We start from the raw sequence: 57671 nt of genomic DNA, 5'->3' as shown, positions 1-57671 counted from the left end.
CGCAACTCGATACCGACTCGATCGAGCTCGTGGACTGCACAGGAAAGTATGTGCTCCCCGGCGGCGTCGACGTCCACACCCATCTGGACTCACCCTTGATGGGGACGACGACGGCCGACGACTTCGAATCCGGAACGATTGCGGCCGCATGCGGCGGAACGACCACGATCGTCGATTTCGCCATGCAGCCGACGGGGGTACGCCTCACCGACGCGCTCGACACCCACCTGGCGAAGGCCCAGGGGAAGGCCGTCATCGACTACGGGATGCACATGTGCATCACGGACCTCTACGACGGTGCGACCCAGGAGTTCGGTGAGATCGCGCAGGCCGGGGTCAGCAGCTTCAAGGTCTTCATGGCCTACCGCGGAACACTGATGCTGCACGACGGCCAGCTCTACGATGTCCTCCGCGCGGCCAGCGGTGTCGGCAGCCAGGTCTGCGTCCATGCCGAGAACGGCGACGTGATCGACCGCATCGCGGCCGACCTCGTCGCGGCCGGAAAGACGGGCCCGGGCACCCACGAGATCGCGCGGCCTCCCGCCACCGAGGTCGAGGCTGTGGAGCGTGCGATCCGGATCGGACGCATGGCGGACGCCCCGCTGTACTTCGTGCACCTGTCGACCGCCGGCGCGGTCGAGGCGGTGGCCGCCGCGCAGGGCAGGGACTGGCCGGTCGCTGCCGAGACCTGCACCCACTACCTGACGCTCGACCGCGAGCTCTACGACCAGCCGGGCTTCGAGCCGGCCAAGGTGGTCCTGACGCCGCCGCTGCGGACCAGGGAACATCGGGACGCCCTGTGGTCGGGCCTCAGCGCCGGCACCCTGAGCGTCGTGAGCTCGGACCACTGTCCGTTCTGCTTCGCGGACAAGGAACGGCTCGCGGGGGCGGACTTCCGGTCCATCCCGAACGGCGGGCCGGGGGTCGAGCACCGAATGTCCGTCGTCTACGGGAAGGGTGTGGCACAAGGTCGCATCACGCTGGAGAAGTTCGTCGCCCTGACCTCGACGATCCCGGCCCAGCAGTTCGGTCTCCACCCCCGCAAGGGTCACATCGCACCGGGTGCGGACGCGGACCTCGTGCTGCTCGACCCGGACGGCACCACGACGATCACCGCAGCGACCCAGAACCAGGCGGTCGACTACACGCCCTACGAGGGCTGGTCGCTGCCCGGCAGCTTCGACGCCGTGTACTCGCGAGGTGAGCTCGTCGCGCGGCGCGGCCGCTACGTCGGGAAAGCCGGTCGCGGTCGGTTCCTGCACCGCGCGACCCGCTGATCCCCGTGCCGACACCCCCGCCGCGACGGGCTTGCACAGCACCGGCATGCCCACGATGATGTTCACCTTCCGCCGCTGCCGGCTCGCGGCCGGGGCCGTACGACGCGGGCACACCGGCTCCCGCAGCACGACGCCTCGGTCGCGACCAACAGGAGGGCCTGGTGAAGCTCTCGGAGGTCGTGCGAGGGCTCGGCCCCCGCGTCGACTTCGTCACCGGCACCGCGCTGCTCGACTCCGACGTGAACGGCATCTGCGCAGAGGGACGGCCCCACCGGGCCGACCAGGCCGTCCTGGTCGTGCAGGAGCCGGCGACCGGCGAAGCGGCGGTCGCCGAACTGCAGCAGTACTGCGCCGATGCCGGAATCACGGCGGTCCTGATGAAGGACCCGGCCCGGTACAGCCTGGCTGCTCCGCGAACTGGTACCCCGACGGCCCGGGCGACGATCGTCGTGATCCACGAACACGTCCCGTGGTCAGATGTCTTCGACTGCCTGAGCGACTTCTTCGGCGCCGCCGCCGATTCAGTCGCACTGCCGGACCATGGTGCTGCCTTCGGCGCGATCACCGCAGCGGCCGACGAGCTGGGTGCCGCGATGCAGGGCAGCGTCATCATCGAGGACAACAATTTCGACATACTCGCCTACTCCCGGGCAACAGGAGACCTCGACGACGCCCGTCGCGTGGCGATCCTGCAGCGACGCCTACCGGAAACATTTCAACGCGCCTTCAACGCCCAAGGTGTACTCGCGCAGCTCGCCGGCGGCCAGGAGATCCTGCACGTCGATGCCGTGCCCGAGATCGGACTGGGGCCCAGGCTCGTTGCCGGGGTCAGATTCGACGGCGAACTACTCGGAAGCATCTGGCTGGCCCGCGACGCACACCCCTTCACGCGCCGGGACGACGAGACGCTCAGGGCGGCGGCGGCCCGGCTGGGGCCGCTGGTCCGGCGGATCCAGCGGACGCGAGACGACCAACTCGAGGCGCGCAACCAGAGCCTGCTCGGCCTCCTGCGCGAGAACGCACCCGCTGTCGCCGGGGTCGCTTTCGCAACGATCGCGGGCCTTCCCCCGCAACTGCCCCTCCATGTCCTCACCTTCACCGCCCCCTCGAAGCCGGAGCCCGCGATCGACAGCGTCGCCGCACTCCGGACGGCGATCGAGACGCTGGGCCGGTCCGGTAGCACCCGGGCGTTCTCCGTCCTTGCCGACGGAGCTCTCGCCGTACTTCTCACCGGTTGCCCGGCCTCCCACGGACAGTGCGGCGACGCTCACCCGAGCCGCTTTGCGAGCCGGGTGCTCACCGAGCTCGGAGAGCCCGGACGCCACGTCGTCGCGGGAGTCGGAGGTCACCGCGCCGCGCTGAGCTCTGCCTGGGAATCGGCTCGAGATTCGCGCCGAGCAGCCGCCACCCTTTCCGCGCACCGCACCGGTCGACGTGTCGCATCTCTGCGAGAGGTCTGGTCCCATGTCGCCCTCGACGAATGCCTGCCATTGCTGAGCGCGCCCCTCGAACGGTTCGGCGACGCCCTCGATCTGCTCGTGGAGTCGGACGCATCGGGGCGTTCAGAGTATGTGAACACGCTCGCGGCGTCCCTCGAGAACTGGGGCGAAACGCGCAGAGCTGCAGATATCCTGCACATTCATCCGAATACGCTTCGTTATCGGCTCGCGCAGCTCACGGATCTCGCGGGTATCGACCTCGACGATCCGACTCAACGGTTGGTTCTGCAGCTCCAGCTGCGACTGCGCAGACAGATGCGGACGTCCTCGTCGAGTGACGGCGATCGGGTGTGAGCGCGCGTCCAGGTCCCGGACGGATGTCGGTCTCGCTCCGCCGACGCGGTCTGTCCTGGAACCCGGTGACCCGTGGTGCCCTCGTCCCGTGCGGCCGGCGAGCGCTGCGAGCGGGTTGCTCGGCGCGGGCTCTCCGTCGGCGGTATGGGGCGTTCGCGCCGATCCGCTGTCGACGTACGCGGTCCGCCGGTCCCTCTCGTGGGAGGCGGGCCTACCGCGCGCGGCGGCCGACGGCGCCCCAGGTGTCGGCGGTTCGCGTCGGCGAGGTCCGACGCGTTGACGTGGCGCTTTGGATGTTCACGGGAGCCAGGGACGCCGTCGTGGCTGCGTCCGGGCGCGGTGCCCACGAGCCTCCCGCGAGCCTCTTGACAGGTACCGGATGCCCCTTTACGGTGACGCACATCGCTATACGGAATATTCCTTCGGTTTAGCGAATTCCGGACCGCAGCGTCGCGTGATGTGTCCTTCCTGGACGCGCGGTCGTGCACCCCGGGCTCTCGTCGAGCACCGGAGCATCGTCGGGCTCGTCATCCCCATACCAGTGACTCAGCGCATCGCTGGGCCCAGCCAGAGACGAAGGTGGATAACTCCGGTGACCACAGAGCTTGCCACGGCACGGTCGGCGACCACGCCGGCTGCCACGCCGTCAGTGATGCGACACGCTCAGAAGTACGCCCTCGTGGGGGTGTGGGCACTCGTCATCATCGTCTTCGGGGTGCTGCGGCCGGACTCCTTCCTGACCGGCGCCAACTTCAGCACGATCTTCGGTTCGCAGGCCGTCCTCGCGGTGCTCGCACTCGCCCTGTTGCTGCCGCTGGCGGTCGGTGAGTACGACCTGTCGGTGGCGGGAGTTCTCGGGCTCTCGCTCATCCTCACCCACTTCCTGACCGCGGAGGCGGGATGGCCGTTGTGGGCGGCAGTGGTCACCGCGCTCGCCTCCGGCGTGGCGATCGGCGTGATCAACGCGCTGCTCATCGTGGCGGTCGGCGTCGAATCGCTGGTGGTCACCCTCGGCATCGGGTTCATGTTGGTCGGCGTGGGGTACGCGGTCACCCCGGCGACCGTGGTCGGGACCTCGGGCGCCTTGTCGGCAGCAATGCGCACCCAGGTCGCGGGTCTCCCGCTCGTCTTCTTCTACGGCCTGGCGATCGTGCTGCTCCTGGCCTACGTCTTCAGCCGCACACCCCTCGGTACGTACATGTTCTTCGTCGGTGAGAACCGGTCGGTCGCCCGGCTCTCGGGCATCCGGGTCAATGCGATCCGAGCCGGTGCGCTGATCGCGTGCTCGTCGCTGAGCGCGATCGCGGGTGTCTTCCTCGCGGGCCAGCTCGGGTCCTCCTCGCCGACCGTCGCTCAGGACTATCTGCTGCCTGCATTCGCGGCGGTCTTCCTCGGCGCCACCACCATCACCCCGGGCCGGTTCAACCCCTGGGGCACGTTCATCGCCGTCTACTTCCTCATCACCGGCATCACCGGGTTGCAGATGATGGGACTCGTCGACTGGGTCTCGCAGGTCTTCTACGGCGCTTCCCTGGCCGTGGCGGTGACGCTGTCGCGCATCGCGGGCGCCAAGTCGTCGCGTGACTAGCGACAGGTCCCAACGCTCATCCGCCGAGCGATCGAGCCTCGGCGCGCACGCACCCGACGAGCACGCGCGGGTCGGAAGCCGTCCGGCGCACCACGCAACCGAGCATCGAAGGAAGGTCGTTGACATGCGCGATTCATTGCGATTCACGAGGATCAGAGAAGGGCTCGTCGCACTGGCCGCAGTGGGCGCCATGACGCTGCTGGCCGCCTGCGGAGGTGCCGGGTCCGGGAGCTCGGCGCCGCAGGGAGCGGCTGCCGACAGCGCCAGTGTCGAGGAGGCCAAGAGCCTGGTCGCCCAGGCGCAGCAGCAGGTCGCCTGGCCGCAGCCGGGTCCGCCTGCCTTCGACGCGTCATCCGCGCGCGGCAAGACGCTCGGCTGGGTCGCCATCACGGCGTCGAACCCGTTCTCCCAGATCATGCTCGAAGGCGCCCGCGAGGCCGCCGCGCTGTCCGGGCTCAACATCGACTACTGCGACGGCAAGGGGCGACCCTCCGAGTGGGTCCGCTGCGCCGACTCGCTCATCGCCAAGGGTGTCGACGCCCTGCTCATCCAGTCGATCGACCCCAAGATCCTGAGCGCCTCCATCGAGGCCGCCACCCGGGCGGGCATCCCGGTCATCGAGACGTCGAGCAACGACTCGTCGCAGCCGCCCACCCCCGGCGTGTCCGCGGCGAACAACTTCGCGATCGCCGAGATGGGCAAGCTCCTCGCGGACTACGCCATCGCCGACTCGAACGGCCGGGTCAACGCCGTCTACTACGGCGCGCCGGAGGTGGCGCTCTCGCCGCCGCTGCACCAGGCGATCGAGGCCGAGTTCAGGCGGCTCTGTCCGGACACCTGCACCCTGAAGTCGTCCGACGTCCCCGTCGGCGAGTGGGACACCCGCCTGCCCACGGTGGTGCAGTCCGGGATCAGCGCCGACCGCGACATCAACTATCTGATCCCGCTGGCCGACGGCGCGGTCCCGGCCATGATCCCCGCAGTGCACGCCGCCAACGCGACCGAGCGCGTGAAGATCCTCAGCATCACCGCGTCGCCGTCGATCGTGAAGTTCATCGACAGCGGCGACGTCTTCGTCGCCGACGTCGGCCCGTCGACCGAGTGGCACGGGTGGTCGACCGTCGACCAGGCGCTGCGCCTGATCGTGGGTCAGCCGAAGGGCTCGCCCATCCTGCACGACCCGCAGATGCCGATCCGTCTGTTCGACAAGGCCAACGTCGGCGAGCTCAACTTCGACGACCCGAAGATGGCGAACTTCTTCGGCCCGGTCGACCTGGCCGCCGAGTACGGACGGGTCTGGGGGATCACCCCGTGACCCGCGGGTCCGACGCACGAGACGAGAGGAGGCGGAGATGAGTACCGGCGGTGCTCACACCGAGGAACTGCTCGTCGCCTCCGGCTGGTCGAAGACCTTCGGGCCCCGTCGGGTGCTCTCCGACGTCGCGCTCACCATCGAGCGGGGCGAGATCCACGGGCTCGTCGGGCAGAACGGGTCGGGCAAGTCGACCTTCATCAAGGTCCTTTCCGGCTTCCACAACCCGGACGACGGTGCGCGCCTGCAGGTGCGCGGCGCCGACGTCGACCTGCCACTGCACCCGGGTCGTCCGCACGAGCTCGGCATCGCGTTCGTGCACCAGGACCTCGGTCTGATCGAGTCGGCCACGGTCCTGGAGAACATGCGCGTCGGCCAGTTCGAGACAGGTCCGTTGTGGAACGTGTCGTGGGCCCAGGAACGGACGAAGGTACGCACACTGCTGGCGGGCTTCGGCCTGGACGTCTCGCCGGACGCCCTGGTCAGCACTCTCTCCCAGGCCGAACGAGCGCTGCTTGCGATCGCCAGGGCGCTCGACCAGGTCGACCACGTGGAGAACGCGATCCTCGTCCTCGACGAGCCGACACCGCACCTGTCGCGGGAAGCGGCGGAGGTGCTGCTCACGCGGGTACGCGAGATCGCCGCCAAGGGTGCGGGGGTGCTCCTGGTGACCCACAGTCTGTCGGAGATCTTGTCCCTGACCGACCGCGTCACGGTCCTGCGCGACGGCGCCCTGGTCGACACCGCCGTCACGGCGCAGCTGACCGAGGACAAGCTGATCGAGCTGATCGTCGGGTTCAGCCTCGACAACCTCTACCCGGACAAGGCCGAGTCGGCCGGGGACGTCCTGATGCAGGCGCGCGGGCTGGAGGGGAAGGGCGCGGCGCCGTTCTCCATGGACCTGCGCCGGGGCGAGATCGTCGGCCTGACCGGCCTGCTGGGCTCGGGCTGGGAGCGGATCCCCTACCTGCTTTTCGGGGCGACCCCCTGTGCCGGCGGTGAGCTGACCGTCAAGGACCAGCATTTCGACGCCCGCACGCTGACGCCGGGCGCCGCGATCCGCTCCGGGCTGGCCCTGATCCCGTCCAACCGGCCCGTCGACGGGGCCGTCGCCAGCGCGAGCGTGATCGAGAACCTGACGTTGACGACGCTGCGGAAGTACTTCACCAAGGGCTTCCTCCGCAAGAAGCACCAGCTCGGTGAGGTCCGGGAGCAGCTGGACGTGTTCGACGTCCGCCCGCGCGATCCGCAGGCGGGGATGGGGACGCTCAGCGGCGGCAACCAGCAGAAGGTCCTGCTGGCCAAGTGGTTCCGCACCGAGCCGGACATCCTGCTCCTGCACGAGCCCACCCAGGGTGTCGACATCGGGGCCCGCACCCAGATCTTCGAGCACATCCGGGCGGCCGCCGTCGACGGCACCTCGATCGTCATCGCCAGCGGGGAGCACGAGGACCTGGCCGCGCTGTGCGATCGCGTTCTCGTGTTCTGCGACGGCGTCGTCACCGCCGAGATCGCCGGCGCCGAGCTCACCGCCGGGCGCCTGAGCGAGCAGTCGCTGCGCACACACCGAACAGCAGCCGCGAGCTAGAGCCGGACCCGACACGTTCGACCGGCACACCGATTTCCCACCAGAAAGGTGTCATCAGAAGTGAGCACTACAGGCGCGATCGACCTCACCTGCCTTCCGTTCACACCGGACACGAAGGAAGGCGCCTACCAGCACCCCGGCCAGAAGTCCGTGCTTCAGCGGCTCGGGATCTGGGACAAGCCCTCGACCGCCGACGACCTCGTGCAGGCGATGGACGCCGCCGGCGTCGACAAGCTGATCGTGCCCGCGCAGGCGGGCAACGAGTGGGACATCCCGTGGGAGATTCCCGCCGAGATGGCGCTGCGGCACCCGGGCCGGCTGTACGCGGTCCAGAGCGTCAACCCCAGCAACATCTCGCAGGGCCTGCGCAACCTGGACGAGGCCAGCAAGGCCCCCGGTTTCGTCGGCGCGCACAGCTACCCGCACTGGTGGCGGCTCGCGCCCGACGACCGCGTCTACTACCCGTTCTACGCGAAGTGCCAGGAGCTGGGCGTCCCCATCCAGATCCAGGTCGGGCAGGCGTTCCAGAACAACCTGTACAACGTGGGCCACCCCAGCACGATCGACCGCATCGCGGTCGACTTCCCGGAGCTGCCGATCATCGGTCTGCACGTCGGCTACCCCTGGGAGCGGGAGATGGTCGCGGTGTCGTGGAAGCACCCGAACGTCTACATCGCGCTCGACACGCATCACCCGAGCTCGTGGTCGCGCGACGTCACCGACTTCATCCGCGGGGACGGGGCCACGAAGATGATGTTCGCGACGAACTACCCGATTCTCGACTTCGCGGACGCGATCTCCGGAATCGCGGATCTGAAGTTCGGCGACGAGACCGAGCAGCTGATCCTGCGCGGCAACGCCGAGCGCGTGTACCGCTTCTGAGCGGCCGGGGCCCGGCCGGGCCGATCGAGTCTCGACAATCGAGCTGAAGGTAGTGAGTACATGTCCCACGCACGGGTGAACGACTGCAACATCTGGTACGAGATCACCGGAACCGGCACGCCGCTGCTGCAGATCGGCGGCTCCGGTTTCGCGCACGAGAACTTCGCCCCGGTATCGGGCAAGATGGCCCAGCACTTCCAGGTCATCGACTTCGACCTGCGGGGATACGGCGGATCGGACCGTCCCGAACAGCACTACGACATGGAGGTCTGGGCCGACGACTGCGCCGCGCTCATCGACGCCCTCGGGTTCGATGCGGTGCACGTCCACGGCACCTCGATGGGCGGCATGGTCGCGATGAAGCTCGCGGCCAAGTATCCCGAGAAGCTGCGCGGTCTCATCCTCAGCTGCACCGCGGCGCGTTGCGACCGCATGTTCGTGTCGAACCTGCTGGTCCAGAAGGCGCTGGCGGAGGCCTACGGCATGGGCAGCGAAGCGCTCGCCCTCGCGATGTCGGCGGGCGCGCTCTCGGCCGCGTTCCTCGACACCCCGGACGGAGCGGCCACCGCCACCACCATCCGGGAGGTGCTCGACCGCAACTGCTCGCTCTCGGTGTTCCGCGCCGCCGTCGACGCGATCGTCGCGATGGACCTGAGCGCCGATCTGGACCGCATCACCGCACCGACGCTGGTCGTCTGTGGTGACGTCGACCTGCTCGGCGGGCTCGACCCGGGCCCGAGCGGCATCGGCAACCGGGAGATCTCCCAGCGCATCCCGGGTGCCGAACTCGCCGTGATGGAGGGCGTCGGCCACGCGAACATGCTGGAGTCGCCCGACGAGTCGGTCCGGATCATGGTCGACTTCCTCGAGCGCGTCGACACGTCCGCAGAAGTCGCCGTGTGATCGCAATGCGTCGGACATCGGGCAGACTTTCCCGAGAGACGACTCAGTGAACGATGGTCCGCCGCCGGCCACCGGGCGGCGGCGGACCCGGCTCGTGACGGGGCGCCGCAGGCGATGCAGCGCCCCGTCGATGCAACCTCGAAGGCGGCAGTGTGCAACCAGGAGACGGCGACGGGACGGGCCTGTCGGCCCGGGCAGCGGCGGGTGCGAGCGACACGACGTTGCACGACAAGCTCAGAGCGCTTCGTAAGGAACGTGGTCTGTCGATCGCGCAGGTATCGGAGATGACGGGCATCTCCAGCGCCTTTCTCTCGCAGGTCGAGAACGGCAAGAACGACATCACGGTGACACGGCTCATGCGGCTGGTGGATGCCTTCGGAGTGAGCGTGGCCGATCTTCTCCCGGGCGATCAGACCGGGGAGAGGGGACTGACGGTCGTCCGAGCCGGCATGGAGCGGCGTCTGACCTCACCGTCCGAGCAGATGGAGGTGCGGGTCATGTCAGCTCGAGGCCACTCGAAGTTCATGCCCGCGCTGACCGTCTACGAGCCGGGCGGCGGAATGTCCGAGGCCGCGGCATTCGAGTCGGAGGAAGTCGTCTACGTCCTGGAAGGCGAGATCGAACTCGAGTACGAGGGCGAGGTGGTGACGTTGAACCCAGGCGACGTCGCCTACTTCGACGGACGTGGCGTCCATCGGTACCGCAACCTCTCCGACGGCGAGGCCAAGGCCTTCTCGGTGACCTGGCCCGCCATCTTCTGACCGGTGCCGCCCTTCGGCATCGGCACGGCCCCCCCGGGCACGGTCGTAACCCGGCCGCCGGAGTCAGCCGCCGTCTGCGAGAGATCGGAGGCGGTCGGCCGACGGGGTGCCGTCCTCGGCCCCGCTGAAGATGATGCGGATTCCCGGGTCGTCGGGAAGTCGGACGATCTCCTCGTTCAGCACCATCGTCCCTGCCGTGCGATGGCGGTATTCGCGAACGGAGTGGACACAGTCGCCGACGGGGTAGTCGGCCCATATCCGTGCGAAGTCGTGGCTGCGCACGCTCAGTTCGCCGATGAGGCCGTGCAGGACGGGGTCGTCGGGATAGTCGGCAGCGGCGACACGGAGATAGGAGGAGAGAGAACGGGCCTGGCTCTCCCAGTCCGGGAAGAGGTCGCGAGCAGCGGGGGACAGGAAGACGAACCGCGAGACGTTGGGGGCCCTCTGCTCGCTGTGCGGGTCCGGCCTCGGCAACCCCCACAGGGCGTAGCCGAGACGGTTCGCGCCGAGGAGGTCCGTCCGCCGGCCCACGATGATCGCCGCCTGCCCGGTGGCGCCGTCCACGAGCGCCTGGATCGCCGGCCGGAGCCGCTCCTGATCATCGCCGGGCCTGCGTGCGGCTCGGCCGGGGGCCGCGAGGCGTACCAGGTGGGCGCGTTCGTCCGGCCCCAGATCGAGCACGCGGGCCAGCGCGTCCAGCACCGAGTCCGAGATCTGGTGACTCTCACCCTGTTCGAGCCGGGTGTAGTACGTGGTGCTGATGCCCGCGAGCTGGGCGACTTCCTCGCGTCGCAGACCCGGCACCCGCCGTTGCCCGTGGCTGACCACGTCGGCTGCGTCCGGGGTGAGAGCGGCGCGGCGGCTGCGCAGGAACGTGCCGAGCTCGGCCGAGGACGACCATTCGTTGCTCACGTGTTCCAGTCTGCCTCGCGGGGCTGCGCGCGTGCCTCACCATGGCAGTGACTGGTTGCGCGGATTCACCGCGCGCATCATCTGGACATGAACTCCGACAACACCATCGGCCGGCCCGACCCGGGGTCGCGATCTGTTCCACGGGAGGCCTCGGGGGACGACGAGCGGTTCGTCGTGACTGCCGCCACGAGCGCCACCGGATCCGCGGTCGTGGAGCATCTTCTGGACGCCGGCGCCCAGGTGGTCGCGGTGGCGCGCGACGTCCGGCGCCTCGGCGCGGCGGCCGGGCGCGGTGCCCGGACCTTCACCTCCGCTCTCGACGACGCCGATCGGCTGACCGACGTACTGGCCGACGCGAGCGGGGCGTTCGTCATGCTCGCTCCGGGGCTCATCCCGGACTGCGAGGACTTCGCCTCCTACCAGCGCGCCGTCATCGCCGCGCAGGCCGGGGCGGTGGGGGAGGCCTTCCGCCGCGGCCGCCTGCGGCGGGTGGTGACGCTGAGCGGCTGGGCGGCGAACTACACCGGCGCCCGGGGGCCGGTGTGGGGGCTGCGGCACCTGGAGGAGGCCATCGACGCGACCGGGATACCGGCGATGCACCTGCGTGCCGGGTGGTTCATGGAGAACCTGCTGCCCGACGTCGCCACGCTGCGCGCCACCGGTGAACTGAGCGGCCTCCTGCCGGCGTCGTTGCCACTGCCGATGATCGCCGTCGCGGACATCGCCCGGGTGGCCGCCGAGCTGCTGCTCGGGGTGCGGCCGTTCGCGCCCGGCCGGGTCCAGGTCACCGGCCCCGCTGACCGCAGCCTCGCCGAGGCCGCCACAGCCATCGGGACAGCTGCCGGGATTCCCGGGGCCCGGTACGTGGAGCTCACCGAGGAGACACTGCGCACCCAGCTTCGGCGGGCGGGCTTCTCCGAGCACATGGCCGACGGCACTGTGGCGATGACGCTCGACGTGGCCGCGGGTCGCATCCACATTCGCGAGGCAGACCGGTCCGTCACCACGACCACCACCCTCGAGCAGTTCCTGTCCACCGCGGTCGGTCCGACCGCCCGTCACGACTGAGCGTCAACCCCCACCCACCACCCGAACGGGCTGAAGAAGTGTCTGTCCAGAACCACGCGCAAGCGCCGGGCTTTCAACGATTCCGCATCGGCGACCTCATCGTCACCGCGCTCTACGACGGGTACGTCCCGATCGCCGCCGCCGACCTGAACGGTGTGCCGCAACGCGTGATCCGCGAGTGCCTCGCCGACGCCTACCTGCCCGAGGACGGTGACGCGCACACCGCGGTGCTGGCGTTCCTCGTCGAGCACGGTGGGGAGAGGATCCTCGTCGACACCGGGAGCGGGACGACGCTCGGGCCCGCGACCGGCGGACTTCCGGAAAGTCTCCGGGCCGCCGACGTTTCGGCGCGCAGCGTCGACCACGTACTCGTCACGCACCTGCATCCCGACCATGCCGGAGGTCTGGTCGCGCCGGACGGAACCGCCGCGTTCCCCCGCGCGACCGTGCACGTCGCCGCCCCCGAGGTCGCGTACTGGCTGGACGACGGGATCCGCGCGCACGCCGAAGGTGTGCAGGCCGAGATCCACCGGGCGGCAGCCGCCTCGTTGGCGCCCTATCTGGACCGGGGGCGGCTGGACGCGTTCACCGGGCCCGCCGTGCTGCCCGGGGTGCGGGCCCTGCAGCAGCACGGACACACCGCAGGCCACACCGGGTACCTCGTCGGCACCGAGGGGGCGGCGGTGCTCTTCTGGGGGGACATCGTGCACAGCTACCGGGTCCAGCTCCCTTTGCCGCACGTCTCGGTCGCCATCGACAACGACCCGGGCAGGGCGGTGGATGCCCGCGCAGAGGTCCTGAACGCCGTCGCAACGAACGGGTGGTGGGTCGGTGGTGCGCACCTGCCGTTCCCGGGGATCGGCCACCTGCGTGCCGTGGGGGAGGGCTACACCTGGTTGCCGGCACATTTCGTGCCGGTCCCGGTGGGCCACGGCCTGTCCGACGAGCGACGCGTCGGTTGACGGTCGGCGCACCCCGACGCTCACGGCTGGGAGGCGCGCCTCCGGGAACGCGGCGTGTGATCACGCAGCAGCGTGAGGGTCTCCTCCGACGGTGTCGAGGCGAGTATCGCCGCGGTGGTGTCCACGAGATGGCTGACGAACAGCCGATGGTCGTCACCGCGGCCGGCGCGAGCGCGGCGGCCCAGCTCGGTCAGGGTGTGGCAGATCGCTGTGTAGCGCAGGTGGAGCCGGACGGCGGCCGGCTCCAGGAGCGGCTCGACAGCCCGGCGCCATCGGTAGAGGCTGCTGCCCGGGTCGTCCAGCGTGCCCGGTTCGAGCATCGGATTCGGCCCGTTCACGAGCTCCGCGTACACCTGCAGGAACGCCGGTCCCTCCGGCGGATGGGCCAGCTTCTCGGCGTAGGGACGGACGAGCGCTGCCGTCAGCGCGCGAAGGTCGTCGACGCCGGTGGCCTCGTAGCTGTCGAGCATCGCGTGTCGCCGTGCCTCGACCGACCCGAGGTGGGTGTCCAGGATCGCCCGGAGCAGGCCGTCGCGTCCGCGGAAGTGGTACTGGACCGCTGCTGCGTTCGTCGCGCCCGCTTCCCGGTTGATCTCGCGGAGGCTCACACCGTCCACGCCGCGTGCGGCGAACAACCGGGTGGCGGTCGCGACCAGACGATCGGCGGTGGTCGGGCTGCTCACCCGGGCATCATGTCGCAGCCGTCCGCCGCGCCTCAGTACTGGGCGACGACGTGTTCGAGCAGGCCGTCGACGTACCTCCGCGCCGCCGCCTCACGGGAGGGCAGGTGGTAGCTCGGGAACAGCGTGGTGCTCGGGGTGTACTGGCGCAGCACCTGCCGGGCCAGCACCTGCTTGTGCACCTCGGTCGGGCCGTCGGCCAGTGCCATCGTCTCCGCGTCGACCATCATGCGCGAGAAGGGCATCTCGTTGGAGATGCCGATCGAGCCGTGCAGGTGCAGGGCCCGGAGCACGACGTCGTGGGCGACCTTCGCCATGGCGACCTTGACCGCGGAGATGTCGCCACGGACGCGCTTGTAGTCCTGGTGCTTGTCGATCAGCCACGCCGTGCGGAGCACGAGCAACCGGAACTGCTCGATCTCGATCCAGCTGTCGGCGATGCGCTCCTGGGTCATCTGGAGCTCGCCCAGCGTTCCGCTGCGCACCTGCCGGGACACCGCTCGCTCGCACATCATGTCGAACGCCTGGCGTGCCATGCCGATCGTGCGCATCGCGTGGTGGATGCGCCCGCCACCGAGGCGGGTCTGCGCGATCGCGAACGCCTGGCCCTGTTCTCCCAGCATGTCCTCGGCCCGGACCCGTACGTTCGTCAGCCGGAGGTAGGCGTGCTCGCCACGTTCTGCGGCCTCGGTCCCGACGCCGACGTGTCGCACGATCTCCAGCCCCGGTGTTCCCGCCGGGACGACGAACAGTGACATCCCGTGGTGGGCACCGGCGTCCGGATCGGTCAGGGCCATGACGATGAAGAACGCCGCGAACCGGGCGTTGGTCTGGAACCACTTCTCGCCGTCGATGATCCAGCTGTCCCCGTCGCGGCGTGCGCTCGTCGTGAACAGCGAGGGGTCGGAGCCGGCCTGCGGCTCGGTCATCGAGTAGCACGACGCGATCCGCCCGTCCAGCAGGGGATACAGGTAGGTGGTCTTCTGCTCCTCGGTGCCGAAGCGCGCGAGGATCTCGGCGTTGCCCGAGTCCGGTGCCTGGGAGCCGAACACGGACGGTGCCCACGACGACCGGCCCAGGATCTCGTTGAGCAGAGCGAGCTTCACCTGCCCGTAACCCTGGCCGCCCAGTTCGGGCCCGAGGTGGCAGGCCCACAGGCCCTGATCCTTGACCTTCGCGCGCAGGTGTTCCAGTACGGCGACCGTCTCCGGATTCGCCTTGTCGAACGGCGAGCCCAGGACGAGGTCCAGCGGCTCGACCTCGTCACGGACGAAGCGGTCCGCCCACGCGAGCCGCTCCGCGTATGCACTGTCAGTGTCGAAGTCCCATGCCATGGGCTCAGATTAATGCGTGTGCATCAGACTGAACAGCGACGACTGTGTGTCGTGCGTGATACCTGGTCCGAACGCATTGATCCGCGCGACGATGCGGGGGGCATCGCGCACGCGGGGGCCGGGCGCGCCCGAGGCGCGACGGCGCAGGGACGACCGTCAGACGTGGATGCCGTCGATGAGGGCGTCGAGGAAGAGGTCGGCGAGCTCCTCGGGGGCGAGCTCACCTTCCGGGGTGAACCAGAGGTAGGTGTAGTTGAGCATCCCGAGAATGCCCTTGACGAGCAACGGAGGCGTCGGGCGGAGCGCACCGCCGGACACGCCGCGATCGAGCGCCTGGCGCCAGTAGCCCTCGTACCGCTCACGGGCGGCGATGACGTCGTCGCGGCGCTCGCCGGTGAGGGCGTTGTACTCGCGGAAGAACACGGTCCACTCCGCGCGGTGGTCGGCGATGTTGCGCAGCAGGCCACGGGCCATCTCCCGCAACAGCTCGCGGGGCTCGAGATCGCGGTCGAGCACGGCCTCGGCGTGGCTGTTCATCTTGTCGACCTGGTCCTTGCTGATCGCGTAGAGAACAGCTTCCTTGCTGCCGATGTAGCGATAGAGCGCGCCCCGGCCCAGCTCGACGGCGCGGCCCAGCTCGGCCATGCCCGTGCCGTGGTACCCGTTACGGGCGAACAGCTCGGCGGCCGTGCCGATGACACGGTCGCGGTTGAACTCGTAGTAGGCCGTCCCCGCCATTGTTCGATACCGTCCGTCGCGCCCGCCGTCGACCTGATTGGCGACAGGCTACCGGCGGCCCGCCGTGGCCCACGGCGGGGCGTTGGCCGCCGTCCGCGGAGCGTCGGCCACACGTTCCCGCGCGGTCACAGGGACCAGCCGCCGTCGGCGGTGAGCACGGTGCCCGTGCAGAACGTCGCGTCCTCGGCGAGGAAGACCGCTGCGCGCGAGATCTCGTCCACGGTCCCGAACCGGCCGAGCAGGGTGGCCTCGACGATCGCGTTCCGCGAGCCGGCGGGCACGGCCGCGGTCATGTCGGTGTCGACGAAGCCGGGCGCGAGCACGTTCACCCGCACCTTCTTCGACGCCAGCTCCTTGGCCAACGAGCGCGCGAAACCGACGGCAGCGGCCTTGGCGCTCGCGTAGGCGGTGTCACCGGGGAAGCCGATCTCGCCGACGACCGACCCGACGATGACGATGCTGGGGTTCTCGCCCGCGATCAGATGCGGCACAGCAGCACGGACGATGGTCGCGGTACCGCGCAGATTGGTCTCCACCACCCGCCACCAGGCGTCGGGGTCCATCCGGGTCAGCCGCCCGCCGTCCCAGACCGCGGCATTGAGAACGAGCGAGTCGAGCCTGCCCCAGTGGCGATGGACCTCGTCGACGCCTGCGCTGAGCGTGTCGGGGTCGGCTAGGTCGAGGTGCACCGGCAGCACCTGTCCGGGGTGCCGGGCAGCGAGCTCGACGACGGAATCGCGCCCCGAACGGTACGCGCCGGCAACCCGGACCCCGCGATCGAGCAGGTGACGCGCGATTCCTGCTCCGATTCCTCGAGACGCGCCGGTCACCAGCGCGACGCGTCCCTCTCCGCCAGTGGGTGTCATGGATCGATGGTACCGATCGGTCCCATCACCGGCAGCCTGATTCATGTGACGTTCGCCCCCTTGACCGGCGTCCGGTCACCGGGTGAGGCCGCCTACCCGCCCACGCGCCGCTCGCCCCCCGTCCAGAACTGATCACGCAGGGTTCGGCGCATGATCTTCCCGGAGCCGGTCTTGGGCAAGGCGTCGACGAAGTCGACGGAACGGGGCTTCTTGTAGCCGGCGAGCTGGGAGGCGCAGGCCGCGAGGACCTCATCGACGGTGAGCACGTGCCCGTCGCGTACGACCACGATCGCCTTCAGCGCTTCCCCCCACCTCTCGTCAGGAATGCCCACGACCGCCACCTCGGCCACCGCGGGCAGCGTGCTGACGACGTTCTCCACCTCTGTGGGGTACACGTTGAAGCCGCCGGTGACGACCATGTCCTTCTTACGATCGACGATGTGCAGGTATCCGTCGTCGTCGATCCGGCCCAGGTCGCCGGTACGGGCCCAGCCCGAGGCGTCGATCATCTCCGCGGTGGCGTCCGGTCGGCCCCAGTAGCCCATCATCAGCTGCTCACCACGGACCGTGATCTCGCCGACCTCGCCGGACGGGACCCGACGCCCCTCGTCGTCGAGCAGCGCGACTTCGACGAACGGGGCCACCCGCCCTGCCGAGGCCAGCCGCGTCGGGACACCCTCGGCCGGGTCGAACGCATGGTCCTCCCGCGACAGGCAGGCAATCGGGATCGGCATCTCACTGAGCCCGTAGAACTGGACGAAGACGTCGCCTAACACCTCGCGGGCGCGAACGAGCCGATCGGGTGCGATCGCCGACCCGGCATAGACGATCGTGTGCAGCGAGGAGCGGTCGCTCGACAGCTGCTCGGCGGCCAGCACCAGCAGGTTCAGCATCGTCGGCACCATCGGCAAGATCGTCACCTGGTGACGCTCGATGAGCTCCAGGGTCCGCTCCGCGTCGAACCTGGAACACGTGACGTGTGTCGCGCCACGGACGAGGTAGGCCGGGCCCACGTAGCCACTCAGGTGGCTCAGCGGCGCGACGTGCAGTACGACGTCGCCGTCGACGACGGGCGGCAACTCCATCAGCTCGTTGCGCACCATCGTCGCCCAGTTCGCCTGGCTGAGGGTGGCGCCCTTCGGCTGCCCCGTGGTGCCGCTCGTGTAGAGGATGGCCGCCGGATCGGCTGCCGCGGGCGTGACGGTGTCGACCACCTGGGCCGCCCGCAGCTCGTCGAGTGTGAGGTCACCGGGCCCGCCGGCCACGGTCACCACGAGCCGCAGATCGGGCAGCTGGTCACGTGCGTCTGCCAGCTGCCCCGCCCAATCGGCTGAGACGAAGGCGACGGTTGCGGCGCAGTCGGTCAGGATGTGCAGCACCTCACGCAGGTGCAGCCGCACGCTGAGCGCGCACCGCACGAAACCGCCCACGAACAGTGCTTGGTCGATCTCCAGGAACTCGGGACAGTTGTCCAGCAGGAGGACCCCGCGCTCGCTCGGGCGGATCCCGCGGTCCGTGAGCCCGCCGATGATCCGGTGCACTCGCTCGCCCAGCTCGGCGTAGGTCACTTCGCCGTCGTCGGTGCGCACAGCCGTGCGTGGCCCGTAGTCGCGGTACGCACGTTCGTAGAGTTCGGCCATCGTCACGTGACTCGTTCGGGCCTGTCGATCGAGCCCGTCGCGTCCGATCCCTTGAACCGTTGGACTCGGCATCGGTCGTCCTCCCTGTTCCGGCCGGCGCGCCGGCCCGTGGTCGAGGGCTGCCGGCGGGCCTGGCGGAGATCAGCGGCATCCGCGCCGCCACCGGTTGTGTCGCTGCCCCGGCCGCCGGCAACTCCTGGGTCGCTCCCCGAGGTGGGGTCTTTTTGTACCAGACGGTCCACGGTCCGGGATGTGTGGAAGTGGCGGCCTGTTCCACGGCGGGTCGCCGTGGTCGGGCGGCCCGGTCCGCGGAGCGATCCCGTCCAGCCGGTCACGTACTCGGTGGGTCCTCCTGCGCGCGGCGAGCGTTGTTCAACACCTCGGACGGCAGCACGCCGAACCGCTCCTTGTACTGCTGGGCGAACCGACCGAGGTGGTAGAACCCCCAACTCATCGCGACGTCGGACACCGATCGTCCAGCAGCTCCGGTCAGCAGGTCCGCCCGTACCCGATCGAGCCTGACGGACCTGAGATAGGCGATGGGCGACATGCCGATCGAGTTGGCGAATCCCCGCTGCAGGCCTCGCGCGCTTGACCCGACGGCCCCCGCCAGCTCGGCCAGCGTGAGGTTGCGCTCAGGATGTTCGTCGATCAGTTCGAGCGCGGCACGCACGACGTCCCGGCCCGCGGGTCGCTCGGCTGACTGCAGCAGCTCGCTGTACTCGTTGGGCACGGTGAGCAGGAGCTGGGTCATCACGAGCGACTCGAGCTGGTCCCGGGCCATCGGCATCGTGGCGATGCCACCCGGCCGGGTCAGCTCCTCGCGCAGGAAACGGATGGCCGACAACAAGGCCTGACCCCGTGCGCCGCTCAGGTCGAACCCCAGGTCGAACTCGACAGGCCGCTCGACCGCGCGGTTGATCAGCCGCGACAGGTGGGCCTCGAGGGAGAGCCGCGGAACCTTGAGCGCGTACTGCACCGCCTCGGGGCTCCAGCGGACCGTGAACGGTTCTGTAGGCCCGAGGAGAACCGCGCTCTTGCGTCCCTCCGTCTCCGCCGTCGTGCGGCGCTGCGTCACCGAGGTCTGACCCTGCAGGGTCAGGTTGACGTGGTAACAGTCGCCCATGGGCGGCACCGTGAGCTCAGCGTCGGCCCCGTAGATGCAGTGGCCGACCGTCAGCCGTTCGGAGCGCAGATGCCGAAGCCGGAAGTCCAGGAGGTTGCCGTCCCGGGTGCGCAGGTCGTGCGGGATGTAGACGCGGGTGATGATGTCACGTGCCTGCTCCAGGTCCTGGGTGGCCAGCAGCTCCCGCTCGCTCTCCATCTCGTCCGCTCTGACGTCGGGGTCCTCCGCGAGCTGGGTCATCGCACACCTCCAACCTGCGGCAGAGAGTAGTCGATGTGGCCGCGCTCACCATCCTTTCCGCGTCTGCTGCTATCCGATTCGCGACGAACGTGTCTGCAGCCGGACAGCCCGACGCGGACCGCCCTCGGATGTCGTGTCCGCCGTCTCGCCCGTCGGTCGGCGCCGCGGCCGTCGCGATGCGGACATCCTCGGGCCACGGGCGGATAGCACCGCACGTACGTGCTCAGTAGCGTCTCGACGATCCGTCGGCCGGCGTGATCACCGAGGAGTTGTCGATGCTGCGCTCCGTCCCGAATCCCACGGCGAGCTGCGCCTGTCCTGTCGCGCTGCCCCGCTCCCGCACCCTGCTGCGGGGCGCGGCCGCCGGCTCAGGCGTCGTCACCCGTCCGCGCACCGGACGGCAACGGGAAGGCCCCGCCGTCGCCGCAGCCGGAGCCGGCGCATGAGCGCCGCCGGGTCCCGTCCGCCGGCGCAGCACGCGAGGTTGCCGGTCGCCCCGGGACGCACGGTCGCGCCGGTGCAGGGACAGTTCGTCCAGCCGCGGTTCGAGCAGGTGTTGTTCGGTCCAGGAGTGCTCCACCGCCTCGGTGAAGTGTGTGAGCGGCTCGGGGCGAGCAGGGTCTTCGTCGTCGCCTCACCCAGTCTCGGCCGTGCGATCGCACTGGACGAGCTGCTGGCAGAGGCCAGTGCCGGGCGGATCGTCGACGTGTACACCGGCGCGCGTCCGCACGTCCCGCACGGTGTGGTTCTCGACGCGACCCAGGCCGCTGAGCGCTGCCGCGCCGACGCCGTCGTCAGCATCGGCGGCGGCAGCCCGATCGATCTCGCCAAGGCCGTCACCTTCTGCCTCGCCCGGGGAGTGCGCACCCGGGAGGAGTTGATCGGGCAACGCGCAGCAGACCCCGCCGCCCATTCGGGCGGACACCGCGGGCCCCTGCTTCCGCACATCGCGATCAGCACGACCCTCTCGGCCGGAGAGTTCACCGGAATCCTGGGCGTCACCGACACTCTTCGCGGGGTCAAGGACGTCTACGACGCACCCGAGCTCACCCCGCGCGCCATCCTGCTCGACCCCTCCCTCGCCCGGCACACCCCGGGCCGGCTCTGGGCGTCCACCGGAATCAAGGCCGTCGACCATGCGGTCGAGACCATGTGCTCGGTCAACGCTCAGCCGATCACGGACGCTCTCGCGACCGACAGCCTCGCCAGGATGCTGCGCCATCTGCCGCCCGCGGTCGCTGACGCCGACGACCTGTACTCGCGGGGGCAGTGCCAGGTCGCGTCCTGGCAGTCGATCTTCGGGCTCGGCAATGTCCGAATGGGGCTGAGCCACGGCCTCGGCCACCAGCTGGGCGGCCGCGCCGGCGTGCCGCACGGGATCACCTCGTGTGTGCTCCTGCCTGCGGTTCTGGAGTACAACTCCGAACACTCCGAGCGTCCGCAGGCGGTGGTAGCGCGCCTGCTCGCCGACGTTCTCGGCCGTCCACCCGAGACCGGGGCAGCCGAGCTCCTGCGCTGCTTCATCAGCTCGCTCGGGTTGCCGACCCGGCTACGGGAGGTCGGCGTCCACCGTGAGGACTTCCCCGCGTTCGCCCACGAGATCGCGTCCGACCTCGTCGCGTCCGCCAACCCACGTCCGATCGAGGACGAAGCCGACATCATCACGGTCCTCAACCGGGCTTGGTGACCGCTCCCGCACGATCGAGTCGGCGCGCCGTCGATCGCCGGCCGACCAGGAGCGACGCTCGTACGAACAGTGCCGAGCCCGGCATCCGTGCGCCTCCTCCGGCGGAGACGACCGCATCCACCGGTGCCGCGCTGGTCCACGGCTCGCCTTCGACACACCTTTCATGGACTCGAATGGCGATCGGTGAGGCAGGAATATCGTCGAACCGGCGGCCGACGGACAGTCGGTGGCGGGCATCGGATAGTGGCCCGCGTCGCACCTCAATACCGTTCCCGACAATCAGATCGGGCAACCGTGGAGGACGCAATGACGCTCGCCGCTCACGAGCAGGACAATCTGCTCGGTAAGACTCGCCCCACGCGCGAGAGCAGGATGTTCAACGACCAGAAGATGAAGCTCGGCATCTTCTCGGCCAATTGCAGCGGTGGCATCGTGATGAGCGATGCGCCCAGCGGCTTCCGCGTGACCTGGGATCAGCAGCTCGACATCGCCCGGCAGGCCGACGCGCTCGGGCTGGAGGCGCTCGTGCCGGTCGGCCGCTGGACCGGGTTCGGCGGCAACACCCATGTCCACGCAGTCTGCTACGAGACATACACGTGGGCGGCCGGGCTTGCGCAGGCGACCACCGACATCGAGGTCTTCTGCACCACCCATCTCCCCGTCATCCACCCCGTGGTCGCCGCGAAGATGGCGACCACGATCGACCACATCTCCGGCGGCCGTTTCGGGATGAACCTCGTGATGGGCTGGTTCACCCCGGAGATGGAACTGTTCGGGACGAAGCAGCTCGAACACGACCAGCGCTACGCATACGGTCAGGAGTGGCTCGACTTCGCCATGCGGCTGTGGAACGAACCGGGGAACTTCGACTTCGCCGGGGAGTACTTCAACTCCACCGGCGCCCACGCCTATCCGAAGCCGCTGCAGGATCCCCGCCCCGTCCTGCTCAACGCCGGTGCCTCACCGGCCGGTCAACGCTTCTCCGCCCGCAATGTCGACGTCAACCTCATCGCGCTGCCCGTCGACCAGATCGGGGGCTACGTCAAGAACATCAAGAACCTGGCCCACGACGAGTACGAGCGTGACATCGATGTCTGGACCTACTGCCTCGTCATCTGCCGCGAGACCGAGCAGGAAGCCAAGGCCGCCTACCGGGCCATCGTCGACCAGGGCGACTGGCCTGGTGCCCAGATCGTCATGGACACCCTCGGTATCCAGAGCGAGTCGTTCGCCACGCAGATCACCTCGTTCAAGGAGAGCTTCCTCACCAGCTGGGGCGGCCCCTGTCTGGTCGGCACACCCGAACAGGTCGCGGAGCAGTTCGGCGAGCTCAGCGACGCCGGCATGGGCGGCGCGGTGTTCGGGTTCCATGACTACGTCCCCGAGCTTCGCTACTTCGGGGCCGAGGTCATGCCCCTGCTGAGGAAGTACGGCCTGCGCCACTGATCAGAAGCTGCCTGGTTCCGGGCGGATCGCCCTTCCCTCGAGGGACCCCGGGCCCGCCGCAGTCCCCCGTCGCCCGGTCGTGAGGATTCCGGCCGGGCGACGGGCGTCAATCGAGTTCCGGCCGTCCATGGCGGCCTCGGCGCACGTGATCGTCACGACGTGGCGACACCTGGATTGTTCCTTCGGCCGCATGGAGGCGTGCGGCAGTTGCCGGCCCGTCCAGCCCTTTCACGCCGTGGGTACGTCGGCCGGGCCAGGGCAGGGACGGATCGGTCAGGCCGCAGCGGTTGGGCTGTGCCTGATCGTGGTGGATGGCCTGTCTCGCCCCCGTGCCGCCCGTACAGGAGAGCCCTGGCCGGACCCTCACAACGGGTGGCACAACTACGTCCCGGCCGTTCCCCGGCGCACGGCTCGAGTCGCCCGACGCCGAATGCCGAGTTCGTAGGCCGACAACGCCGGCGGGCTCGAACTCAGCCGACCCTCACGACGATCTTGCCGAACGCCCCACGGTTCAGGTGCTCGTAGGCCGCGATCGCGTCCTCGAACTCGTAGACGGTGTCGATCACCGGCAGGATCTTGTGCTCGTCGATGAAGTTGTTCATCTCTACGAAGGACGCCCGGTGCCCGACCGCGATGCCGTGGATCTTGGTCTGGCGGAACAGCAGTGTCATCAGGTCGACGGACGCCGTCTGGCCGTCGAGGAAACCGATGACGTTGACATGGCCGCCCGGCCGGGTCGCCGCGATGGACCTGTTCAGGCCCGCACCACCGACGACGTCCAATGTCACGTCGACGCCGAGCCCGTCGGTCAGCTCCAGGACGACCTTCTCCCAGTCCGGGTGGGTCCGGTAGTTGATCAGATCGGTGGCACCGAGCTCGCGCACACGCTCGAGCTTCTCGTCGCTGGACGAGGTCGCGATGACCCGGGCTCCGAGCGCCGCAGCGAACTGCACCCCGAAGATCGAGACGCCTCCGGTGCCCTGGATCAGGACCGTCTGCCCGTCCTGGACCTTGCCGTTCTCCACCAACGAGTACCAGGCGGTCAACGCGGCGATCGGGAGGGTGGCCGCCTGCTCGTCGGACAGGGTGTCTGGCGCGGGGACCGCGGTGTCCTCGTGAAGCACCATGTACTCGGCCAGGCCGCCGTGCAGCGGACCACCGAGGGAGTAGTCAGGCTCGTTGTGCGACGGCTGACCTTCCAGCCACCGCGAGTAGAAGTGTGACGTCACGCGGTCGCCCACGGCGAACGCGGTCACGCCCTCGCCCACGGCCACCACGGTCCCCGCGGCATCGGCCACGGGGATGAGGTTCTCGGGCATCTTGTCCGGCTCGTAGATGCCGTCGACGATCGCCTTGTCACGGAAGTTGAGCGCCACTGCGCCCACCTTGACGAGGAGCTCGTCGGGGCCGGGCTCCGGTGTCGGGGTCTCGGCCAGTTCGAGGTTCTCCAGCCCGAAGGTCCGAAGCTGCCACGCCCTCACGGCGGTGTCCTTTCTCGCGAATCACGTCGGTGTCGGTCCTGATGAGCATCGCGGCCGGCTCGGTCGTTCCTGCGGTGGAGCAGCGGGCGCCGCAGCGCCGGGTCCGGAACGCAATCGAAGGGCGTGCGTCGGTCGCGGCCTTGGTGACCGTGCCGACACGCGCCCTTCGATCCGGTTCCCGGCACCGCGGGCAGGTCGTGCCCGGGACCTGGAAGCCGCCGGTCGGTCAGACCGTGGTGGTGTAGGTGCGGGGGGTGTATTTGCCGGTGCGGCGGGCTTCGTCGAGGAAGTCGGGCCGCATGAAGGCCCTGGGCTTGTTACCGGCGACGACGACCATGATCAGGGCCGGTTCGTCGGGGTCGCCGGACTGGCTGGTGAGGCAGGTGAAGCGGCGGGAGACCCCGACGGGGAAGGTGATGGTGTCGAGGGGGCCGAGGTCGATGTGTTCGTCGTCGGCGTCGTTCCACGTGAAGCGCCAGGTGCCGCTGATGACCGTGAAGGTCTCGTTGGTGTCGTGGTGGTGGCTCATGACGCCGTGGCCGGGCTGGGCCTCGACGTAGCCGAGGTTGAAGCCTTCGGAGATCGGGATGGCCGAGGCTTCGGAGCCCTTGTCCCCGACGGGGGACATGACCTTGTCGGTCGAACCGGGAACCTCGTCCGGCGGGTCGAACCCGATGACGTTGAGCAGGGTGCGCTCGCAGCCGGGGATGTCGCTGTCGGGGAACCCTCCGACGGAGCGGGTGAGGTCGGCGAACTTGGCGACCCGCTTGAGCATCTGCTCGCGGGGGACATCGGTCGTGTCCATGACGAACTCCTTTCACGACGCTGCTGTCTCGCGACGGCTTGTCGACTACTTCGATTCTGGTTGCGGCTGTCGCGCCGGTCATCGGACCGGCGTTCGAGATCTGATCGCCAGCTTCGTCCGATCGGACAAACCCCTGAGGGTCGGCCCTGGGCGGTCAGCTCACTTGACGGGGTTGTGGTTGAACCCCGGCAGCACGCAGTGGCCGCCGTCGACCGGGACGGTGATGCCGCTGATGTCGGCGGCGTCGTCCGAGGCGAGCCACAGCACGGCATTGGAGATGGACTGCGGCGTCAGGAGAGACCGGCCGCGCAGCACCGGCCAGTGCCGGACACCCTCGACGCGGTCCTCCGGGGTCCCGCCGGGGTGCCCGGCGATCATGTCGTAGCCGCCCTGCCAGTCGTTGAGCTTCGTGTCGACCACGCCCGGCGCGACCACGTTGACCCGGACGTTGTACGGACCGAGCTCCAGAGCGGCGTTCTGGGCCAGGCCGATCACACCGAACTTGGACGCCACGTAGTGGGCGTAGTTCGGCGCCGGCTCGAGGCCGTTCGCCGACGAGGTGACGACGATGCTTCCCGACAGCCGCTCGATCATGTGCGGCGCGACGGCCTTGATCGTGCGGAACACGCCCGTCAGGTTGACGTCGATCATGTCCTGCCACTGCTCGTCGGTGAGCTCCCAGAGCGGCGCCATGCTCCAGATGCCGGCGTTGGTGACGAGGACGTCGATGTGGCCGAACTGCTCGAGGCCCTGCGCGACGACCGCGTCGAGCGCGGTCTGCGACCGGACGTCGGCCGCCACGCCCAACGCCCGCCGGCCCTGCGACTCGACCGCCGCGACCGCGTCGTCCAGGTCGGCCTTGTTCGCCAGGTCGTAGGGGACGGTGTCGATGTTGGTGACGTGGTCGACCAGGATGACGTCGGCGCCCTCCCGGGCGAACGACGCGGCGTGGCTGGCGCCCTGTCCCCGTGCCGCGCCCGTCACGAGCGCGACCTTGCCGTCGAACCTGCCCATTTCTCCTCCTCGAGTCCACCCGGATCCGGGTGCGTGGGTGTCGTTGGTTGTGCGTGTGTCGTGCGGACCCGGCTGGTTCGGCCTCACAGTCCGCCCGGATCGACCGTCAGGACGACGTTGCCGCGGATCTTGCGGGCCACCAGGTCCGTGAGCGCGGCGCAGGTGTCCGACCAGGGACGGACGTCGCCGATCTCCGGGTGCAGACGCCCTGCCTGCACCAGGCGTACGAGGGTGGCGAGATCCTCGTCCTCACCGCGGTCGGAGTCGGCGTAGCTGAACTTGCGCAGGGTTCCGCTCTCCGCGCCGGACCAGTCGAAGAAGTCGAGCGTGACCGGTTCGCGCGAGGCCTGCCCCAGCCATACCAGCAGGCCTCGACCGGCGAGCCGGGCCCATGCCTTCGGGAGGACGTCGCCGCCCACGGACTCGACGACCACGTCGAACGGCCCGGACGTGTCGGCGACGTCGTGGACGATCTCGGCGGCACCGAGCTCACGCAGGCGTCGGCCGCGGTCGGGGGAGGACGAGACGGCCGTCAGGATCGCGCCCTGCGCGGCGGCGAGCTCGACGAGGTAGTGCCCGACCCCGCCGGAGGCTCCGGTGACCAGGACGGTCTTGCCGAACAGCGGCCCGCAGACCTTGAGCAGGCGCAACGCGGTGAGACCCGCGAGGGGCAGGGCCGCGGCCACCACCGCGTCGATGTCGTCGGGAAGCTCGGCCAACCTGGTGACGGGGACGACCACGCGCTCGGCCCAGCCTCCCGACTCGGGGTGCGCGACGACGCGGGTACCGACCTCGGGCCACCTCACGTCCGGTCCGGTCGCGGCGACCGTCCCTGCGACGTCCTTGCCCGGGCGCCACCCGGGTCGCGGTGCTTCGAGCAGGAAGGCCTCGCCACGGTTCGGCGAGTACGCCTCCACCGCCACGAGGACCTCTCCGGGGCCCGGCACCGGCTCCTCGACGTGGTGCCACTCCACCGGCTCCGCCGGCTGCAATGTGGGGACCCACGCTCGCATCGATGCCTCCGTCTCGGTGTGCGGTCGCGCGGTGCGCCGCTGCGTTCGTTCCGTTGCTGCGCGGTGTCGCGGCGGGCCCCGGTGGACCCGGGTTCGTCAGCTGCTGCTGGTGACCTGGGGTCGGTCGGCCGTGCGCCGCCCGGAGGGCGTGCGTACCTGCGCCTCGTGCAGGGCATCGAGCTCGGCCATGCTCTTGCCCTTCGTCTCGATCGCGGGCCAGATGTAGGTCAGGGCCGCGAGCAGGGCGAAGATCGCGAAGAACCAGAAGGCGGGTCCGATGGCGTCGGAGGTCGCCTTCGGGGTGAGGACGGTGCCTGCCCCCGAGATCACGGCCAGCGCCGCGGGACCCACGATCTTGCCGAGCCCGCCGAATCCGTACGCCGCGCCCACGCCGCTGGCGCGGATGCTCGTCGGGAACATCTCGGACCAGTAGGGCAGCCCGACCGAGAAGGACGCGTCGAGGAAGGCCCAGCCGATGATGAGGATCGGGTAGAACAGTGCGACCCCGCCGATGGTCTCACCGTGGAACAGGGCGATCGCCACGATGGCGACGGTTGCGCCGAGCATGGCGGCCAGACCGGTCCGGCGCCGCCCGAACACGTCGCTGGCGCGAGCGCCGACGATGCGGCCGACGAACCCGGCGAGGCTGACGAAGATGAAGAGGAACGCGGCGTCGGCGGGGGAGGTCCCCATGGTCATCGCGATCAGCGTCGGCCCCCACAGGTTGATCCCGTAGTAGGCCATCTGCACCGCGAGGCTGTTCAGCCAGGTGAAGCCGACGCTGCGGCGGTAGCGGAACATGTCGCGCCAGCGACTCCGGGATTCCTCCACCGACTCCGGGAGGATGACCTCGGACGCCGGGATGTCCAGGATCCAGGCCACCGACCGGCGGGCGTCCTCGGGGCGGCCCTGCCGGATGAGCCAGGTCGGGGACTCGGGCACCTGCGTACGTACGTAGATGCTCACCAGTGCGGGGAGCAGGCCGAGCAGGACCAGTCCACGCCACCCGATGAGCGGTCCGAGGAAGGCGGCGCTGGCGCTGCCGAGCAGCGAGCCGAGCGGGACGAACATGACGACGAGCGCGCCGAGGAAGCCGCGGCGGCTCGAGGGCACGAACTCCTGGACCAGCGGCACGTCGACGACGATCAGACCGCCGACACCGAAGCCGACCAGCAGCCGGAGCAGCCCGAAGATCAACCAGCCGCCCTCGGGTACCAGTGCGAGCGCGCCGGTCCCGATCGAGAAGATCAGGATCGTCGCCATGAACATCTTGCGCCGGCCCCAGCGGTCGGCGAGGGCGCCGAAGACGAACGATCCGATGATCGCGCCGACGCCGGCGGTGAGCAGGATGAACGCGCTCTGGCCGAAGGTGAGGTGCCAGGGTCCCGAGACCACCGTCAGGATGAATGCGACGATGAAGAAGTCGAAGAACTCCAGCATCGTGCCGAGGACCGCGGCGGTGATGAGACCTTTCTGGCGTCTGTTGAGGGGTCGTTCGTCGATCTGGACGAACGACGCTCCGCTCTGAGGGTGCATGGAGGGCTCTCCCGGTCCGTGGTCGGTCAGGCCGTGGTGGCGTGGGTGCGGGCGGTCGGCGCGGGCGGAATGCCGTGTTCCAGAGTGTGAGCCGGGCGACTGCCGTCGTCTGTGTGCCAGCACCAGAGATGTCCGACCAACGCTTGTCCGATCGGCCAAGCACGCGCGGTGCGGGTCGCCCTCGACGATCGTCGGAGATCCACGGGGCGTCGGGTCCGGTGATCGGCGAAGAGTACCTGTCGCCGAACCGGATGCCCCCGCGAGTGTATCGATCGGTACAGAAACTCTTGTGGGGTCTCCTCGTGAGGTGCTAGGTGTTGACGCCCAGCCCCATCACTAGGCAGGTGAGCAATGCCGCCCACTCATCCGGGCACGCGCACGACCGAGACCCTGCCCGCGGAACAACACGACACGGTGAGGCGCTTCTTCGAAGCCGCCGTGGACGACGCCCCCGACGCCCTGTTCCTGATCCACGGCGAGCGGACGTGGTCGTTCGCAGAGTTCGACGCCGCCTGCAACCGCGTCGCCGACGGCCTGCTCGGCCGCGGAGTCCGGGCCGGTGACGGTCTGGCCTACCAGCTGCCACACGGTCTGTCGCTCCTGCTCCTGGAGCTCGCCGCGCAGAAGATCGGTGCGGTCACCGTCCCCCTGATCCCCGGCTCCACCGCGCACGAGACCGCGTACGTGCTGGGCCACGCCGCACCCCGGTGCGTCGTCACCGACCCGACGGACGAGGCGGCAGTCCGCGCAGCGGCCGTCCTCGCGCACCGGGAGGACGGCGCCGAGGTCGAGGTGATCGTCGTCCCCGACGCAGCAGGCGACCTGGGGCCACTGCGAGGTCGGTGCGAGGACCGGCCTCCCGAGCCCGCGCACCGTGAACCCGCCATGTCCATCCGGTACACCTCGGGCAGCACCGGCCGGCCCAAGGGCGTCGTCCAGCCTGCCGCCGGGTTCGCGCAGGCCGGCCGCGGCATCGCCGAACGGCTCGGGATGGGGCCGGGCGACCGGATGTTCTGCGCCATGCCGCTGTTCCACACCGCCGCGACGCACATGATGCTGGCGCCGGCGATCGCCGCACGCTGCCCGTTCGTCCTCGTCCCCAGGTTCTCACGCACGTCCTTCTGGTCGGACGTGCGCGGCTCCGGTGCGACCCTCGCGCTCCTGATGCCCACGCAGCTGTCGATCCTCATGACCGCCCCGCCGTCGGACGACGACGCCGACAACCCGATGCGGGTGATGTTCTCCCACGTCCGCAACGAGGCCTTCTGCCGCCGGTTCGGTGTCGACATCTGCACGACGTGGGCCATGACGGAGACCTCCGGGATGGGCACCCTGCAGGCACCGGGAACCTCCGAGCACCCTCCGAAGATCATCGGCAAGCCGGTACCGGACTCCGCCGAGATCTGCATCCTGGCGCCGGACGGGACGCCCGTGGAGACCGGCGAGCTCGGCGAGCTGTGCTTCCGGCACCCGGACGTCATGATCGAGTACCACCGCGACCCCGTGAACACGAAGGCGACACTGCGCGACGGATGGGTCCACAGCGGCGACCTGTGCTCCATGGACACGGCGGGCAACGCCTACTTCCACGGGCGTCTCAAGAACGTCATCAAGCGCGGCGGCGAGAACATCGCAGGAGAAGAGGTCGAGTTCACGATCATGGACCACCCGGCCGTCGAGGAGTGCCTCGTCACCGGGGTCGAGGACGAGATCTACACCGAGGAGGTGTGCGCGGTCGTCGTCGGGCGGCAGGGCCAGGAACTGACCCAGGACGACATCGTGCGGTGGTGCTCACAGCGACTGTCGACGTGGAAGGTGCCGCGCTATCTCGACGTGCGCACCGAACCGCTGCCCAAGCTCGCCAACGGCAAGACCGACCGCAGCACCGTGACCCGTGACGTCCGGACTGCGACGAACCTGTGGGACCGGAAGGCAGGTGCCTGACGTGCCGAGACTCGCCGCGTCCTTCGTGTTCGCGTCCACCCCGCTCGCCGTTCAGGTCGACCTCGTCCGCACCCTCGAAGCAGGCGGCGTCGACCACGTGTTCTTCGGCGAAGCCTGGCGCGAACCGGTCGTGCCCATGACCGCAGCGCTGCTCGGCTCGTCCACCATCGGGGTGGGTTCCGCCATCTCCCAGATCTATCCGGTGAACCCGGTGGTGGTCGCCCAGCAGGCGGCGCAGCTCGCGGAACTGGGGCCCGGGCGGTTCAGCCTCGGTCTGGGCCTCGGCGCCTCCTTCGTCGTCGAGCGCTGGTTCGGCGTCCCCTACGACAGGCCGTTGCGCCGCGCCCGCGAGTTCGCCGACATCGTCCGGGGTGTGCTCGCCTCGCCGGAAGCCGGGCCGTTCACCTACTCGGGCGAGATCTTCTCCGTCAAGCGGTACCAGCTTCCGTTCGCCGACGCCGCGGTGCGGGTGCCGGTACATCTGGCTGCGGTCGGCCCCGCGATGCAGACGCTGGCCGGAGAGGTCGCCGACGGCGTGGTGGTCGGCGCGCTGCACTCGGAACGGACGATGGAGCAGACCGTCGCCCGCCTCGAGCGTGGGGCCGCCCGCCGCGGCCGCACACTCGAGGACCTGACGATCTGGTACTACCTCGCCTGCTGCGTGTCGACCGACTCCGACCGGGCCCGGGCAATGGCCAGGCGCAGCCTCGTCTACCTCACCCAGTACCCCCACTACCGGGCGGTGTACTCCGAGGAGGGCTTCGCCACCGAGGCCGACACGATCGCGGGGCTCGTGCGGCAGAAGGAGATGGACCGGGCCGAGCGTGTGGTCACCGACGAGATGATCGACCGGTTCGCGATCGCGGGAACCGTCGCCGAATGTCGTGACCAGCTGAACCGCTACGCCGCCTACCCCGGCGTCCCGGTCCTGCACCTCATCCCGTTCCGGATGGACGAGGCCGAGGTACAGGAGTCCTTCCGCCTGGCCGCGAACCTCGCCCGATGACGGACGACGGACGCCTTCGCCGGTGGCGCACACCGCGTCAACCGGTACATCGAACAGGAGAGCGATGAACGCGGGACCGCTCGCAGGAATCCGGGTCGTCGAACTGGGCGGCATCGGCCCCGGCCCCTTCGCCGCCATGATGATGGCCGACCTCGGGGCCGAGGTCGTACGCATCGACCGACCGCCGCGTGGACCCCTCGGCGAACACCAGCAGCACGAACACGACCTGCTGCTGCGGGGTCGTCGCTCGATAGCCCTCGATCTGAAGTCTCCCGACGGCGTGGCGGTTGCGCTGCGGTTGATCGACCGCGCCGACGTCCTGCTCGACCCCTTCCGCCCGGGCGTCACGGAGCGGCTCGGCATCGGGCCGGAGACAGCGACATCGCGTAACCCGGGGTTGGTGTACGCCCGGATGACGGGCTGGGGCCAGACCGGCCCACTCGCCACCGTGGCCGGCCACGATCTCAACTACGTCGCCCTGGCCGGACCCCTGGCGGCGATGGGCCGGCGCGGCAGCCCCCCGCCGCCAGCCCTCAACCTGGTCGGCGACTTCGGCGGTGGCGGGATGCTGCTGGCGTTCGGCGTCGCCGCGGCGCTGGTCGAGCGTGACCGGTCCGGGCTGGGACAGGTGCTCGACGTCGCGATGACCGACGGAGTCGCGGCGCTCGCCACCAGCATTGTCGGATTCGCCAACATGGGTGTCTGGGTGCCCGAACGCGAGAGCAACTTCCTCGACGGCGGAGCCCCGTACTACGACTCGTACGAGACCGCGGACGGCCGGTACGTCACCATCGGATCCATCGAGCCGCAGTTCTACGCCCTGCTGCTCGACAAGCTCGGCCTCGACGCCGCCGAGTGGCCCCAGGACGACCGTCGCCGATGGCCGGAGCTGCACTCCCGGCTCGCCGGGATCTTCTCCGAACGCACCCGGGACGAGTGGTGCGAGGTGCTGGAAGGCACCGACGTGTGCTTCGCACCGGTCCTCGGGTTCGACGAGGCGTGCAAGCACCCGCACCTCGCGGAGCGCGGCACCTACGTCGACGACTTCGGCCAGCTGCAGCCGGCGCCCGTGCCGCGCTTCAGCCGTACCCCTGGAGCCATCCAGTCCCCACCGTGCAGCCCCGGCCAGCACACCCGCGACGTGCTCGCCGACTGGGGATACTCCCACGAGGAGCTCGAGGCGGTCATCGCATCGGGCGCCGCGGTGGCGGGTCCCGCCCCCGCCGGCTGACCCTCGCCGACTCCGGCCGCGGCCCCGCCGGCCCTACCGGGGCGGGTCCGCGGCGGTGGCGTCGTCGCGGAGCTCGGCGACGCCGTCTCGCAGCACCGTGCGATCACCCTGAGAGGCGGTGAAGTGCACGGACGTCGCTCCGGCGGACACGGCGACGGTGCCCGAGAACTCGATCTCCTCCTCGGGCACCCCGACGCCGCGGAACTGCACCGAGATCCGTGCCAACGCGCGCGGATCCCCGCCGACCTGTTCCAGGCACAGCCGCGCGGCCAGCCCCAGCGTGGACAACCCGTGCAGGATGTTGCCCGGCAGCCCCACGCTCGCAGCGGCCTCGGCGTCGATGTGGAGCGGGTTGAAGTCCTCGGCGGCACCGGCGTAGCGGTGCGGGAAGTAGCGGTCGGGCGTCACGACCGCGTGGAAGTGCTCGTTCGCCATGGCCCTGCTCATTCCCGGCCACCCCGGACGATCATCGTCCAGCGACCCTCCGAGGCCAGTGCTGTGCCGGCCTCGGACTGCACCAGCGAGACCGAGGACAGCTCGAAGAACGTCAGGTCCTTCTTCGTGGAAACGCCGTCCAAACGGGCCGTCGTCGTCACGACGTCGCCGGAGCACACCGGCGCGCCGAAGCTGAACTCCTGCGCGCCGTGCAGCATCCGGCGGTAGTCCACGCCGAGCGCCGGCTCCATGATCAGCGGCTCCATCCACCGGCCGTACACCACGGCGAACAGCGGCGGTGCGACCACGTCACGGAAACCGGCCGCCCTGGCCGCCTCCCGGTCGTAGTACCAGGCCTCGCGATGGCCCAGCACCCGCGCGAACTCGCGAATCTTCTCCCGGCCCACCTGGTAGGACCAGGGCGCGACCTCGAGGCCCACGCGGCAATCGGGTTCGGTGCTCACCCGACCACCAGGACCGACTTGCCGCGGGTGCGCCGTGCTTCCATGTCGCGCAGGGCGGCGGCACCGTCGGCCAGCGGGTACACGGCCTCGACCAGGGGCCGGACCACCCCGGACGCGAGCATCGTGTCGAGCGCGGCGCCGACGCGCCGCGGCATCCCCGGATCGTGCGGGATGAAATGGCCCCACGCGCCGCCGACCACCTCGATGTTGCGCAGCAGCAGCCGGTTGCCCGCGATCTGCGGGATGGAGCCACTGGCGAACCCGATGACCAGGATGCGGCCGCCCGGACGCAGCACGCGGACGCTCTCCTCGAACCGGGCGCCGCCCACGGGGTCATAGACGACAGCAGGTCCGCCGTCGGTCAGCTCACCGATCTCCGACTGCCACGACGACGTCCGCAGGACCTCGGTCGCGCCTGCCCGGCGCGCGACCTCCTCCTTGGCGTCGTCGCTCACGACGGCGATCACCCGGGCCCCCACCCCGAGGGCGACCTGGATCGCCGCAGTACCCACGCCACCGCCGGCCCCGTGCACCACGATCGTCTCGCCCGCCGAGAGCCGGCCACGTTCGACGAGGCAGAAGTAGGCGGTCTGGTAGTTGACCATCAGGGTGACGCCGACGACGAAGTCCGTGTCCGGTGAGAGCGGCACGACGTGGTGGGCCGGCACGGCCACGGCCTCCGCGTAGCCCCCGGTTCCGGTGTAGGCGATCACGCGGTCCCCGGCGGCGAACCCGCTGTCCGCGGCGGCTGTGGCGACCACGCCGGCGACCTCGAGCCCGGGAGCGAAAGGAAGGTCCGGCCGCTGCTGGTAGAGACCCCGGGTCAGCAGCAGGTCGGGGAAGGTGACACCGGCCGCGCGGACGTCGACGACCACGTCGCCGTCGCCCGGCCCGGGGCGCGGCGCCGCACGAAGCCGTAGACCATCGGGCCCGATCAGGTCGACGACCTGCAAGCTGCGGATCTCGTTCTGCACAGGAGAACTCCGGGTTCGTCGGCGGCGTGGCGCAACCGATGATGGGGCGCGGGCCGCCCCCGGATCTCCGTCGCAGCGCACGAACTTCCGGCCCCCGGTTCAGCCGATCGGACCAGGGCTGCCCTCGGCCAGCAGGATGAGTTGCAGCACGAGCCTCACCTCGGGGTCCTCCAGGTCGAGCCCGCCCAGCTCGGAGAGCCGCCGCACGCGGTAGCGCAGCGAGTTCGGATGGATGTGGAGACGGGCCGCCGCCTCCCGGATGTCACCGAAGGACCGGAGATAGGCATCGAGCGTGGCGACGTACTCGGTTCCGTGCCGACGGTCGTGGTCGGCGAGCTGGTCGGTGACGCCACGGACCAGGTGCGGGTTCGCACGGAGGTGGGCCCGGAGCTGGTGGAGAACGATGCGGTAGCGCATCGCGGAGAAGCAGCCGATGGTGTCGCCGCCCGGCTCGCTCTTCAACGCCATCAGCGCGAGGTCGGCCTCCTGCCGTGATGCGCCTGCGTTGTCCAGCCCCTGGTGGACGCCGCCTGCCGCGGCGAGGACGCGGGTTCGCAGCGAACGCTCGAGATGGGCCACGACCTGGCGGAGCAGGCTGTCGAGGTCGAGCACGTGCCCGGGGTTCGGCATCGTCTGCAGGAGATAGAGCTGTTGGTCGACGTTGCCCACCAGCGACGGCGGGCCGTGAACCTGCATGTGCATCGCGAGGATGCGCATCGCCCGGCTCCGCAGAACGACGGCCTCCGGCGTCGCCGCCTCGACCTCGATGGCGACCACCGCCACCGCCGAGTCCTCCGCGACACCCATGATCTCCGCGAATCGGGACGGGGCGAGCCCGCCGCCGAGGTACTGGCGCAGTACCTGTCCGCCCGGGTTCTCGGTGAGTGCGCGGCTGCGCCTGGCCAGTTCGGGTGCCAGCGCGGACGCGAAGTCCTTGGCGAGGCGCGCGAAGTCCGGCGCCAGGTCGACGTCGCCCTGCATGACCCAGAGGTAGCCCACGAGGGTGTCGGCGGCGCGGATCGGCTGGATGTAGCGCGGGAGGAACGTCGCCCAGGGGAACTCCAGCTGCACGATCTCCTCGCTGCTGAGGAGTTTGGCGCGGACCCCGGACTCCTCCATCCAGCGCAGCCAACGATCAGGGGTGCGCCGGTGGAGTATCGCCGAGCGTCGCGCTTCGTCGTTGGGCTGCCCGGCCACGGTGGAGTACGCGAGCACCCGGAAGTCGAGGTCCTCGATCACGACGGGCCCGCCGACGATCCTGGCCACCGCGTCCGCGACGTCGAACAGGTCGTCGACGTGGTCGATGTCCATCAGCGGGCACGCCCCCGGGCCGGGGTCGGTGCCGCCGCCCGACCCGCGCGACACGCCGCCTCGCGCAGCCCGTTCACCCGGGCAAGGGCCCGCAGATCGCGGCCGTCCCCGGCACCGTGCGCCGGTCCGGCGAACGCCTCTGCACCCATGCCCCCTCCTCGGTGAGGAGAACATCGTGCCCGGCCCGGCCGCCCGGCATGAGCACACGCCCGGCTCTGCTCAGCACTCCTCGTCGCTGACGCAAGGAGTATAGGGCGCCGGGCCGCAGGTGTTAGACCGATCGGTACACGAATCCGCGAAACGCGCGGCGGCATTCCCCGTGCCCGGTCCCCGGTGCCGACGTCGGAGCCCTGGACGTGTCCGGCGACGTCGTGGGCCGTCCCCGCGCCGGCAGTGCCGCCGGGCGATGTGGCCCGCGAGGTCGCGGGCGCGGCGACCTCATGACGCGTGCTTGACACGCGCGACCCGGTCGCCGCAGTATGGGATTTCCTGTTTGTCAAGCAACTGTTTCACAATTCAGGACTACAGGCGAGGTCGCGAGAGCCATGATCGATCCGTAGGGACGACGCTCGATGCGCGCGGTCGTCGAGCCGGTCCGGGACAGCTGCTGCACCCCGCCGACCGCGACCAGGCCCCGCCCCGCCGTCGTCAGTCCACCACCGGCGGTTCCGGCGCGCGCATCGCGGCCGGGGCGTCGCTGCAACAACGGCCGGACCGTCCAGGGACGACGGTCACCAAGATCGTCGACTCGGTCACGCCGACGCGCCGAAGGGGTTGGGATGCGGATGAGTGCAACGGCGGAGCCGGGCGTGCAGGCAGACAGTGCGATCGGCGCGTACCTGCCCTCGGTCTCCGACGAGCTCCGGGCCTACGAGCGATTCCGGACCCGGAGTCCGGAGGAGGCCCAGCTCGGCTCCGTGTCGTTCCTGTCACCGCACCGGCTCCGTGTCCGTGACACGTCCGAGTTCTCGGCGCTGGCCCAGGTGGCGGACGCGGACGGCGCGACGGTGTGCCACGTGAGGTACGGGTGCGAGGTGACGATCGAGCGCGCGCCGCAGCAGGAGTACCTCGCCGTTCTCGCGCCGATCACAGGCGAGCTCGAACTCGAACACCGTGGGCGGCGGCACGTCGTCGTGGCGGGTCGCGCGCTCGCGGTCCTGCCACCCGGGCGACACGTGCACATGCGGTGGGCCCCCGGCAGCGAGGTGTTCTCGCTTCGCCTCGATGTCCGCACGCTGCGTCGAGCCATGCGGACCCTCGCGCCCGACGCCCCCGAGGACCTGCCGTTGCGGTTCGCCGGCCCGGTCGTCGATCTGCGGGCAGGGGTGTCGGTGTACGGGGCGGCGCAACTCCTCGCCACCGTGTTCGGCCAGTACGCGCACCCGGAGGCGGTACCCCGCCACGTTCTGCGTCACCTCGCCGATCACGCGGCCGGTGCTGCGCTGCTGAGCCTGGAACACAACCATCGTGACGAGATCAGGAGCGCAGCCAGGCGACGCGGCTGCGTCGGCGTCCGGACCGCGGTCGACCTCATCGAGGGGGAGACGAGCGCCGTGCTCACCGTCGCCGAGCTGGCGCGTCGCTCCGGCGTCACCACCCGCACGCTCGAGATGGCATTTCGCAAGGCGATGTCGGTCAGCCCCTACGCCTACATGCAACGGCAGCGCATGCAGAAGGCGCACCTCGAGCTGCAGGCTGCCGACCCCGCCGACGGAGTCACGGTGACCGGGGTGGCCATGCGCTGGGGATTCGGACACGCGGGTCGGTTCGCGGCTCGCTACCGGCAGACCTTCGGTGTCCCACCCTCCAGCACCCTCCGATGCGGCTGACGGACGGCCGCGGGTCGGTGCCGGGAGCCGCAGCCACCCCGGTCCGTCGTCCTCGCGCGGTCGTGCCTCCTGACCTGCAGGTGAACCGTCCCTGAGCGACGACTGACTGCTTGACTGGCGGCCGCAAAGGTGAAACCGTTCTGTTTGATGAGACATGAGTCCTGCTAATTAGGACGCATAGCGGTGGCGTTCCGCCACGGAGCCGTCGGGCCGTCTCTTCCGCCGGGTCGGGAATGCGATGTGCAAAGGAGCACGACATGGATTCCAGTCCTCCAGTCATCAACGCCGCGACGATCATCGACGAGTCCCCGTGGTCGCCGCTGCAGAAGCGGGTGGCGGCAATCTGCTTCTGCCTCGCCCTGCTCGAGGGGTTCGACTCCCAGGCGATGGGCTATGCGGCTCCGAAGGTGGCTCAGGAGTTCGGTCTCGGACCGGCAGGTCTGTCGGTGGTCTTCACCGTCGGACTGCTCGGGATGTTCCTGGGCAGCGGCGCGTTCGGCCTCATCGCAGATCGGGTGGGGCGCAGGAGGGTCGTGCTCGCCGGCACGGCACTGTTCGGAGTCTTCACCCTGCTGATCGCGGTCTTCGGCAACAACGTCGAGACCCTGGCGGCCCTGAGGTTCGTCGCCGGCATCGGGATGGGCGGAACCATCGCCGTCCAGGTCGCCCTCGTCGCGGAGTACACACCTGCCCGAATCCGGTCGACGGTGATCATGGTTCTCGTGGGGGCACTCGGACTCGGGTCGTTCGTCGGCGGCCTGCTCGCCACGGCGATGCTGCCCTCCCTGGGTTGGCGTTCGATCTTCGTCGTCGGCGGCGCACTTCCCATCGTGCTGGTCGCCTGGATGCTCCCGGGACTGCCTGACTCGATCCGGTTCCTCATCGCGTCCGGCCGCCACGACCGGGCCCGCACCCTGCTCAGGCGGGTCGCCCCACAGGCGATGACCGACGAGAAGGCCACGTTGATGCTCCCCGAGGTGCGGGCGCACCGATCGCCCGTGGCGACCCTGTTCACCGAGCGCCGTGCGATGGCCACCACCCTGGTCTGGATCGCGTTCTTCATGAACTTCCTCGCCGTGTACCTGCTGCTCAGCTGGCTGCCGGTGCTCTTCGGCCAGGCCGGGCTCTCGCCGCAGATGGCGACCGCTGCGACGGCGACGTTCACCCTCGGCGGCTTCGTCGGGGCCATCGTGCTCGGGCTGCTCGTCGACCGGCGCGCCCACTCCAGTCGGACGCTGGCGATCGGCTACCTCGGCGCCGCGGTGTTCGCCGTGGTGGCGTCCCTGACCACCGACCAGCCGGCGATCCTGTTCGTGGCCATCTTCTTCGCGGGCTTCGGCGTGATCGGCTGCCAGGGCGGATTGAGCGCCGCCGCGGCATCGATGTACCCGACGTCCGCCCGCGGCACGGGGGTGGGCTGGGCCACGGGCTTCGGCCGGCTCGGCTCGATCCTCGGTCCGACCCTCGGTGGTGCACTGCTCGCCTCCGGGCTCGCCGCGACGAGCGTCATCGCCGTCGCAGCGGTCCCCGTTGCCCTCGCCGCCGTCGCGGTCGGCCCGCTCGGCCTGGTCAACAGCCGCCGGGAGGCCACCAACCCGGTGGAGCAGCTGCAGCACGCAGACCCGGCCGGCTGACCGCCGGGAGACCCGCACAACTCGACGAAGGCGAACGAAGGAGCAACCGTGCCACGGCGAACGACAGTGCCCAACACCGACGGCGAGCGAGAGATGGTCGGCTCGGTCGAGGTCACTCACCACTTCGAGGAGGCGCCCGGCGCGGTGGCCCCCATCCGCTGGCACTACGTCACCGCCGGAGACCCGCACGCGCCGACGGTGCTCTTCCTGCACGGCAACCCGGAGAGCTGGCGCGCGTGGGAGCCCCAGTTCGAGGCCTTCGCCGACACCTACCGGATCATCGCCCCCGACCTCAAAGGGTACGGGCAGAGCGACAAGAGCCCCGGCGACTGGCGTTGGGAAGCCACCGCCGACGAGCTGCTGGCGCTCCTCGACCAGATGGGTCTCGGGCGGTTCGCGATCGTGTCCCACGACCGCGGGTCGGTGCTCGCGGACCACCTCGGCGGGACGAACCCGCACCGTGTCGCCTGCTACGTGCGCATGCAGCAGGTGTGCCACATCTGGCGGCCCGAGTGGTCATGGCAGGCCGGCTACTTCGCCGACCCGCTCTTCGGTCCGAGCCTGTTCGGGGATCCCGACTACTACTTCCGCTTCCGGCTCGACGCGATGCTGAAGAACGAGGTCCCGGTGGAGCGGCTCGAGACGCTCAAGTACGAGATGAGCTACCCGGGTATCGCCGACGCGGTCATCCGCTACTACCAGGCGTCGACGTTCGAGAAGGAGCGGGTGGACCGCATCCGCCTGTTCCCGAACATGCGCTTCCCCGTCCTGCTGCTGCAAGGCGATCGCGACGACGGCCAGCCCCCGTACTACTTCGACCACCCGACGCTGCCCGCGACCGCGTGCTTCCCCGACGCGGAGCTGCAATGGGTCGAGGGCGCAGGCCACTACACCAATCTGGAGAAGCCGGAGGCCGTGACGGAGCACGTCGCGAAGTTCCTCACGGCCCACCTGCCCGCGAACGACCGGGCGTAGACCCCACGACACACAGACGAACCACTGATCGGAGGAGTAGAACGTGAGCACGAGGACAGACTTCCCCGCGGACAGGACGGGGGAGGGCCGCCTTCGAAGAACAGCCACGTCACACATCGGGTTCCGCGTTCCGGACGTCGACGGCGCCGCCGCGTTCTACTCACGCATCCTCGGCCTGGTGCCGCAGGCCGACCTCCCCGATGGCGGGTGCCGCATGGGGTGGGGCGCCGGGCACCATGTCCTGGACCTGCTACCCGGACCGGCGGGCCTCGACCACATTGCTTTCGAAGTCGCCGACGAGCACGGGATCGCGACGCTCGAGAAGCGCCTGCGCGATGCCGGGCACGAGGTCGGGGAACTCGACGCGAGCTACCTCGACGCCCCGCTCCCGGCCGCGGGGTGCGCGCCGCGCGGAATCGTCTGTGCCGACCCGGACGGCAACACCGTCCAGTTCCACACGGGTGTGCGGCGCGAAGGGGAGCATCAGGCCGGTCCCGCCCTGCGACCGGTCAAGTACCAGCACGTCACGCTCGCCACGGCGGACCTGGCGTCGATGGTCGACTTCTACACGGTCGTCGTCGGTTTCCAGGTGTCGGACCAGCTTGCCGACGGCTCGTTCACCTGGCTGCGCAGCAACCGTGACCACCACACGCTCGCCATCGTCAGAACAGGGCAGCAGGGCCGGGTCGACCACTACTCCTACGACCTGTCCGAGTGGGAGGACTTCAAGGGATGGTGTGACCGGCTGACCGCCGAGGGCGTCGACGTCGTCTGGGGGCCTGGGCGCCACGGCCCGGGGAACAACCTGTTCATCTTCTTCGACGACCCGGCCGGCAACCACATCGAGCTGTCGGCAGAGATGGAGCGGTTCCACGACGACCGGGTCTTTTACACGCCGCGGCAGTGGGAGCCGACACCGCACAGCGTGAACCTCTGGGGCGGCCAACTCGCCTCCTGGCGGCGAGTCGGCGGTGCGAGCTGATGCCCTACGCCAGCTACCTGCACGGGGGCCGCCGACGGGTCGGACGTGTCGAGCACCGATCGGACGGAGACCACCTGGTCCCCCTTCTCGGACTGGTCGAGATCGGCCGGGACACGCCGACCGAGGTGCTCGCGGGGGCGCCGGAGCTGCGTCGCGAGTCCGTCCCCGTCGGGCAGGTTCACCTGCTCCCCGTCGTACCTGCACCCGACAAGATCATCTGTGTGGGGCTGAACTACCACACCCATGTCGAGGAGTCCCGGCGCGATCTGCCCGCCTACCCCGTGCTCTTCACGAAGTTCGCCTCGAGCCTGGTGGGAGCGCACGACGAGATCGTGGCGCCGCCGGAGTCGGCGCAGGTCGACTACGAGGGCGAGCTCGCGGTCGTGATCGGTCGAGCCGGCCGGCGAATTCCGCGGGAGAGGGCCGCCGAGCACATCCTGGGCTACACCGTCGCCAACGACGTGACGATGCGAGACCACCAGTACCGATCGCACCAATGGCTGCAGGGCAAGGCATGGGAGCGGTCGACCCCGGTCGGCCCCTACCTCGCCGGCCCCGGCGAGGTCGACGTGGCGGCCGCCCGCATTCGCACCGAGGTGAACGGCGCCATCCTGCAGGATGCGAGCCTCGTGAGCCTGATCTTCGACATCCCGACGCTCATCGCCACCATCTCGGAGTTCACGACCGTTCTCCCCGGTGATCTCATCCTCACCGGGACACCTGGTGGCGTCGGCTTCCGCCGTGATCCCCAGGTCTTCCTCGAGGACGGCACGACCGTCACGGTCACGATCGAGGGGGTCGGCTCACTGAGCAACCGCGTGCGTCGCGAGGCTGCCACCGCCGGGGCGAGCACGTCTCCGGCCGGATCGGGAGACAGGGGCCGCACCGCATGAGCACCGAGTCCGTCGAGACCCTGAAGTCAGCGGACTTCGATGCTGCGGTCGGCGACGAGAACCCGACTCTCGTCGTCTTCACCGCGCCGTGGTGCGCCGTGTGTCGAGGCATCGACGCGGAGGTGCGCGAGCTGGCCACCGGTAACGCCTGGTCCCTGGCGGTCAGGCGGGTGGTCGTCGACGACGCTCCCGACATCGCACAGCGTTTCGAGATCCGGTCCGTGCCGACCGCGCTGGTGTTCCGCGCCGGTGACCCGGTCGCCAGGGTCCTGGCTCGCGCGACAGGCGAGCTGAGTGCGGGGCTCGAGACAGCGCTGGGCGCCGTGAACTGAGGACTCCGATGCGCCCGCCCATCCGCGGACGGGCGGGCGCATCACCCCTGGACGATCGTGACACGCTCGCTGATGCGGGCGGCGGCAAGTCGCACCTTCGCCACGATGGCCCGCTCGGTCCGTGGCGGGATCCGGGAAGCCAGGCCGACGACGCTGACGGCGGCAACGACCTCACCTTCGCGGGCACCCCAGATCGGGGCGGCGATCCCCATGACGTCCTGGTCGACCTCGGATCTGGCGACCGCGTATCCGTCCGTCCGGATTCGCTGCAGACGCTCGACGAGTTCCTCGACATCGGTCAGGGTGGCGTCGGTGAACCGCGTGAGGTCGGTGCGCAGGAGAATCTGTCGAACCTCGTCGGGGTCGTTCCAGGCCAGCAGCACGGTGGCCGATGCGCCGGCGTTGAGCGGGAGCACCGTGCCACGTTCGTAGGAGATCCGGACCCGGTTGCGGTGTGACTCGGCCTTGTCCAGGCAGACGACGAGATCACCGGTCCGCCTGGTCAGCAACGTCGTCTCACCCACGTCCTGAGCGAGTTCGTCGAGAATCGGGCTCGCGATCTCCGACAACCCGAGCGTGCGGCGGGCCAGCCGGGCAAGCTCGAGAATCCGCAGGCCCAACTGAAATCCGCCCCCCGGCGCCTCCTCGAGGAAGTGTGACGACACGAGGGACTGCAGATACCGGTAGGCCGTCGATCGGGCAACTCCGAGCCGGTCGGCCACCAGAGCACCGGTGACGACGGCCTGCTCGTCGTTGAACATCGCGAGAATATCCAGGGCGCGGTCGGCGGTGGAGTTCCGCTCGCGATAGCCGCCAGCGTGCTGTCCTGACATGCGGGACATGCTAACACCCTAGTCACTCGTTTCCGGTGTCCCGAGGTGGCCGTGACGTCCGGGCGAGCAGGGCTGCTGAGGGTTTCGACGCACGTGGCAGGGGTTCGACGGTTCGTTTTCTGGCTGTTGGATCGGCTTGACTGTCGGTATGTCACGTACGAAGCTTGAGAGGCACTCGCGAAATACAGGACTGTCGGCTGATAATCAGGACGCCCGGGCGCAGTCGACGCCGGTGCGGTGGCCGTGACCTCGATGGAGAGATGCGTGATGGCGTTCAGTTACGTGAACATGATGCGGGGCTTCGGTTTTGCCGAGTTCGCCGAGCTCCCGGACTTCAAGCCGGTCAGTCCGGCACCCTTCACCAAGCCGCTCTCCGCCGCGAAGGTCGGGTTGTTCTCCACCGTCGGGGCGCACCTGCCGACCCAGCGGCCCTTCGTCCCGATCAACGACCTGACCTTCCGAATGGTCCCCCTCGACGTACCGGTCGCGGACCTGGAGTTCGACCATCCGTCACCCATCCGGCAGTTCGCGCTGGAGGACCTCAACGTGGTGTTTCCCAGAGACCGCCTCGTCGAGCTCCAGCAGGAGGGTGTTCTCGGAGAGCTGGCGTCGGCCGCGGTGTCCATGCTGGGCTCGATCACCAAGTACACCCAGCTCGTCGAGAAGACGGCCCCACTGATCGCGGAGACATACCTCGAGCAGGGCGTCGACCTCGTGCTGATGGTGCCCTTCTGCCCGGCCTGTCACCGCGCCACCCACATGATCTCGCGAGCCGTCGAGGCCAGGGGGATCCCGTGCGTCACCATGACGGCACTGCGGGAGATGGCCGAGGCGTTCCGACCGGCAAGGCCGGTGTTCGCCGACTTCCCCCTCGGAGCGACGGTGGGCCGCCCGAACGACGCCGAGATGCAGCGCTCGGTGCTGCGCGCGACGCTCGACGTCGCCGCCACCGACCCCCGGCCGTGGCACATCACCGATCTTCCTCAGGTGTGGGCACCGGATCGTTCCTGGGAGGACGACGTGCGCAAGCTCTACGAGTCCGAGGGCAAAGACGTGCACAGGGCCCGGGTGACCTCGCACATCCGAGATGGCGAAGGCCTCGCGGGGCGTGAGGACCAGCTCGACCTGTCCTGCGGTTGCTGAACGTTCCGAACCGTTGACGAGGCCGCCCCCGGCGCCGATGCCGGCGGGCTCGACGAACCGAGATTGGCGAGGAAGCCCATGAGTGCCGAGACTGCCGGCGCGAGCACGAAGAAGAGCCTGCAGGACCTGCTGGACGAGAACGGCGGCGACGTCGTCGGACTGCTGCGCAACTCGCAGATGCCGTCCTACCATTTCCCGGTCGTCCCCCCGGAGTTCACGAACTTCCGGCGCGAGGCGAAGGCGTGGCACAGCAGCGCTGTTCTCTTCGATCAGACACACCACATGTACAACCTGTGGTTCTCCGGGCCAGGCGCCCTGCAGCTCATCAGCGACACCGGTGTCAACAGTGTGGCGAAGTTCCCCGTCGACTCGGCGAAGCAGTTCGTGCCGACAGGCCCCAGCGGGGGAGTGATCGGTGACGGCATCCTCTTCCGGCTGGCCGAGGAGGAGTTCGTCTTCGTCGGGCGGGTACCGATCTGCAACTGGTTGACCTACCAGGCCCAGACGGGTGGCTACGACGTCGAGCTGCGTCTGGACGAGCGGTCGCCCGCGCGCACGTTCGGCAAGGCCGTCACGCGCGATGTCTGGCGTTTCCAGATCCAGGGACCCCGGGCCTGGGACGTCATCGAGAAGCTCAACGGCGGCCCCATGGAGCAGGTGCGGTTCTTCCGGCTGGGGCACATGACGGTGGCGGGAGAACCGGTACGAACCCTGCGCCACGGCATGGCCGGGGCGCCGGGACTGGAACTGTGGGGACCCTACGAGACCTACGACAAGATCCGCGAGACGATCCTCGACGCAGGTCAGGAGTTCGGACTGGAGCCGGTCGGAGCCAGGGCCTACGGGATCAGCGCACTCGAGAGCGGCTGGATCCCGTCCGCGCTGCCGGCGATCTACACCGGTGACGAACTCCGCCCCTACCGCGAGTGGCTCAGCGGGGCCGGCTACGAGGCGCAGAACGCACTTGCCGGGAGCTACGTCTCCGAGCGGGTCGAGGACTACTACCTGAACCCGTGGGACCTCGGCTACGGCGGGCACGTCAAGTTCGACCACGACTTCATCGGCCGCACGGCCCTCGAGGCGATCGATCCCGCGACGCAACGCCGCAAGGTCACCCTGGCCTGGAACCACGACGACGTCGCCACGCTGCTGGCCTCGGCGGTCGACCCGGACGGGCCGCAGTACGCGTTCTTCGACCTGCCCCTGTCCAACTACGGCTCGTCGTCGTTCGACGCGATTCGTGACGCGGACGGACGTGACGTCGGGCTGTCCCTCTACACCGGCTTCAGCCCGCAGTCCCAGCAGGCGATCTCGCTGGCCACCGTCAGTCCCGATGTCCCGCTCGGCGCCGAGGTCCAGGTCGTCTGGGGTGAGCCGGACGGGGGCACCCGCAAGGTCACCATCGAGCCGCACGAGCAGGTTTCGGTCCGGGCGGTCGTCAGCCCGGCTCCGTTCGAGAAGACGATCCGCGAGACCTACAAGCCCGGTTGGCGTTCTGCCGCCGCCGGCTGACGCAGCGACCCGGCGACGCCGGTGTGGATCACACGACCGGGAGGGGACGAGTGTCGTTCCCTCCCGGTCGTCCTCCCGGACGCGTCAGGCTCGGCTCCCGTTCACGTCCTGCCGAGCATGACGTTCAGGGCGGGGGCCACGTCCCGGTAGGTGCGGACGGGCCTGATCGAGCCGCGTCCGAGCCGCGCGATGTCGGCGGCGAGCGGAGCGTCGTGTTCGCCGTCGGTCTGGAGCAGGACGTGGAGCCGGGGGAACCGGCTCGCGACCGTCCTGGGATCGGGGCCGGCGTTGTGGATGGCGTCGGTCAGCAGGATCGCCGTCCGCTGTCGCGCCGCGGAGCGGGCCAGCTCGGCCGCGCCGACGGACAACCCGAAATGCACGTTCGTCAGGCCGCCGGTTCTGATCCGCAGCAGGCGATCGAGCAGGATGGGGCCGGGCACGGGGGCGTGCAGGGGGCCGAGCAGGGCCGCGTCCGACCAGAACGCGACCAGCGCGAGCTCGTGTTCTCCCAGGTCACCGGTCAGCGCGGCGACGGTCGCGGCGGCCATGCGGACCTTCTCTCCCCGCATCGACCCCGAGACGTCGACGATCAGCACGACGCTGCGGCGGGTGCCGACGCGCTCCCGCACGACGATGTCGGTGTCGTCCGGGAACGGATGCTCGGTCAGCACGTCCATGGTCCGGTCGAGATCGACGTCGTCGGACCGGTGGCGGTACCGCATCGGGAGCACGTGCCCGCCGCCGGCGTCAGGCGCCAGGTCGCGCGGGCGTCGGCGGATCGAGAGCCTGGCGGCGATCCGGTGGGCCATCCGGGCGACGTCCTCGTCGGGCGCCCGGTCCTCGAGGATCTCGCCGAGGTCGCGCAGTTCGCAGTTCGCCGCGCTGGTCAGTGTGGCGGCCGGCGTGCGGCGGTCCGCGTCACCGGAGGTGGCCCGCGGCGCCCCCGCCTCCACGGGCAACGGCGTCCCCCCGGCACCGCCCCGGCCGAAGAGGGAGGGCAGGTCGTCGAGCTGCTTCGGCTTGCGGCGCAAGGGTTGCAACCCGCGCGTCACCTGGGGGTCGGTCTCTCCCGGAAGCGCGATCGCGTTGTCGATGCTCAGGCTGTGCGGTCCCGGCGCTGCTCGCCGGGCAGCGAGAAAAAATGTGTCTCCCAGATCTCGGTGATCACCGCCTCGGGGGTCGTGTCGATCGCTTCGTCGACACCGACACGGGCGGAGAGCGCGAGCTGCGCGGCGTCGAGCACCCGGGACTCGTAGCTCGACTGTTCGTCCGCCATCAGCCCGAGCTGCACCCCGATCGCGGCCAGGTCGATCGCGCCCCGGACCGACGAGCCGCGGCGGAGATCGGCGTGCGCCCGGGTGGCCCGGGTGATCGCGACGGCGTCCTCGACGAGCCGTTCGTCCGCGCACCTCGACCGCAGCCGGACGATGGCGGCCTCGGCAGCGGCGTCCTGGTAGTCCACGACGAGCCGGCACCAGCGGTCGTACACCGAGTCGGAGATGCGCGCGGTGCCGATGTTGTCGAACGGGTTCATCGACGCCAGTACGCGGAACGTCGGGAGGGCGGTGACCCGACCGACCCGGGGGACGACGACCTCACGTTCGGCCATCGCGCCGAGGAGCGTGTTGAGGGTGTCCTCCGGTGCCCGGTTGAGCTCCTCGATGTAGAGGAAGGCGCCGGTCCGCATGGCGTCGACCAGCGGGCCGGCGACGAACGTGTCGCTCGAGTAGTCCTCGCGGAGCACCCGAGCCGGGTTGTGGTGGCCCACCAGTCGTGCCGGCGTCAGCTCGGCGTTGCCCTCGACCAGCACGAACGGCACACCCCAGTCCGTCGTGATCGCGCGGAGCATCGTCGACTTCGAGGTTCCGGGCGGCCCTTCGAGGAGGATGTCGCGGCCCGCAGCAACTGCCGCGAGCACGAGGCTCAGCTCGCGGGTTCGTCCGACGACCCGGCCGGTGATGGCTCGGCGGCGGTCCGCGTCCAGTGTGGTGGGCGACGTGCTCGTCACGATCGCGTCCTTTCCCGTCTTCGTCGACCGGACCTGGCGGCCGGAACGCGGAATCCGGTGCCCGCGGGAAATGATTTCCACACGCGCGACCAATGATTATCACGCCGATCGCCAACTGGCCGAAACGATGGCAGAAATGGGCTGTGTCAGCTGTTCGAGACTTGTGCAGCGTCCGACGGGACAGTTCCGGCTCTCGGGTGACGGTGTCCTGTCGGACAGTGCCTGCTATTCGCACAGGAACACGTTCGGCAGGGTCGTTAGCGTCCTGCATCGCTGCACATCCCGGCGAACGTGGCCGGCAACCCACCATTCACTCATCGGCGAGGAGAGTTCTCATGGGTCGGTTCGAAGGCAAGGTCGCACTGGTCACTGGCGCCGCACGCGGGCAGGGCCGGTCGCACGCTCTCGCAATGGCGCGCGAGGGTGCCCAGATCATCGCGGTCGACATCAACAAGCAGATCGACACCGTTCCTTATCCCATGGCCACGCCGGCGGACCTGGCGGAGACGGCCAGGCTGGTCGAGGACCTGGACCGGCGGGTCCTGGCGCGTGAGGCCGACTGTGCCGATGCCGACGCGATGGCCGCGATCATCGAGGAGGGGCTCAGCGAGTTCGGCCGCATCGACGTCATCGCGGCCAACGCGGGGATCGCGGCGACACACTCCGCGGTGGACATGCCCCGCCAGGCGTGGCACGACCAGTTGTCGACGAACCTGACCGGTGTCTGGTTCTCGATCCAGCCGGCCCTGCCCGCGATGATCGCGTCCGGCAACGGAGGCTCGATCGTCATCACCAGCTCGCTCTACGGCGTCAGCGCGCCGCCCGCCAACCTGGCGCACTATGTCGCCGCCAAGCACGGTGTCGTCGGCCTGATGCGTGCACTGGCCAACGAGCTCGCTCCGCACAACATCCGGGTGAACACCGTCAACCCGACGTACGTGCACACCGACATGGTCGAGAACGACGCGTTCTACGCGGCGTTCAACCCGGACGCTCCCACCCGCGAGAACTTCCTGTCGACCCTGCGCGAGCTGAACAAGCTCCCCGTCTCGTGGATGGACCCCACGGACATCACGAACGCGGTCCTCTACCTGGCCAGCGACGACTCGCGCTACGTCACGGGCCACACCCTGATGGTCGACTGCGGCGCCTCCGTCTGACCGGGCGACTCCCTGAGCCGAGAGGACGACACCATGGCACGTAGCCCCCTCGAGATCTTCGCGCATCACGCCGAGTCCCTGATCGCCGGCAACATCGACGAGATCGTCGCCGACTACTCCGACGATGCCCTGTTCATCACCCCGGACGGTGTCCTGCGCGGCAAGGCCGGTGTCCGGAAGGGCTTCGAGGCACTGTTGAACGACCTGCCCGACGCGGAGTGGAGCGTTCCGACGCAGCACTTCGAGGGCACCGTCGGCTTCATCGAGTGGAAGGCGGTGTCGGCGACGACGGAGGCGTCCGACGGCATCGACACCTTCGTCTTCGACGACGAGCACATCGTCGCCCAGACCGTGCGCTACACCCTGCAGAAGCGGTCCTAGGAGCGCGCTCCTAGATCGAAGTCGGCGATCGCCGACCCCGTCCCGGCCCTGCGCTCGACCACCGTCGCCACCGTTGCGGCGGCCCGCGGCAGCCCAACCATGCCCGGTCGAGCGCAGGGCCCGTGGCCGGCCGGGACCGCGTTGCGGACCTTGCCGGCACTGTCCGATGGGACACCGGAAGATTCTTCACCCGTGCCCGCCCGATGTGCTACGAACATGCCCTCACGCACGAATCCGCAGGCTGTGGGCCGACCGGTGCGCGGAGCGTCGAGCCGGCGAGGGAGGGTGCAGTGGCACGTACCGACGAGCAGTACCGCCGCGTCCTGACGGCGCGGAGCCAGGCTCTGGAGTCGCGCGAGATCGACCGTGTGCCCGGCGTGCGGCCCGAGGTCGCGGCCTCCTGGAAGCGGTCGTTGTTCCACAGCGTGGACCCGACCGGGGTTCGGCCGGACTACCGGAAGATGAACTCGGACCGGCTCAGCACAGCGGCGCTCCCGGTGATCGAGCGGAGCCTGGAGTCGCTGTCGGGCACCGCCACGAGCCTGCTCTTCGCCGACGACGCGGGCCGGCTCATCGGGCGCTGGACCGACAACACCACGCTCCGGCAGGCGTTGAGCCGCTCGTACGTCGAGGCCGGCTTCTGCATGTCGGAGGAGGTCGTCGGCGCGAACGGGATCGGCACCGCGCTCGAGACGGGGCAGGTCGCCGAGTTCCGGGGCGCCGAACACTTCTCCGACCAGTACCTGGCCTTCACCTGCGTCGGAGCACCCATCCGGCATCCCGTCACCCGCCGGATCGTCGGGGCCATCGACATCACCTGCCGCTACGAGGACACCGCGTCGATCGCGCGTTCGTGGATCACGACCCTCGCCACGCAGATCGAACAGCAGATGCTCGACGACGCATCGGTGCGCGAGCGGATGCTGCTGTCGTCCTATCTGACCGCGTCGCGGCGGACCCGGCGGCCGGTCGTGGTCCTCAACGACCGGATCGTCATCAGCAGCCCCGGGGCGACGGCGCTCGTCGGTGAGCTCGACCAGCACGTCCTGTGGGAGGCCGTCCAACGGGTGTGCACCACGGCTGCGACCGGGACGACGTCCGTCATGTCGCCCGACGGTGTACCGGTGCCCGTCCGGTGCAGTGCGGTCCGTGAGGAGGGTCGGCTCGTCGGCGCCGTCGTCGAGCTGCACTCCGTCGGAGAGCTCGACGAGCAGGGCGGCCCACGGTTCGTCCGGTCTCTGCCGGCGGGTGCCGCGGTCCCGCTCTCCGGCGGCGGGCTGCCGGGCCTCGTCGGGCACAGCTCTCGCTGGTCCGCTGTGTGCACGCAGGCTGTGAGGGCCAAGGGACGTCGCGACGGTGTCGTCGTCAGCGGCGAGCCGGGCACCGGCAAGCTTTCGCTGCTGAAAGCGCTGTTCGACGACGACCCCGCAACGACGGTGATCGACTGTTCCCTCGAACCGCTCGAGGGGACCGGAGCGTGGGTGGGGGCGCTGCGCGACAGGATGGCCGATCCGCAGGGCCCGGTCCTCCTCGCCCACCTGGAGGCGCTGAGCCCGGGGGCGGCCCGTGCGGTCTGCGGTCTGCTCGACACGCATCCGGTCGGCGCTGCGCGGATCGCCGCGACGGTGACGACCGGAGGTGACGTCGAGCCGTACCAGCCCCTCGTCGAGCGACTCGGCGTCAGCCGGATCGCCGTCCCCGCCCTGCGGGAGCGCAGCGAGGACGTGCCCGCGCTGGTCGACCTGCTCACCCGGCGCCACGCCGCGGACTCGTTCGGCCGCAGGTGGCTCCCCGAGGCGCTCACCGCGATGACCCGGCAGCGCTGGCCGGGCAACGTCCGGGAGCTCGAGTCGGTGGTGCGTCGCACCCTGGCGGGTACCGCCTCCGGCCCGATCGGCCTGGGCGACCTGCCCGAGGAGGTCCGGGCCGGCAGCGGCCCGCGCCGGGTGCTGACGCAGCTGGAACAGCTGGAACGGCAGGAGATCATCGAGGCGCTGAGAGCCGAGGCCGGGAACAAGGTCCGGGCCGCCGAACGCCTCAACCTCGCGCGGTCCACGCTCTACCGCAAACTCAGCGCCTTCGGCATCGACGCCGAATAGGTGGGGTGCCGCCTGCTGCGGCGCCCCACCCGGATCAGCCGGCGTCCGCGGTCGCGGAGATCGCCGCCGGCACCCCTGCCTCGAGATCCGCCAGGTGACGTTCCACGTCGAGGGCGGCGACGCAGCCCGAACCGGCCGCGGTGATCGCCTGCCGGTAGCTGGGGTCGACCAGGTCGCCGCAGGCGAAGACGCCCGGGACGCCGGTGCAGGACGTGCGGCCCTGCACCTGGACGTAGCCGGCGTCGTCGACGGCGACCTGGCCACGGACCAACCCGCTACGCGGGTCGTGCCCGATCGCGACGAAGACGCCGTCGAGGGGGAGGTCGCGACGGCCACCGGTCTCGACGTTGCGCAGCCGAAGCCCGGTGACGCCGTGGTCGCCGAGCACCTCGACGACCTCCGACGGCTCGACCCAGCTGATCTTCGGGTTCTGCCGGGCGCGTTCCAGCATGATCTTCGAGGCCCGGAAGTCGGCCCGGCGGTGCACCACCGTCACCGACCGCGCGTACCGCGTCAGGAACGTCGCCTCCTCCATCGCGGAGTCCCCGCCACCGACGACGGCGACGTCCTTGTCCCGGAAGAAGAACCCGTCGCACGTCGCGCACGAGCTCACGCCCCGGCCCAGGAGCTCCTGTTCGCCGGGTACGTCGAGGTAGCGGACCGCTGCGCCCATGGCGAGGACGACTGCCCTCGTGCGGTGGACGACGCCGTTCGCCACGACCGATTTCAGCTCGCCGTCGAGGTGCAGCTCGGTCGCGTCGAGCGTGCGCAGGTCCGCGCCGAAGCGGGCCGCCTGCTCCCGCATGCGGTCCATGAGCTCCGGGCCCGTCAGGCCCTGCGGGAACCCTGGAAAGTTCTCGATCTCCGTCGTCGTCATCAGCGCCCCACCTGACTGCAGCCCTTCCAGGACGACGGGCTGCAGCTGGGCCCTCGCGGCATAGATCGCAGCGGTGTATCCGGCCGGCCCGGAGCCGACGATGATGACATTGCTGACGTCGCTGACCATTCAGGTCCTCCTGGACAGTTCCGGCACGATGGTGGGGCACCCGCGTTTCCGGCTCACGCTAACGAGATGCCGTACGAATTGTCGGTCGACAATGCGGCACTGTTCGACGGGACAGTCCGAGGGAACCGGGTCGTCCGTCCCATCGGACACCGATCCGAATTGGGACGGCATTTCCGCGGGTGTGGCTGCGACTATTTCGCGGCAGCCGCCGATACGTCGTTCCGGCGTTTCGGGCGGCCGGACCACATCACCTCGTGACGACAGTCGGACGAGGACGTTCAGCCGTCAGGAAGGACATCACATGCCTACGCGAGTGACACCCCTCAAGCCCGGTGAGAGCTCTGACCCCAAGGTCAACGAGATTCTCACGGACGTTCAGCAGGGTGGCTGGTGGGCCGACCCGGCCATGTTCGGGACCATCGCCCGCCGCCCGGAGGCGCTCAAGGCGATCGTTCCGGTCTTCGAGTCGTTCTTCCTCAACGGCCTCATCGAGCCGCACATCTTCGAGATGATGCGTCTGAAGACCGGCCAGATCAACGACTGCGCCTACTGCCAGGCCGTGCGCACCCAGTCGGTGTACGACACGGTCGCCTCGAAGGAGGAGGCGCTGTTCCAGCGGCAGCCGGAGGCGAGTGAGGTGCTGACCGAGCGCGAGGCGACGGCCATCAGCTTCGCCGAGCGGATCGCCCTCGACCCGCACACCGTCGACGACGCTTTCTGGAAGCGCCTCACGGGCGTCTTCTCCGACGACGAGGTCGTCGAGCTGCTGTTCGCCTGCGGCATCTTCAACTGGGGCAACAAGTTCAACATCACCATGCAGATGGACGCGGCCGAGAACAGCCCGTACGAGGCCGGCATGGAGTACCGCGAGGAAGCCCTCGCATGAGCTCGATCGACGAGCTCGTCACCGTCGAGGCCGTCGAGGAGGCGATCGGTGCCGATCCGCACGTCGTGCTGGACATGTGGGGCCACTTCTGTGCACCGTGTCGCGCGCTGCGTCCGGTTCTTGAAGAGCTCGCGCAGGAGCGGACCGACTGGCGTTTCGTCGCGGTGAACATCGAGGACGTGCCCGCGGTGGCCGACAAGTTCGGTGTGCGGGCCACGCCCACGATCCTGCTGTTCAAGGACGGTGCGGAGGTCGACCGTTCCGGCGGTTTCATCATGCCTGCGGATCTGACCGCACGCATGGACAAGGCCGTCTGACGGTTCCGTGGCGGTGCTCGACCCGGTCTCATGCGACCTGGTCGAGCACCGCCTCCTCATGTCGCGACCCGACGGACAGCAGCCGATGGGAGTTCCTCGATGGCGGAGAGCCTGGGGATCGACGGTGTCGGCGCGCTCGCCGTGGTACTGGCGACGATCGGCATCTGCCTCACCCTGCTCCTGCTCGTCCGGATGAGCGGAGCCCGGAGCCTCACGACGATGTCCGGGGCCGACGTGGCCTGCGTGATCGCACTGGGCGCGGTCGTCGGTCGGACCACGCTCCTCGCGACCCCCACCCTTGCCTCCGGCGTGATCGCGCTGGTGGTGCTGTTCGGCCTGCAACGCCTGCTGGCCGGCGCCGAGCGGCGCCCACGGTGGGCACGACTGCTGTCGCGCCCACCGCTCGTGCTGATGTCCGGCGGCGAGATCGACGAGTCCGCGCTCCGCCGCGCCCGGCTCAGCCACGACGACCTGCGTCAACGTCTCAGACTCGCGGGCGTGACGCACCGCAACCAGGTCGGTCTCGTCGTCCTCGAGCGCACCGGGCAGATCAGCGTGCTGCGTGGTGGCGCACCCGAGGACTGGCTCGTGGCAGACGTCGACCTCGCACCGGCCGGATCCGATCACGGACCCCGAGAGCCGGGTTGACCGTCATCGGAAGACGACAGCGCGCGGCCCGTCGAGCACGACGCGGTTGTCGCTGTGCCATTGCACGGCACGGGCCAGAGCCAGACACTCGTTGTCCCGCCCGAGTGCGGTCACCTCCTCCGGGCTCATCGAGTGGTCGACGCGGGCCACTTCCTGCTCGATGATCGGGCCTTCGTCGAGGTCAGCCGTCACGTAGTGGGCCGTGGCACCCACCAGTTTCACCCCACGGTCGTAGGCCTGGTGATAAGGACGGGCGCCCTTGAAGCTCGGCAGGATCGAATGGTGGATGTTGATCGCACGGCCGTCGAGCTTCTTGCACAGATCGTCGGACAGGATCTGCATGTACCGGGCGAGGACGACCAGATCGACCTGCAGGTCCGCGACCAGCTCGAGCAGGCGCGCCTCGGCTGCCTGCTTGGTGGCTCCGGTGACCGGGACATGGCGGAACGGGACGTCGAAGTTGTCGGCCAGGAACGCAAGATCGGGATGGTTCGACACCACCGCCACGGGCTCGATGTTCAGCCGGCCCACGCTGCAGCGGTACAACAGGTCGTTGAGGCAATGGCCGTAGCGGCTCACCATGATCAAGGTGCGCTGCGGACGTGACGATTCCGCGAGCCGCCATGTCATCCCGAACCTCTCACCGAGTCGGGCGAGACCCTCGCGCACACCCCCGGAGCGTTCGCTCCGCGTGGGGGTGAACTCGACCCGCATGAAGAAGGAGCCGGAGCGCGGGTCCCTGTACTGCTGGCTCTCGACGATGTTGTGGCCGTGCTCGAGCAGTACACCGGAGACCGCGTGGACCACTCCGGGACCGTCCGGGCAGGACAGGAGCAGGACCAGAGAGTCCGTCGTCCGACGTGCATCGATCATGGTGATGAGGCTCCCGTTCCCGTCGCCGCCCACGGCTGCTGGTGACGGAGCCGACGCTAGGTGCCTGTCAGGCCCGCGTTCCAGCCAGATCGCGACGCCCGTCGTCCAGAACACGAAAGCGCTGTCGGAGGTGCCGGTGCGAGCGGGGCTGCGGCGCCGTGGTCTGTGGCCCCTTCGTAAACCGGCCACACCGATTCGCTGGATGGCTCGGCACCGCAGGGAGCGGCTCCTAGCGTCGCGACCATGAAGGCGACGAGGAGAGATGACATGACCATCGACGCCAACGACGCCGCGAGCCCGCTGCAACGACGTGTGTCCGAGCTGATCGCAGCCGCCGCCCTCGAGATCATCCCGCTCACGCGAGCGGAGGGGAAAGTCCTCGACGCCCCGCGCCACACACCACTGACGATCACATGCTCACCCAGATTCGGGCTGGAGCGGACCGCGGCGCACGTCGAATCGGCGGTCGGCAAGGGGTACCGCGTCGTCCCGCACCTCGCAGCGCGGATGGTCGCGGACGAGGGTGAACTCCGAGCGTTCGTCACCCGTATGCGCGACCTCGGGGTGGACGATCTCTACGTGATCGGCGGCGACGCCGACGAGCCGGTCGGAACGTTCGGGTCCGCCGTCGAACTGCTGGACGCGTTGCAGGGCTTCGACCACGGCATGCGTCGTATCGGTGTGGGCTGCTACCCGGAGGGCCACCCGAAGATCGCCGACGAGACCCTGATCGAGGCGTTGCTGGCCAAGCAGGTCCATGCAAGTTACATGGTGAGCCAGCTCTGCTTCGACAGCGAGGCTCTCGTCCGCTGGGTCCTCGAGACGCGGAGCGCGGGGGTGACCCTGCCCCTGCGGATCGGGATGGCGGCGCCGATCAGGACGACCCGCCTCGCGGAGCTCTCGCTACGGATCGGGGTCGGGCAGTCGTTGCGGTTCCTGGCCAAGCAACACGGGATGGTGGGCAACCTGCTTCTCGGGAGGACCTACGCCCCGGAGGTGCTGCTGCGCGAACTCGGTGAACAGCTCAGCAACCCGGAACTGGGTGTCGAAGGCTTGCACATCTTCACGTTCAACCAGGTGGACGTCACCGTCGCCTGGCAGAACCGGTTCGCCCGCGAAGTCTGCTGAGCGTCATCGACACGCCGACCGCCGGTGGGCCGCCCCTCGCGGAAAGCGCGGGACGGCGCGTTCCGTCGGCGGCAGCCGAACCCTGTCGGATCATGGGCATCCTCAACGTCACACCGGACTCGTTCTCCGATGGCGGCCGCTACATCGCGACGTCGGCGGCCGTCAGCCGCGGGCTCCTGATGCGTGAGCAGGGGGCCGACATCATCGATGTCGGTGGGGAATCCACGCGTCCTGGTGCAGGCCGGGTCCCGGCTCGCGAAGAACTGCGGCGGGTCGTACCCGTTGTGCGGGAACTGGTCGCGGCGGGTTGCACGGTCAGCATCGACACGATGCGCGCAGTCGTTGCAGAAGCTTGTGTCGACGCGGGGGCGGTGCTGGTCAATGACGTCAGTGGAGGACTCGCCGACCCGGCCATGACCCGGTGTGTCGCCGAGCTGGGGACGCCGTTCGTCGCCATGCACTGGCGGGGCCACAGCGCCGACATGCACCGGCACGCCCACTACGACGACGTCGTCGGCGACGTCCTCGCCGAGCTGCGCGAAAGGATCGACCGCCTGGTGGAGGGCGGCATCGCCGTCGAGCGGATCATCGTCGACCCCGGCCTCGGTTTCGCCAAGACTGCAGAACAGAGCTGGCAGCTGTTGCGCGGCCTGAGGTCCTTGGCCGAACTCGGCCGACCTCTGCTCGTCGGCGCCTCACGGAAGTCGTTTCTCGCCACCTGCCTGCCGTGGGAGGGGGACGAGACCCGTGAACGTCGGCTCGATGCCGCGACCGCGACCGTGTCGGCCGCCGTCGCGGTCGACGGCGCGTTCGCTGTGCGCGTCCACGATGTTGCCGCGTCCGCGGCTGCGATCCGGGTGGCAGAGGCGATGCGTGAGGGTGCCGCTCGACGGCCGCTGCGCTGCGCGGCCGTCGACCCGGTCGGCCTCCCGAGGGACACCGACCGGGCGGCCGCGCAGGTCAGCCGAACGTGATGAGCGGCTTGATGATGTTGTCCTCCTTGGTCGTCATCATG

Annotated in this window: 52 protein-coding genes (1 of these 52 running past the window's edge); 31 read left to right on the top strand and 21 right to left on the bottom strand. The window is 69.6% G+C overall.

Annotated features, from left to right (window positions below):
• The 8 genes from hydA to PSU4_RS13510 all read left to right on the top strand — a co-directional run.
• Positions 1-1277 carry the 3' portion of a dihydropyrimidinase gene (hydA, locus tag PSU4_RS13545; RefSeq protein WP_147107444.1) on the top strand. The gene continues 106 nt to the left of window position 1, outside the view, so only the last 1277 of its 1383 coding nucleotides appear in the window; the start codon falls outside the window, past its left edge; it ends in the stop codon at positions 1275-1277.
• A 161-nt stretch (positions 1278-1438) separates the two neighbouring features.
• Positions 1439-3070, top strand: a complete 1632-nt coding sequence (locus PSU4_RS13540) for a PucR family transcriptional regulator (RefSeq protein ID WP_147107441.1) — start codon at positions 1439-1441, stop codon at positions 3068-3070.
• A gap of 652 nt (positions 3071-3722) precedes the next feature.
• A complete protein-coding gene (locus PSU4_RS13535) occupies positions 3723-4658 on the top strand; it encodes an ABC transporter permease (protein WP_186816927.1) in 936 nt (311 codons plus the stop codon).
• A gap of 124 nt (positions 4659-4782) precedes the next feature.
• Positions 4783-5973 carry a substrate-binding domain-containing protein gene (locus PSU4_RS13530; protein WP_186816926.1) on the top strand — a complete coding sequence of 397 codons (1191 nt, stop codon included), beginning with the start codon at positions 4783-4785 and terminating at the stop codon, positions 5971-5973.
• A gap of 37 nt (positions 5974-6010) precedes the next feature.
• A complete protein-coding gene (locus PSU4_RS13525; protein ID WP_147107433.1) occupies positions 6011-7558 on the top strand; it encodes a sugar ABC transporter ATP-binding protein in 1548 nt (515 codons plus the stop codon).
• 60 nt (positions 7559-7618) lie between these two features.
• Positions 7619-8440: an amidohydrolase family protein gene (locus PSU4_RS13520; RefSeq protein ID WP_186816925.1), complete on the top strand. Its 822-nt coding sequence runs from the start codon at positions 7619-7621 to the stop codon at positions 8438-8440.
• Positions 8441-8500: 60 nt separating this feature from the next.
• Entirely contained in the window at positions 8501-9343 is an 843-nt protein-coding gene (locus tag PSU4_RS13515; RefSeq protein WP_147107427.1) for an alpha/beta fold hydrolase, read from the top strand.
• 221 nt (positions 9344-9564) lie between these two features.
• Positions 9565-10104 (top strand): helix-turn-helix domain-containing protein, encoded by a 540-nt coding sequence (locus tag PSU4_RS13510; protein WP_186816924.1) that lies wholly within the window; start codon positions 9565-9567, stop codon positions 10102-10104.
• A 63-nt stretch (positions 10105-10167) separates the two neighbouring features.
• Here the strand turns inward: PSU4_RS13510 and PSU4_RS13505 are convergent, their stop codons facing one another.
• The gene (locus PSU4_RS13505; protein ID WP_147107421.1) at positions 10168-11016 is read right to left on the bottom strand and encodes a helix-turn-helix transcriptional regulator; all 849 of its coding nucleotides are present in this window, start codon (positions 11014-11016) and stop codon (positions 10168-10170) included.
• An 87-nt stretch (positions 11017-11103) separates the two neighbouring features.
• Here PSU4_RS13505 and PSU4_RS13500 point away from each other — a divergent pair, with 87 nt between their 5' ends.
• Both PSU4_RS13500 and PSU4_RS13495 read left to right on the top strand, forming a co-directional pair.
• Entirely contained in the window at positions 11104-12084 is a 981-nt protein-coding gene (locus PSU4_RS13500; protein WP_147107418.1) for an NmrA family NAD(P)-binding protein, read from the top strand.
• Positions 12085-12122: 38 nt separating this feature from the next.
• Complete coding sequence (locus PSU4_RS13495) at positions 12123-13046, top strand: MBL fold metallo-hydrolase (RefSeq protein WP_186816923.1); 924 nt, start codon at positions 12123-12125, stop codon at positions 13044-13046.
• 20 nt (positions 13047-13066) lie between these two features.
• Here the strand turns inward: PSU4_RS13495 and PSU4_RS13490 are convergent, their stop codons facing one another.
• The 6 genes from PSU4_RS13490 to PSU4_RS13465 form a co-directional block, all read right to left on the bottom strand.
• On the bottom strand, positions 13067-13729 hold the full coding sequence (locus tag PSU4_RS13490; protein ID WP_147107413.1) for a TetR/AcrR family transcriptional regulator: 663 nt from the start codon (positions 13727-13729) through the stop codon (positions 13067-13069).
• 32 nt (positions 13730-13761) lie between these two features.
• On the bottom strand, positions 13762-15060 hold the full coding sequence (locus tag PSU4_RS13485; RefSeq protein WP_147107410.1) for an acyl-CoA dehydrogenase family protein: 1299 nt from the start codon (positions 15058-15060) through the stop codon (positions 13762-13764).
• 156 nt (positions 15061-15216) lie between these two features.
• Positions 15217-15798 carry a TetR/AcrR family transcriptional regulator gene (locus PSU4_RS13480; RefSeq protein ID WP_147107407.1) on the bottom strand — a complete coding sequence of 194 codons (582 nt, stop codon included), beginning with the start codon at positions 15796-15798 and terminating at the stop codon, positions 15217-15219.
• A 125-nt stretch (positions 15799-15923) separates the two neighbouring features.
• Positions 15924-16664 (bottom strand): SDR family NAD(P)-dependent oxidoreductase, encoded by a 741-nt coding sequence (locus PSU4_RS13475; protein WP_147107404.1) that lies wholly within the window; start codon positions 16662-16664, stop codon positions 15924-15926.
• A 92-nt stretch (positions 16665-16756) separates the two neighbouring features.
• Positions 16757-18304, bottom strand: coding sequence for a class I adenylate-forming enzyme family protein (locus PSU4_RS13470; protein WP_186816922.1), 1548 nt, complete (start codon positions 18302-18304; stop codon positions 16757-16759).
• A gap of 331 nt (positions 18305-18635) precedes the next feature.
• Complete coding sequence (locus PSU4_RS13465; RefSeq protein WP_246115098.1) at positions 18636-19670, bottom strand: AraC family transcriptional regulator; 1035 nt, start codon at positions 19668-19670, stop codon at positions 18636-18638.
• A gap of 517 nt (positions 19671-20187) precedes the next feature.
• Between PSU4_RS13465 and PSU4_RS13460 the strand changes: the two genes are divergently transcribed.
• On the top strand, positions 20188-21357 hold the full coding sequence (locus PSU4_RS13460; protein ID WP_186816921.1) for an iron-containing alcohol dehydrogenase: 1170 nt from the start codon (positions 20188-20190) through the stop codon (positions 21355-21357).
• Positions 21358-21663: 306 nt separating this feature from the next.
• On the top strand, positions 21664-22803 hold the full coding sequence (locus tag PSU4_RS13455) for an LLM class flavin-dependent oxidoreductase (protein WP_246115097.1): 1140 nt from the start codon (positions 21664-21666) through the stop codon (positions 22801-22803).
• 470 nt (positions 22804-23273) lie between these two features.
• Here PSU4_RS13455 and PSU4_RS13450 read toward each other — a convergent pair whose 3' ends face one another.
• The 5 genes from PSU4_RS13450 to PSU4_RS13430 all read right to left on the bottom strand — a co-directional run bounded on the left by PSU4_RS13450 (position 23274) and on the right by PSU4_RS13430 (position 28652).
• Positions 23274-24284: a zinc-dependent alcohol dehydrogenase family protein gene (locus tag PSU4_RS13450; RefSeq protein WP_147107388.1), complete on the bottom strand. Its 1011-nt coding sequence runs from the start codon at positions 24282-24284 to the stop codon at positions 23274-23276.
• A 226-nt stretch (positions 24285-24510) separates the two neighbouring features.
• Positions 24511-25089 (bottom strand): cupin domain-containing protein, encoded by a 579-nt coding sequence (locus tag PSU4_RS13445; protein ID WP_147107385.1) that lies wholly within the window; start codon positions 25087-25089, stop codon positions 24511-24513.
• 159 nt (positions 25090-25248) lie between these two features.
• The gene (locus PSU4_RS13440) at positions 25249-26103 is read right to left on the bottom strand and encodes a mycofactocin-coupled SDR family oxidoreductase (protein ID WP_147107382.1); all 855 of its coding nucleotides are present in this window, start codon (positions 26101-26103) and stop codon (positions 25249-25251) included.
• An 83-nt stretch (positions 26104-26186) separates the two neighbouring features.
• Positions 26187-27116: a zinc-binding dehydrogenase gene (locus PSU4_RS13435; RefSeq protein ID WP_147107379.1), complete on the bottom strand. Its 930-nt coding sequence runs from the start codon at positions 27114-27116 to the stop codon at positions 26187-26189.
• Between the two features lie 96 nt (positions 27117-27212).
• Positions 27213-28652 (bottom strand): MFS transporter, encoded by a 1440-nt coding sequence (locus tag PSU4_RS13430; RefSeq protein ID WP_147107377.1) that lies wholly within the window; start codon positions 28650-28652, stop codon positions 27213-27215.
• A gap of 414 nt (positions 28653-29066) precedes the next feature.
• On the opposite strand from PSU4_RS13430, the gene PSU4_RS13425 reads away from it, so the two are divergent.
• From PSU4_RS13425 to PSU4_RS13415, 3 genes are all read left to right on the top strand, one after another.
• Positions 29067-30596 carry a class I adenylate-forming enzyme family protein gene (locus PSU4_RS13425; RefSeq protein WP_246115096.1) on the top strand — a complete coding sequence of 510 codons (1530 nt, stop codon included), beginning with the start codon at positions 29067-29069 and terminating at the stop codon, positions 30594-30596.
• 1 nt (position 30597) lies between these two features.
• A complete protein-coding gene (locus PSU4_RS13420) occupies positions 30598-31602 on the top strand; it encodes an LLM class flavin-dependent oxidoreductase (protein ID WP_147107369.1) in 1005 nt (334 codons plus the stop codon).
• A gap of 64 nt (positions 31603-31666) precedes the next feature.
• Entirely contained in the window at positions 31667-32833 is a 1167-nt protein-coding gene (locus tag PSU4_RS13415; RefSeq protein WP_147107366.1) for a CaiB/BaiF CoA transferase family protein, read from the top strand.
• A gap of 33 nt (positions 32834-32866) precedes the next feature.
• On the opposite strand, the gene PSU4_RS13410 is transcribed toward PSU4_RS13415, so the two are convergent.
• The 4 genes from PSU4_RS13410 to PSU4_RS13395 all read right to left on the bottom strand — a co-directional run bounded on the left by PSU4_RS13410 (position 32867) and on the right by PSU4_RS13395 (position 36071).
• Complete coding sequence (locus PSU4_RS13410; protein WP_147107364.1) at positions 32867-33280, bottom strand: MaoC/PaaZ C-terminal domain-containing protein; 414 nt, start codon at positions 33278-33280, stop codon at positions 32867-32869.
• Positions 33277-33732, bottom strand: coding sequence for an FAS1-like dehydratase domain-containing protein (locus PSU4_RS13405; protein WP_147107362.1), 456 nt, complete (start codon positions 33730-33732; stop codon positions 33277-33279). The genes PSU4_RS13410 and PSU4_RS13405 overlap by 4 nt, the downstream gene beginning before the upstream one ends.
• The gene (locus PSU4_RS13400; protein WP_246115095.1) at positions 33729-34706 is read right to left on the bottom strand and encodes an NADPH:quinone oxidoreductase family protein; all 978 of its coding nucleotides are present in this window, start codon (positions 34704-34706) and stop codon (positions 33729-33731) included. The genes PSU4_RS13405 and PSU4_RS13400 overlap by 4 nt, the downstream gene beginning before the upstream one ends.
• A gap of 99 nt (positions 34707-34805) precedes the next feature.
• Positions 34806-36071 (bottom strand): PucR family transcriptional regulator, encoded by a 1266-nt coding sequence (locus PSU4_RS13395; RefSeq protein WP_186816919.1) that lies wholly within the window; start codon positions 36069-36071, stop codon positions 34806-34808.
• Positions 36072-36826: 755 nt separating this feature from the next.
• On the opposite strand from PSU4_RS13395, the gene PSU4_RS13390 reads away from it, so the two are divergent.
• The 6 genes from PSU4_RS13390 to PSU4_RS13365 all read left to right on the top strand — a co-directional run bounded on the left by PSU4_RS13390 (position 36827) and on the right by PSU4_RS13365 (position 42662).
• Complete coding sequence (locus PSU4_RS13390) at positions 36827-37846, top strand: AraC family transcriptional regulator (RefSeq protein ID WP_186816918.1); 1020 nt, start codon at positions 36827-36829, stop codon at positions 37844-37846.
• Positions 37847-38103: 257 nt separating this feature from the next.
• Entirely contained in the window at positions 38104-39480 is a 1377-nt protein-coding gene (locus PSU4_RS13385) for an MFS transporter (RefSeq protein ID WP_186816917.1), read from the top strand.
• A 48-nt stretch (positions 39481-39528) separates the two neighbouring features.
• Positions 39529-40455: an alpha/beta fold hydrolase gene (locus PSU4_RS13380; RefSeq protein WP_147107354.1), complete on the top strand. Its 927-nt coding sequence runs from the start codon at positions 39529-39531 to the stop codon at positions 40453-40455.
• 43 nt (positions 40456-40498) lie between these two features.
• Positions 40499-41437, top strand: coding sequence for a VOC family protein (locus tag PSU4_RS13375; RefSeq protein ID WP_147107351.1), 939 nt, complete (start codon positions 40499-40501; stop codon positions 41435-41437).
• Positions 41437-42330: a fumarylacetoacetate hydrolase family protein gene (locus PSU4_RS13370; RefSeq protein ID WP_147107348.1), complete on the top strand. Its 894-nt coding sequence runs from the start codon at positions 41437-41439 to the stop codon at positions 42328-42330. The genes PSU4_RS13375 and PSU4_RS13370 overlap by 1 nt, the downstream gene beginning before the upstream one ends.
• Positions 42327-42662 carry a thioredoxin family protein gene (locus PSU4_RS13365; RefSeq protein WP_147107345.1) on the top strand — a complete coding sequence of 112 codons (336 nt, stop codon included), beginning with the start codon at positions 42327-42329 and terminating at the stop codon, positions 42660-42662. Before PSU4_RS13370 ends, PSU4_RS13365 begins: the two co-directional genes overlap by 4 nt.
• A 41-nt stretch (positions 42663-42703) precedes the next feature.
• Here the strand turns inward: PSU4_RS13365 and PSU4_RS13360 are convergent, their stop codons facing one another.
• Positions 42704-43495, bottom strand: coding sequence for an IclR family transcriptional regulator (locus PSU4_RS13360; protein WP_147107341.1), 792 nt, complete (start codon positions 43493-43495; stop codon positions 42704-42706).
• A gap of 264 nt (positions 43496-43759) precedes the next feature.
• Between PSU4_RS13360 and PSU4_RS13355 the strand changes: the two genes are divergently transcribed.
• Positions 43760-44638 carry a glycine/sarcosine/betaine reductase selenoprotein B family protein gene (locus PSU4_RS13355; RefSeq protein ID WP_186816916.1) on the top strand — a complete coding sequence of 293 codons (879 nt, stop codon included), beginning with the start codon at positions 43760-43762 and terminating at the stop codon, positions 44636-44638.
• A 78-nt stretch (positions 44639-44716) separates the two neighbouring features.
• Positions 44717-46150 carry a vanillate/3-O-methylgallate O-demethylase gene (gene ligM / locus PSU4_RS13350; RefSeq protein ID WP_147107335.1) on the top strand — a complete coding sequence of 478 codons (1434 nt, stop codon included), beginning with the start codon at positions 44717-44719 and terminating at the stop codon, positions 46148-46150.
• A 101-nt stretch (positions 46151-46251) separates the two neighbouring features.
• Here ligM and PSU4_RS13345 read toward each other — a convergent pair whose 3' ends face one another.
• Together PSU4_RS13345 and PSU4_RS13340 are read right to left on the bottom strand one after the other, a co-directional pair.
• Complete coding sequence (locus PSU4_RS13345) at positions 46252-47181, bottom strand: vWA domain-containing protein (RefSeq protein ID WP_147107333.1); 930 nt, start codon at positions 47179-47181, stop codon at positions 46252-46254.
• 65 nt (positions 47182-47246) lie between these two features.
• Positions 47247-48158: an AAA family ATPase gene (locus tag PSU4_RS13340; RefSeq protein ID WP_246115094.1), complete on the bottom strand. Its 912-nt coding sequence runs from the start codon at positions 48156-48158 to the stop codon at positions 47247-47249.
• 335 nt (positions 48159-48493) lie between these two features.
• Between PSU4_RS13340 and PSU4_RS13335 the strand changes: the two genes are divergently transcribed.
• From PSU4_RS13335 to PSU4_RS13325, 3 genes are all read left to right on the top strand, one after another.
• On the top strand, positions 48494-49318 hold the full coding sequence (locus PSU4_RS13335; protein ID WP_147107330.1) for a mycofactocin-coupled SDR family oxidoreductase: 825 nt from the start codon (positions 48494-48496) through the stop codon (positions 49316-49318).
• A gap of 33 nt (positions 49319-49351) precedes the next feature.
• Positions 49352-49699 carry a nuclear transport factor 2 family protein gene (locus PSU4_RS13330; RefSeq protein ID WP_147107327.1) on the top strand — a complete coding sequence of 116 codons (348 nt, stop codon included), beginning with the start codon at positions 49352-49354 and terminating at the stop codon, positions 49697-49699.
• Between the two features lie 290 nt (positions 49700-49989).
• On the top strand, positions 49990-51798 hold the full coding sequence (locus PSU4_RS13325; RefSeq protein ID WP_147107324.1) for a sigma-54-dependent Fis family transcriptional regulator: 1809 nt from the start codon (positions 49990-49992) through the stop codon (positions 51796-51798).
• 34 nt (positions 51799-51832) lie between these two features.
• Here the strand turns inward: PSU4_RS13325 and trxB are convergent, their stop codons facing one another.
• Positions 51833-52804: a thioredoxin-disulfide reductase gene (trxB, locus tag PSU4_RS13320; RefSeq protein ID WP_147107321.1), complete on the bottom strand. Its 972-nt coding sequence runs from the start codon at positions 52802-52804 to the stop codon at positions 51833-51835.
• 301 nt (positions 52805-53105) lie between these two features.
• Between trxB and PSU4_RS13315 the strand changes: the two genes are divergently transcribed.
• The 3 genes from PSU4_RS13315 to PSU4_RS13305 all read left to right on the top strand — a co-directional run bounded on the left by PSU4_RS13315 (position 53106) and on the right by PSU4_RS13305 (position 54655).
• The gene (locus tag PSU4_RS13315) at positions 53106-53690 is read left to right on the top strand and encodes a carboxymuconolactone decarboxylase family protein (protein WP_147107318.1); all 585 of its coding nucleotides are present in this window, start codon (positions 53106-53108) and stop codon (positions 53688-53690) included.
• Complete coding sequence (locus PSU4_RS13310) at positions 53687-54007, top strand: thioredoxin family protein (protein ID WP_147107313.1); 321 nt, start codon at positions 53687-53689, stop codon at positions 54005-54007. The genes PSU4_RS13315 and PSU4_RS13310 overlap by 4 nt, the downstream gene beginning before the upstream one ends.
• Before the next feature lie 99 nt (positions 54008-54106).
• Positions 54107-54655, top strand: coding sequence for a DUF421 domain-containing protein (locus tag PSU4_RS13305; RefSeq protein WP_186816915.1), 549 nt, complete (start codon positions 54107-54109; stop codon positions 54653-54655).
• Positions 54656-54658: 3 nt separating this feature from the next.
• Here PSU4_RS13305 and purU read toward each other — a convergent pair whose 3' ends face one another.
• Complete coding sequence (gene purU, locus PSU4_RS13300) at positions 54659-55528, bottom strand: formyltetrahydrofolate deformylase (protein ID WP_147107489.1); 870 nt, start codon at positions 55526-55528, stop codon at positions 54659-54661.
• A gap of 267 nt (positions 55529-55795) precedes the next feature.
• Here purU and PSU4_RS13295 point away from each other — a divergent pair, with 267 nt between their 5' ends.
• Complete coding sequence (locus tag PSU4_RS13295; protein WP_186816914.1) at positions 55796-56656, top strand: methylenetetrahydrofolate reductase; 861 nt, start codon at positions 55796-55798, stop codon at positions 56654-56656.
• A gap of 92 nt (positions 56657-56748) precedes the next feature.
• A complete protein-coding gene (folP, locus tag PSU4_RS13290; RefSeq protein ID WP_147107303.1) occupies positions 56749-57630 on the top strand; it encodes a dihydropteroate synthase in 882 nt (293 codons plus the stop codon).
• The last annotated feature ends 41 nt before the right edge of the window (positions 57631-57671 follow it).

Origin of the sequence: Pseudonocardia sulfidoxydans NBRC 16205 (genome assembly GCF_007989085.1) — a bacterium.
Classification (GTDB): domain Bacteria; phylum Actinomycetota; class Actinomycetes; order Mycobacteriales; family Pseudonocardiaceae; genus Pseudonocardia; species Pseudonocardia sulfidoxydans.
This window is presented reverse-complemented; position numbering and strand designations above follow the sequence as displayed.

Bases quoted from the DNA above. Each gene is read 5' to 3' on its own strand.
- PSU4_RS13415 (WP_147107366.1), top strand. From the start codon at position 31,667: ATGAACGCGGGACCGCTCGCAGGAATCCGGGTCGTCGAACTGGGCGGC.
- PSU4_RS13370 (WP_147107348.1), top strand. From the start codon at position 41,437: ATGCCCTACGCCAGCTACCTGCACGGGGGCCGCCGACGGGTCGGACGT.
- PSU4_RS13360 (WP_147107341.1), bottom strand. From the start codon at position 43,495: ATGTCAGGACAGCACGCTGGCGGCTATCGCGAGCGGAACTCCACCGCC.
- PSU4_RS13485 (WP_147107410.1), bottom strand. From the start codon at position 15,060: ATGGCATGGGACTTCGACACTGACAGTGCATACGCGGAGCGGCTCGCG.
- PSU4_RS13440 (WP_147107382.1), bottom strand. From the start codon at position 26,103: ATGGGCAGGTTCGACGGCAAGGTCGCGCTCGTGACGGGCGCGGCACGG.
- PSU4_RS13475 (WP_147107404.1), bottom strand. From the start codon at position 16,664: ATGACACCCACTGGCGGAGAGGGACGCGTCGCGCTGGTGACCGGCGCG.
- PSU4_RS13500 (WP_147107418.1), top strand. From the start codon at position 11,104: ATGAACTCCGACAACACCATCGGCCGGCCCGACCCGGGGTCGCGATCT.
- ligM (WP_147107335.1), top strand. From the start codon at position 44,717: ATGAGTGCCGAGACTGCCGGCGCGAGCACGAAGAAGAGCCTGCAGGAC.
- purU (WP_147107489.1), bottom strand. From the start codon at position 55,528: ATGATCGATGCACGTCGGACGACGGACTCTCTGGTCCTGCTCCTGTCC.
- folP (WP_147107303.1), top strand. From the start codon at position 56,749: ATGGGCATCCTCAACGTCACACCGGACTCGTTCTCCGATGGCGGCCGC.
- PSU4_RS13435 (WP_147107379.1), bottom strand. From the start codon at position 27,116: ATGCGAGCGTGGGTCCCCACATTGCAGCCGGCGGAGCCGGTGGAGTGG.
- PSU4_RS13465 (WP_246115098.1), bottom strand. From the start codon at position 19,670: ATGACCCAGCTCGCGGAGGACCCCGACGTCAGAGCGGACGAGATGGAG.
- PSU4_RS13530 (WP_186816926.1), top strand. From the start codon at position 4,783: ATGCGCGATTCATTGCGATTCACGAGGATCAGAGAAGGGCTCGTCGCA.
- PSU4_RS13535 (WP_186816927.1), top strand. From the start codon at position 3,723: ATGCGACACGCTCAGAAGTACGCCCTCGTGGGGGTGTGGGCACTCGTC.
- PSU4_RS13445 (WP_147107385.1), bottom strand. From the start codon at position 25,089: ATGGACACGACCGATGTCCCCCGCGAGCAGATGCTCAAGCGGGTCGCC.
- PSU4_RS13410 (WP_147107364.1), bottom strand. From the start codon at position 33,280: ATGAGCAGGGCCATGGCGAACGAGCACTTCCACGCGGTCGTGACGCCC.
- PSU4_RS13480 (WP_147107407.1), bottom strand. From the start codon at position 15,798: ATGGCGGGGACGGCCTACTACGAGTTCAACCGCGACCGTGTCATCGGC.
- PSU4_RS13470 (WP_186816922.1), bottom strand. From the start codon at position 18,304: ATGGCCGAACTCTACGAACGTGCGTACCGCGACTACGGGCCACGCACG.
- PSU4_RS13335 (WP_147107330.1), top strand. From the start codon at position 48,494: ATGGGTCGGTTCGAAGGCAAGGTCGCACTGGTCACTGGCGCCGCACGC.
- PSU4_RS13365 (WP_147107345.1), top strand. From the start codon at position 42,327: ATGAGCACCGAGTCCGTCGAGACCCTGAAGTCAGCGGACTTCGATGCT.
- PSU4_RS13310 (WP_147107313.1), top strand. From the start codon at position 53,687: ATGAGCTCGATCGACGAGCTCGTCACCGTCGAGGCCGTCGAGGAGGCG.
- PSU4_RS13330 (WP_147107327.1), top strand. From the start codon at position 49,352: ATGGCACGTAGCCCCCTCGAGATCTTCGCGCATCACGCCGAGTCCCTG.
- trxB (WP_147107321.1), bottom strand. From the start codon at position 52,804: ATGGTCAGCGACGTCAGCAATGTCATCATCGTCGGCTCCGGGCCGGCC.
- PSU4_RS13305 (WP_186816915.1), top strand. From the start codon at position 54,107: ATGGCGGAGAGCCTGGGGATCGACGGTGTCGGCGCGCTCGCCGTGGTA.
- PSU4_RS13385 (WP_186816917.1), top strand. From the start codon at position 38,104: ATGGATTCCAGTCCTCCAGTCATCAACGCCGCGACGATCATCGACGAG.
- PSU4_RS13515 (WP_147107427.1), top strand. From the start codon at position 8,501: ATGTCCCACGCACGGGTGAACGACTGCAACATCTGGTACGAGATCACC.
- PSU4_RS13430 (WP_147107377.1), bottom strand. From the start codon at position 28,652: ATGCACCCTCAGAGCGGAGCGTCGTTCGTCCAGATCGACGAACGACCC.
- PSU4_RS13315 (WP_147107318.1), top strand. From the start codon at position 53,106: ATGCCTACGCGAGTGACACCCCTCAAGCCCGGTGAGAGCTCTGACCCC.
- PSU4_RS13455 (WP_246115097.1), top strand. From the start codon at position 21,664: ATGACGCTCGCCGCTCACGAGCAGGACAATCTGCTCGGTAAGACTCGC.
- PSU4_RS13295 (WP_186816914.1), top strand. From the start codon at position 55,796: ATGACCATCGACGCCAACGACGCCGCGAGCCCGCTGCAACGACGTGTG.
- PSU4_RS13525 (WP_147107433.1), top strand. From the start codon at position 6,011: ATGAGTACCGGCGGTGCTCACACCGAGGAACTGCTCGTCGCCTCCGGC.